Source organism: Mycobacterium sp. IS-1496 (assembly GCF_001499995.1).
Taxonomy (GTDB): domain Bacteria; phylum Actinomycetota; class Actinomycetes; order Mycobacteriales; family Mycobacteriaceae; genus Mycobacterium.
In genome coordinates, this window is record NZ_LQIU01000067.1 from 1 (window position 1) to 57,671 (window position 57,671).

At 70.0% G+C, this 57,671-nt stretch carries 45 protein-coding genes and 1 tRNA gene (1 of these 46 running past the window's edge); 34 read left to right on the plus strand and 12 right to left on the minus strand.

All coding sequences use genetic code 11. The features are described 5' to 3' along the window. Positions 1-605 (minus strand): DUF222 domain-containing protein (locus AU195_RS22640; protein WP_157531224.1); only part of this gene is annotated, 605 nt, incomplete at its 3' end. A gap of 245 nt (positions 606-850) precedes the next feature. Here AU195_RS22640 and AU195_RS22645 point away from each other — a divergent pair. Both AU195_RS22645 and AU195_RS22650 read left to right on the plus strand, forming a co-directional pair. Continuing rightward, positions 851-2,158, plus strand: a complete 1,308-nt coding sequence (locus AU195_RS22645; protein ID WP_059161266.1) for a DUF2786 domain-containing protein — start codon at positions 851-853, stop codon at positions 2,156-2,158. Between the two features lie 168 nt (positions 2,159-2,326). Beyond that, positions 2,327-2,695, plus strand: a complete 369-nt coding sequence (locus AU195_RS22650) for a hypothetical protein (protein WP_059161267.1) — start codon at positions 2,327-2,329, stop codon at positions 2,693-2,695. 289 nt (positions 2,696-2,984) lie between these two features. On the opposite strand, the gene AU195_RS22655 is transcribed toward AU195_RS22650, so the two are convergent. Further along, complete coding sequence (locus AU195_RS22655; RefSeq protein ID WP_059161268.1) at positions 2,985-4,634, minus strand: (2,3-dihydroxybenzoyl)adenylate synthase; 1,650 nt, start codon at positions 4,632-4,634, stop codon at positions 2,985-2,987. Between the two features lie 98 nt (positions 4,635-4,732). Between AU195_RS22655 and AU195_RS22660 the strand changes: the two genes are divergently transcribed. The 9 genes from AU195_RS22660 to AU195_RS22700 all read left to right on the plus strand — a co-directional run bounded on the left by AU195_RS22660 (position 4,733) and on the right by AU195_RS22700 (position 26,070). Then, positions 4,733-8,230 (plus strand): non-ribosomal peptide synthetase, encoded by a 3,498-nt coding sequence (locus tag AU195_RS22660; RefSeq protein WP_059161269.1) that lies wholly within the window; start codon positions 4,733-4,735, stop codon positions 8,228-8,230. Further along, entirely contained in the window at positions 8,227-8,964 is a 738-nt protein-coding gene (locus tag AU195_RS22665; RefSeq protein WP_059161270.1) for a thioesterase II family protein, read from the plus strand. The genes AU195_RS22660 and AU195_RS22665 overlap by 4 nt, the downstream gene beginning before the upstream one ends. Then, positions 8,961-10,292, plus strand: a complete 1,332-nt coding sequence (locus tag AU195_RS22670) for a beta-ketoacyl [acyl carrier protein] synthase domain-containing protein (protein WP_059161271.1) — start codon at positions 8,961-8,963, stop codon at positions 10,290-10,292. The genes AU195_RS22665 and AU195_RS22670 overlap by 4 nt, the downstream gene beginning before the upstream one ends. Next, a complete protein-coding gene (gene mbtD / locus AU195_RS22675; protein ID WP_059161272.1) occupies positions 10,289-13,222 on the plus strand; it encodes a mycobactin polyketide synthase MbtD in 2,934 nt (977 codons plus the stop codon). The genes AU195_RS22670 and mbtD overlap by 4 nt, the downstream gene beginning before the upstream one ends. Next, on the plus strand, positions 13,219-18,474 hold the full coding sequence (locus tag AU195_RS22680) for a non-ribosomal peptide synthetase (RefSeq protein WP_059161273.1): 5,256 nt from the start codon (positions 13,219-13,221) through the stop codon (positions 18,472-18,474). The genes mbtD and AU195_RS22680 overlap by 4 nt, the downstream gene beginning before the upstream one ends. 44 nt (positions 18,475-18,518) lie before the next feature. Then, complete coding sequence (locus AU195_RS22685; protein ID WP_172800693.1) at positions 18,519-22,844, plus strand: non-ribosomal peptide synthetase; 4,326 nt, start codon at positions 18,519-18,521, stop codon at positions 22,842-22,844. Continuing rightward, positions 22,841-24,133 (plus strand): NADPH-dependent L-lysine N(6)-monooxygenase MbtG, encoded by a 1,293-nt coding sequence (mbtG, locus tag AU195_RS22690; RefSeq protein ID WP_059161274.1) that lies wholly within the window; start codon positions 22,841-22,843, stop codon positions 24,131-24,133. The genes AU195_RS22685 and mbtG overlap by 4 nt, the downstream gene beginning before the upstream one ends. Continuing rightward, on the plus strand, positions 24,111-24,326 hold the full coding sequence (locus tag AU195_RS22695; protein ID WP_059161275.1) for an MbtH family protein: 216 nt from the start codon (positions 24,111-24,113) through the stop codon (positions 24,324-24,326). Before mbtG ends, AU195_RS22695 begins: the two co-directional genes overlap by 23 nt. Positions 24,327-24,636: 310 nt before the next feature. Next, on the plus strand, positions 24,637-26,070 hold the full coding sequence (locus tag AU195_RS22700) for a cell envelope integrity TolA family protein (protein ID WP_157531225.1): 1,434 nt from the start codon (positions 24,637-24,639) through the stop codon (positions 26,068-26,070). Between the two features lie 57 nt (positions 26,071-26,127). Here AU195_RS22700 and AU195_RS22705 read toward each other — a convergent pair whose 3' ends face one another. Beyond that, complete coding sequence (locus AU195_RS22705) at positions 26,128-26,442, minus strand: type II toxin-antitoxin system VapB family antitoxin (RefSeq protein ID WP_011560844.1); 315 nt, start codon at positions 26,440-26,442, stop codon at positions 26,128-26,130. A gap of 153 nt (positions 26,443-26,595) precedes the next feature. Between AU195_RS22705 and hrcA the strand changes: the two genes are divergently transcribed. The 3 genes from hrcA to AU195_RS22720 are packed head-to-tail and all read left to right on the plus strand — an operon-like array spanning position 26,596 to position 29,605. Further along, a complete protein-coding gene (gene hrcA, locus AU195_RS22710; RefSeq protein WP_059161397.1) occupies positions 26,596-27,639 on the plus strand; it encodes a heat-inducible transcriptional repressor HrcA in 1,044 nt (347 codons plus the stop codon). 54 nt (positions 27,640-27,693) lie between these two features. Then, a complete protein-coding gene (gene dnaJ, locus AU195_RS22715) occupies positions 27,694-28,848 on the plus strand; it encodes a molecular chaperone DnaJ (RefSeq protein ID WP_059161277.1) in 1,155 nt (384 codons plus the stop codon). Between the two features lie 13 nt (positions 28,849-28,861). Continuing rightward, positions 28,862-29,605: a 16S rRNA (uracil(1498)-N(3))-methyltransferase gene (locus AU195_RS22720; protein ID WP_059161278.1), complete on the plus strand. Its 744-nt coding sequence runs from the start codon at positions 28,862-28,864 to the stop codon at positions 29,603-29,605. On the opposite strand, the gene AU195_RS22725 is transcribed toward AU195_RS22720, so the two are convergent. Continuing rightward, positions 29,576-30,172, minus strand: coding sequence for a DUF998 domain-containing protein (locus AU195_RS22725; protein ID WP_286149457.1), 597 nt, complete (start codon positions 30,170-30,172; stop codon positions 29,576-29,578). The two genes, AU195_RS22720 and AU195_RS22725, sit on opposite strands and share 30 nt — an antisense overlap. 112 nt (positions 30,173-30,284) lie before the next feature. Here AU195_RS22725 and AU195_RS22730 point away from each other — a divergent pair, with 112 nt between their 5' ends. Genes AU195_RS22730 through era form a run of 5 tightly spaced genes read left to right on the plus strand, consistent with a single transcriptional unit; the run spans position 30,285 to position 34,427 of the window. Beyond that, positions 30,285-31,361, plus strand: a complete 1,077-nt coding sequence (locus AU195_RS22730) for a PhoH family protein (RefSeq protein ID WP_059161280.1) — start codon at positions 30,285-30,287, stop codon at positions 31,359-31,361. A gap of 4 nt (positions 31,362-31,365) precedes the next feature. Further along, a complete protein-coding gene (ybeY, locus tag AU195_RS22735) occupies positions 31,366-31,899 on the plus strand; it encodes an rRNA maturation RNase YbeY (protein ID WP_059161281.1) in 534 nt (177 codons plus the stop codon). Then, positions 31,896-33,206, plus strand: a complete 1,311-nt coding sequence (locus AU195_RS22740) for a hemolysin family protein (protein WP_059161282.1) — start codon at positions 31,896-31,898, stop codon at positions 33,204-33,206. Before ybeY ends, AU195_RS22740 begins: the two co-directional genes overlap by 4 nt. Then, positions 33,199-33,516, plus strand: coding sequence for a cytidine deaminase-like protein (locus tag AU195_RS22745; protein WP_059161283.1), 318 nt, complete (start codon positions 33,199-33,201; stop codon positions 33,514-33,516). The genes AU195_RS22740 and AU195_RS22745 overlap by 8 nt, the downstream gene beginning before the upstream one ends. Further along, positions 33,516-34,427 (plus strand): GTPase Era, encoded by a 912-nt coding sequence (gene era / locus AU195_RS22750; protein ID WP_059161284.1) that lies wholly within the window; start codon positions 33,516-33,518, stop codon positions 34,425-34,427. The genes AU195_RS22745 and era overlap by 1 nt, the downstream gene beginning before the upstream one ends. Here era and AU195_RS22755 read toward each other — a convergent pair. Further along, positions 34,424-35,938: an amidase gene (locus tag AU195_RS22755; protein WP_059161285.1), complete on the minus strand. Its 1,515-nt coding sequence runs from the start codon at positions 35,936-35,938 to the stop codon at positions 34,424-34,426. The genes era and AU195_RS22755 overlap by 4 nt on opposite strands. Positions 35,939-36,001: 63 nt before the next feature. Here AU195_RS22755 and recO point away from each other — a divergent pair, with 63 nt between their 5' ends. From recO to AU195_RS22770, 3 genes are all read left to right on the plus strand, one after another. Then, positions 36,002-36,832, plus strand: a complete 831-nt coding sequence (recO, locus tag AU195_RS22760; protein ID WP_059161286.1) for a DNA repair protein RecO — start codon at positions 36,002-36,004, stop codon at positions 36,830-36,832. After that, positions 36,807-37,706, plus strand: a complete 900-nt coding sequence (locus AU195_RS22765) for a decaprenyl diphosphate synthase (protein ID WP_157531228.1) — start codon at positions 36,807-36,809, stop codon at positions 37,704-37,706. Before recO ends, AU195_RS22765 begins: the two co-directional genes overlap by 26 nt. A gap of 74 nt (positions 37,707-37,780) precedes the next feature. Beyond that, positions 37,781-38,209, plus strand: coding sequence for a hypothetical protein (locus AU195_RS22770; RefSeq protein WP_059161288.1), 429 nt, complete (start codon positions 37,781-37,783; stop codon positions 38,207-38,209). Here AU195_RS22770 and AU195_RS22775 read toward each other — a convergent pair. Continuing rightward, entirely contained in the window at positions 38,198-38,593 is a 396-nt protein-coding gene (locus AU195_RS22775; protein ID WP_059161289.1) for a Fur family transcriptional regulator, read from the minus strand. The two genes, AU195_RS22770 and AU195_RS22775, sit on opposite strands and share 12 nt — an antisense overlap. Beyond that, positions 38,590-38,952 carry an ArsR/SmtB family transcription factor gene (locus AU195_RS22780; RefSeq protein ID WP_059161290.1) on the minus strand — a complete coding sequence of 121 codons (363 nt, stop codon included), beginning with the start codon at positions 38,950-38,952 and terminating at the stop codon, positions 38,590-38,592. The genes AU195_RS22775 and AU195_RS22780 overlap by 4 nt, the downstream gene beginning before the upstream one ends. A 92-nt stretch (positions 38,953-39,044) precedes the next feature. On the opposite strand from AU195_RS22780, the gene AU195_RS22785 reads away from it, so the two are divergent. Continuing rightward, entirely contained in the window at positions 39,045-40,427 is a 1,383-nt protein-coding gene (locus AU195_RS22785; RefSeq protein WP_059161291.1) for a glycine--tRNA ligase, read from the plus strand. A 79-nt stretch (positions 40,428-40,506) separates the two neighbouring features. On the opposite strand, the gene AU195_RS22790 is transcribed toward AU195_RS22785, so the two are convergent. Next, positions 40,507-42,495, minus strand: coding sequence for a TPM domain-containing protein (locus AU195_RS22790; protein ID WP_059161292.1), 1,989 nt, complete (start codon positions 42,493-42,495; stop codon positions 40,507-40,509). Positions 42,496-42,567: 72 nt separating this feature from the next. Between AU195_RS22790 and AU195_RS22795 the strand changes: the two genes are divergently transcribed. From AU195_RS22795 to AU195_RS22805, 3 genes are all read left to right on the plus strand, one after another. Continuing rightward, positions 42,568-43,851, plus strand: coding sequence for a deoxyguanosinetriphosphate triphosphohydrolase (locus AU195_RS22795; RefSeq protein ID WP_059161293.1), 1,284 nt, complete (start codon positions 42,568-42,570; stop codon positions 43,849-43,851). 4 nt (positions 43,852-43,855) lie between these two features. Beyond that, entirely contained in the window at positions 43,856-45,778 is a 1,923-nt protein-coding gene (gene dnaG / locus AU195_RS22800; protein WP_059161294.1) for a DNA primase, read from the plus strand. Positions 45,779-45,847: 69 nt separating this feature from the next. Beyond that, a complete protein-coding gene (locus AU195_RS22805) occupies positions 45,848-46,141 on the plus strand; it encodes a DUF7155 family protein (RefSeq protein WP_059161295.1) in 294 nt (97 codons plus the stop codon). A gap of 12 nt (positions 46,142-46,153) precedes the next feature. Here the strand turns inward: AU195_RS22805 and AU195_RS22810 are convergent, their stop codons facing one another. After that, positions 46,154-46,399 carry a hypothetical protein gene (locus AU195_RS22810; RefSeq protein WP_059161296.1) on the minus strand — a complete coding sequence of 82 codons (246 nt, stop codon included), beginning with the start codon at positions 46,397-46,399 and terminating at the stop codon, positions 46,154-46,156. A 148-nt stretch (positions 46,400-46,547) separates the two neighbouring features. Here AU195_RS22810 and AU195_RS22815 point away from each other — a divergent pair. The 3 genes from AU195_RS22815 (at position 46,548) to AU195_RS22825 (ending at position 49,970) form a co-directional block, all read left to right on the plus strand. Further along, positions 46,548-46,620, plus strand: a tRNA-Asn gene (locus AU195_RS22815). A gap of 250 nt (positions 46,621-46,870) precedes the next feature. Continuing rightward, positions 46,871-47,104, plus strand: coding sequence for a hypothetical protein (locus AU195_RS22820; RefSeq protein WP_059161297.1), 234 nt, complete (start codon positions 46,871-46,873; stop codon positions 47,102-47,104). Between the two features lie 211 nt (positions 47,105-47,315). Beyond that, entirely contained in the window at positions 47,316-49,970 is a 2,655-nt protein-coding gene (locus AU195_RS22825; protein ID WP_059161398.1) for an ATP-binding protein, read from the plus strand. Between the two features lie 185 nt (positions 49,971-50,155). Here the strand turns inward: AU195_RS22825 and AU195_RS22830 are convergent, their stop codons facing one another. Continuing rightward, positions 50,156-50,524 carry a hypothetical protein gene (locus tag AU195_RS22830; protein WP_059161298.1) on the minus strand — a complete coding sequence of 123 codons (369 nt, stop codon included), beginning with the start codon at positions 50,522-50,524 and terminating at the stop codon, positions 50,156-50,158. Positions 50,525-50,599: 75 nt separating this feature from the next. Here AU195_RS22830 and AU195_RS22835 point away from each other — a divergent pair, with 75 nt between their 5' ends. Next, a complete protein-coding gene (locus AU195_RS22835) occupies positions 50,600-51,088 on the plus strand; it encodes an LppP/LprE family lipoprotein (RefSeq protein ID WP_059161299.1) in 489 nt (162 codons plus the stop codon). On the opposite strand, the gene AU195_RS22840 is transcribed toward AU195_RS22835, so the two are convergent. Further along, positions 51,085-53,022 (minus strand): acyl-CoA dehydrogenase family protein, encoded by a 1,938-nt coding sequence (locus tag AU195_RS22840; RefSeq protein WP_059161300.1) that lies wholly within the window; start codon positions 53,020-53,022, stop codon positions 51,085-51,087. The genes AU195_RS22835 and AU195_RS22840 overlap by 4 nt on opposite strands. A 100-nt stretch (positions 53,023-53,122) precedes the next feature. Here AU195_RS22840 and AU195_RS22845 point away from each other — a divergent pair, with 100 nt between their 5' ends. Beyond that, positions 53,123-53,860, plus strand: a complete 738-nt coding sequence (locus AU195_RS22845) for a VIT1/CCC1 transporter family protein (RefSeq protein WP_059161399.1) — start codon at positions 53,123-53,125, stop codon at positions 53,858-53,860. Between the two features lie 78 nt (positions 53,861-53,938). Here the strand turns inward: AU195_RS22845 and AU195_RS22850 are convergent, their stop codons facing one another. After that, positions 53,939-54,406 carry a MarR family winged helix-turn-helix transcriptional regulator gene (locus AU195_RS22850; RefSeq protein WP_059161301.1) on the minus strand — a complete coding sequence of 156 codons (468 nt, stop codon included), beginning with the start codon at positions 54,404-54,406 and terminating at the stop codon, positions 53,939-53,941. An 83-nt stretch (positions 54,407-54,489) separates the two neighbouring features. Between AU195_RS22850 and AU195_RS22855 the strand changes: the two genes are divergently transcribed. The 3 genes in view from AU195_RS22855 to AU195_RS22865 are tightly spaced (at most 37 nt apart) and all read left to right on the plus strand, a layout consistent with a single transcriptional unit that may run on beyond the window. Next, positions 54,490-56,538, plus strand: coding sequence for an ABC transporter ATP-binding protein (locus tag AU195_RS22855; protein ID WP_059161302.1), 2,049 nt, complete (start codon positions 54,490-54,492; stop codon positions 56,536-56,538). Further along, positions 56,535-57,377, plus strand: coding sequence for a CbiQ family ECF transporter T component (locus tag AU195_RS22860; RefSeq protein WP_059161303.1), 843 nt, complete (start codon positions 56,535-56,537; stop codon positions 57,375-57,377). Before AU195_RS22855 ends, AU195_RS22860 begins: the two co-directional genes overlap by 4 nt. A gap of 37 nt (positions 57,378-57,414) precedes the next feature. Then, on the plus strand, positions 57,415-57,671 hold the 5' end (the start) of the coding sequence (locus AU195_RS22865) for a TldD/PmbA family protein (RefSeq protein WP_059161400.1). It continues 1,261 nt past the right edge of the window; 257 of the gene's 1,518 nt are visible here — the first part of the coding sequence; the start codon lies at positions 57,415-57,417; its stop codon lies off the right edge, out of view.

Sequence of the window (57,671 nt, forward strand, 5' to 3'; positions counted from 1 at the left end):
GACACGCCACGCTTGCGGGCGCGTTCGGTGTCATCGGGCTCGGGACCGTCCTGGTCGAGCAGGAACAGCGTGAGGTCCGCGGTGTCCTTGAGTTCTTTGGGGCCCACCCCTACCGCGGTGCGGACCAGGGTGACCTCGAACTGCTCACGGGTGGCCGTATCCACCCATGCGGGCAGTTTGTCGACCGCTTTGCGGATGACGTCCACGTGTTCGCCGGTGATGCATCCGAGCGCTTGGGCGGCCGCGGTCGCCGGCAGCACCGGCGGCAGCGACGGGCCGGTCAACGCCTGGCGCGGCGCCAACAAGGCGGCCTCGGTGAGGCGGCGGTGAGCCTCGCTCCCCGAGATCCGCCACCGCACCGTGAGGACCTCTTTCCACGATGTGGCGCCCAGCTGCTGCGGTGTCGCCTCGGCCTGCAGCCGGGCCAACAACCGGTGGCTCACCGCAGGAAGCTGGCACCCCAGGGTCTCGAGATCGTCGAGCGCCGCAACGAGTTCGGGCCGATCAAGCAGCGCGACATCACAGGAAGCCACCGAGTCGAAGGCGGCACGCAGCGCGCTCACCGCGGCCTGTAGGGCGTTGCCGGACATACTTCGAACATACATTCGACCACCGACAAGTCTTGCTGATGCTGGTCGGGCGGCAGTGATGTCACGATTCCGGCTGCCGGATCAGTTTCGTGCATGTACCGAGACATGATCCGAAATGGCAGATCGACGTCCGAGCCGGCCACACCGGCATGGCGGCAGCACTGGGCCTTGCTGGCCGACTGCAGGGGCGGAGCGGGGCCGGGAATGCGCCGACGTTGCCTCACCCCTCGGTGTCAGACCCGTACGCCAGACTTCGGCGCATGGGCAAGAGCAACCGCGAGAGGCGGATGGCCAAACAGAGGCGCCGGCGCCGGTCGGCCGCTGAGCATGAGCATCGCCGGTCGAACACCGGGCCAAATCCGTCCGATCCGGAGCTGGGCCGGGCACAGATTCTCGAGAACCTGATCATCGCCTTGAGCGCGGCCGCGTTCGGTCCCGCTCCGTGGCGTGCTGCTGAGCTCCTCGAGCAGCATCGCGGCTTCGAGCGTGAACTCGGCGTCGCTGCCGACCTCGTCGTGCAGGAAGCGATCCGTGCGGCGTGGCAGCACGGGTGGTCGCCGACGGACCTGCACGAGGTGGCGCGCCGCAGGGTCAACGCAGCCGCCGTGCGGTACCTCGATGAGGCGATCGTGTTGGAGTCGCAGCGGTACTCTCCACCGACACTTCACCCGCGCTGGCGTGCTGAACTCGCCGAGCTCGCGACGGGAGCCGCGCCGACCGCACCGCAGATGTGGCGTTGGGCCGCTGAGCATTCCGTCGACGAGCGTGCGGTGGTGAGGGTGGTCCTCGAGGTGTCACACCTGCTGGCCACGATCCCGACTCTCCAGCGGACGCTCCCATTGCCCGGAGAGCACCGCCACGTATCCGGCGCGGCGACGGAGGTCGACGAGAAGATGCTCGCTCGCGTACGCGCCCTGCTGGCCAAGGCCGAGGCCACCGAGTATCCGGACGAAGCGGAGGCGCTCTCATCCAAGGCACAGGCGCTCATGGTGCGCCACTCCTTGAAGGAGGCGGTCGCCGATCACGGCAAGGGGCGCACGCCAGTCGCCGCGGTGCGCAGGATCTGGATAGACAATCCCTATGTGGCGGCCAAGGTCGCCCTGGTAGAAGCTGTCGCACAGGCCAATCGATGCCGCGTCGTCTGGATCAAGAACCTGGGGTGCGTCGTCACCGTCGGTTCGGAGACTGACCTGGAGCTGGTCGATCTGCTCACCACTTCGCTGCTGGTGCAGGCCAACCGGGCGATGCTCGTTGCCGGACGCCTCCACGGCGTCCGGGGGCAGACGCGCACCAAGTCGTTCAGGCTGGCCTTCCTCGTCGCCTACGCAGCTCGCATCGGTGAGCGGCTCGCCGCCGCCAGTTCGTCGGCCACCACCGAAATGCAGCGCGACGAACGGCTGCTGCCCGTGCTGGCGGCCCGCAACCGCGTGGCCGACGAGGCTTTTGCCCGCCTCTTTCCGACGGCTGTCGGAACCTCGCTGGTGGCCTACGACTCCGTGGGCACGGACGCCGGTCGCGCGGCGGCGGACACGGCCGTGCTGGACGTCCGCGACGCGATCGCGAGTTAGGTGCCAGCGAAACAATGGTTGAGGTGATGACGTCCCACGACCGAATGCCATCCTCGGGGAATGGCGCGCACATGGTTGTCAGTGACGGTGGAGCTTCTGGGCGGGCGTGGGTAAGACCTGTGGCCATGGCCCGGCCGCGTCTTCGCGGTCGGGCCGTCGCACACGTTCATGGAGTTGGCGGATGCCGTCAACGACGGTTTCGCGCGGTGGGACTGGTCTCACCAGTCGATGTTCACCCTGGCTGACGGCCGAGTGATCACCGACGCCCACACGGGTGTTGAGATGGCCGGGTGGAGCCACGGGCCGATCACGCAGCCGTTGGACACCGAGTCGGCCAAGGTCGCTCGAGTCGTCGGGCCGGGAGCGGAGTTCCGGTTCGTCTTCGACCTGGGCGATGACTGGACCCACCGCTGTGTGGTGGGCGAGGACAAGATCGACCCCCGCGAGATGTTGGGAACCGCACCGAAGAAGCCCTTGCCCTACCGGGGCTGGGGCAGCATTCCGGACCAGTACGGGGCGCCGGTGGGCCGACGATGACGGGGACAGCCGGATTCCGAAGAGACCGGCTCAGCGACATCCGATGCTGATGCCCGGGTGGCCTGGACAGAAGTAAGTTCGCTCCGTCGACCTGCGCGAGCTGCGGTCAGCCATCGCGGCGGGAGATGCCGATCGCGTCCTCGCCGCGCTGGACGGGCGTCAGGTCGACGACGTGCTGCAGCAGGTGGGGTCGGCTCTACCGATTGCGCTGGAACGTCGACGTGAACATGCCGAGCCGGTGAGAACCGCACCTTCCCGGGTGGCACGGTCCTGCTCCGCTGCGAGGCACTCACCCGCTCAGCTGCGCGACGATCTTCTTCTTGTCGACCTTGCCGACCGCGGTGAGCGGCAGCGACGGCATCGGCGCCAGCACGTCGGGTCGGGCGTGGGTCGAGGCGCCACGTTCGTCGAGGAACGTGTTGAGTTCGGCGAGAGTCAGCGGCTTACCGCGGAAAATCACTGCCGCACAGATCTTCTCGCCCAGATAATCGTCGGGCACGGCGACTGCGGCGGCCGAGTAGATCGCGGGATGGGTCAGCAGATGGTCCTCGAGGTCGGTCGCCGAGACCGTCTCACCGCCGCGGTGGATGACGTCCTTGATGCGGCCGGTCACCTCGACGTTGCCGGCCAGCGGGCCGTCGGCGAAGATCCGCACCCGATCCCCGGTGCGGTAGAAGCCGTCGGGGCTGAAGGACCGGGCGTTCGCCTCGTCGGCGCGGTAGTACCCGTTGAGTGTGTACGGCCCGCGCACCAACAGCTCACCTTCCTCACCCGGGGCGACCTCGGCGCCGGATTCGTCGACCACCCGCATCTCGTCGTGCGGGGAGACGGGCCTGCCCTGGGTGTGCACCACGACGTCGACCGGATCGCCGGGCCGCGTGAAATTCAGCATGCCCTCGGCCATTCCGAAGATCTGGGACAGCCCGGGGGTGAGGCGTTCGAGGATGAACCGCGCCTCCTCCGGGCTCATCCGCGAACCGCCCACCTGCACCAGGCGCAGCGACGTCGGCAGCACCGGTTCCCACTCGCACGCCTGCGCCCACAGCTTGCCCAGCGCGTTGACCAATCCGGTGACGGTGACCCGGTGCCTGTCGATGAGCGCGAACGCCTCCTCGGGGCTGGGGTCGGCGGTGAACACCGTCGTGGCGCCGACGGTCATCGCCCCGAGCATGCCGGGACAGGCCAACGGGAAGTTGTGGCCGGCGGGCAGCGCCACCAGATAGACGTCGTCGGCGGTGAAGTGACATGCCTGGGCGCTCGACACCGCGGTGTAGACGTAGTCGTCGTGGGTGCGGGGAATCAGCTTGGGCAGTCCGGTGGTCCCGCCCGAGACCAGCAGCAGGGCCGGCAGCGAGGTGTCGACGGGGCCGATCTCCGTTGTCACGCCGCCGCCCTCGATCAGCTCGGTCCACGATACGAACGGCCCGGGATCGCCGTCGACGAGCACGTGTCGCAGGGCCGGGCGGTCGGCCACCAGCTGGGCGGCCATCTCCCGGTGGTCGAATCCGCCGACCTCATCGGGGAGGATCAGTGCCACCGCGCCGCTGACGTCGGCGAAGTGCCCCAGCTCGGCGGTGCGATGGCCCGGTAGGCACATCACCGGAACCGCGCCCGCCCGCAACAGGCCGAAGAACGCGACCGCGAATCGGACGGAGTTGGGCAGCTGCAGCAGCACCCGGTCACCCGGACGGATGCCGAGTCCGGCCAGCGCCGCCGCGTCGGTGTCGGCGCGCGCGGTCAGCTCGGAGAACGTGAGGGATTCATCGGCGTCGACGACCGCGGGGTGGTCGGGCCGTCGCTGCGCCGCGTCGAGGAGCAGCGATTCGAGCGGCCGCCCCGCCCAGTACCCCGCCCGCCGATACTTCTCGGCGCGGTCTTCGGGGAAGGGGACGAAGCCCTCGACCAGGTCGCTCTGCACATGCTGGAATCCGGTGCTCATCGCGCGGAAAGGCCCCTCTGGGTAGGAGTGTTCGACTCCCTGAATATAGGATAGCCTTCCTGAAGTTAGGGCAGCCTACGTTGACTTGGAGGAACGCGGTGGAGGCCGTTGTGACCAGTTCGCAGACTGTACGGGCCGAGGTTGCCGAACTTCTGGGTGTCGACCAGTCCGAACTCGACCCGAACGCCGACCTCATCGCCTCCGGTCTGGACTCCATCCGCATGATGTCGCTGTCGGGGCGCTGGCGGAAGCAGGGCATCGACGTGCGGTTCGCGGCGATGGCGGCGAACCCCACCGTGGCCGCCTGGACGCGACTCGTCGGCGAGCGCACCGTCGAAAACCCCGGCGCCGCACCGGAATCGCCGGAGATCGCGGTGAGCGCGGACCCCGACGCGCCGTTCCCGCTCGCCCCGATCCAGCACGCACTGTGGGTGGGCCGCAACGAACTCACCGAACTCGGCGGCGTGGCCGCACACCTGTACGTCGAATTCGACGGAACAGATGTCGATCCCGAACGCCTCGGCGCCGCGGCCGCCCGGCTCGCCGCGCGGCACCCCATGCTGCGCGTCGACATCCTCGGCGACGGGATGCAGCGCATCAGTGACCGCGAACTGCCCGTCAAGGTCACCGACCTGAGCCACCTCGACACCGCCGCGGCCGACGAACAGCTCGAGGTCATCCGCCACGCCAAGTCCCACCAGATGCTCGAGGGCGAGGTGCTGGAGCTGGCGCTGACCCTGCTGCCCGGGGGACGTACCCGCCTGCACGTCGATCTCGACATGCAGGCCGCCGACGCCGTCAGCTACCGCAACTTCATGGCCGACCTCGCCGCGCTCTACCGCGGGGTGGAGCTGCCCGCATTGCGCTACAGCTACCGCGAATACCGCAGCGCGTTCACCGCGACGCCCACGCCCAACGCCGACGAGGACCGCCGATGGTGGACCGAGCGGATCCCCGAACTCCCCGAACCGCCAGCGCTGCCGCTGGTACCACGCGCCGAACAGCGTGACCCGCGCCGCGGCGCCAGGCGTTGGCACTTCCTCGACACCGGCACCCGTGACCGGCTGTTCGCCGCGGCCCGCGCGCGCGGCATCACACCGGCGATGGCGTTCGCCGCGTCGTATGCAGGAACGCTGGCCCGGTGGTCGACCAGCCGCCACTTCCTGCTCAACCTGCCGATGTTCGGCCGCGAGCCGTTTCACCCCGACGTCGACAAGCTGGTCGGCGATTTCACCTCGTCACTGATGCTCGACGTCGACTTCACCGAGGCGCACACCCCGGCGCAGCGGGCCCGGGTGATGCAGGAGGCCCTGCACACCTCCGCGGCGCACGCCACGTACTCGGGTCTGTCGGTGCTGCGCGACCTGAGCCGCCACCACGGCACTCCGACGTTGGCGCCGTTCGTGTTCACCAGTGCGCTCGGCCTCGGGGATCTGTTCGCCGGCGACGTGACCGACCAGTTCGGCACCCCGGTGTGGCACATCTCCCAGGGCCCGCAGGTGCTGCTTGACGCGCAGGTGACGCCGTTCGACGGCGGTCTGTTGGTCAACTGGGACGTCCGCGAGGATGCCTTCCGGCCCGGCGTCATCGACGCGATGTTCGCCTATCAGCTCGCCGAACTCGAGCGGCTCGCCACCGACGACGCGGCGTGGGACGCTGTCGATCCGCCAGCGGTGCCACCAGCCCAGCTCGCGGTCCGCCGCGCCCTCGAGACCATCGCCGAGCGCAGCGACGACGCGCTGCACGACGGGTTCTTCCGCAGCGCCGCACAAACTCCCGACGCCACCGCGGTGATCGGATCGACCGGCACCCTCACCTATGCCAAACTGCGTGAGCGGGTCCTGGCGGTTACCGGCGCCCTGCAGGTGGCAGGCGTCGCACCGGGGGACACCGTCGCGGTGATGGGCCCCAAATGCGCCGACCAGGTGACCGCGCTGCTTGCCGTCCACGCCGCGGGTGCGGTGTACGTGCCCATCGGCGCCGACCAGCCCGCCGACCGTGCGGAGAGCATCCTGCACACCGCAGGCGTGCGGATGGCGCTCGCGTGCGGTGACGAGCCGCCCCCGTTCCTGCCCGCGCTGACGATCGCCGAGGCGGTCCGCGTCGGGTCGCGAACCCACGGCGTCACCCCGGCCGTGATCGACCCCGATCAGGTCGCGTACGTCTTGTTCACCTCCGGCTCGACCGGCGCCCCCAAGGGTGTCGAGGTCACCCACGCCGCGGCCATGAACACCCTCGAATTCATCAACGGCCACTTCGGGATCGGGCCGTCGGACCGCAGCCTGGCGCTGTCCACGCTGGAGGGCGATCTGTCGGTGCTCGACGTCTTCGGGATGCTGCGGGCCGGCGGGTCGCTGGTCGTGGTGGACGAGGCGCAGCGCCGCGACCCCGACGGCTGGGCGCGGATGATCGAGGAGCACTCGGTGACCGTGCTGCACTGGATGCCCGGCTGGCTGGAGATGCTGCTGGAGGTCGGCGGCCCCCTGCCGTCGGTGCGCGTGGTCCCCACCGGCGGCGACTGGGTGCGCACCGAGATGGTCCGGCAATTGCGCGACGCCGCACCGAATGTGCGGTTCGCCGGCCTCGGTGGGGCGACGGAGACCGCGATCCACAACACCATCTGCGAGCCCGGAGAACTGCCGGACGAGTGGTCCGCCGTCCCGTTCGGCCGTCCGCTGCCGAACAACGCCTGTCGCGTCGTGGCCGCCGACGGTGCGGACTGCCCCGACTGGGTGCCCGGCGAACTCTGGGTCGGCGGGCGCGGGATCGCCCGCGGCTACCGCGGCCGGCCCGATCTGACCGCCGAACGCTTCGTCGTCCACGACGGCCGAACCTGGTACCGCACCGGTGATCTCGTCCGATACCTGCCCGACGGGCAGATCGACTTCGTCGGTCGCGCCGACCACCGCGTCAAGATCAGCGGCTACCGCATCGAACTCGGCGAGGTCGAGGCCGCGCTGCGCCGCATCGCCGGCGTCGACACCGCGGTGGCCGCCGTGCTGGCGGCCCCCGGTGACGGACGCGGCGAACAACTGACCGCCATCGTGCGGGCGTCGGACCCCGCGCTGACGGTCGACGACCTCACCGGACGCATGGCCGAACTCGTCCCGCCGCATATGGTTCCGAGTCACATCGCGCTCGTCGAGGCGATCCCGTTCACGGTCGGCGGCAAGATCGACCGCAGAGCCGTCACCGCGGAGCTGACCCGCAGCATCGTCGAACGCGCGAACGGTCAGGCGCCGACGTACCGCGCACCGGCGACGGCGCTCGAGCGGGCGCTGGCCGACATCGTGGCCACCGTGCTCGACCGCGACAGCGTCGGCGCCGACGACGACTTCTTCGAACTCGGCGGCGATTCGGTGCTGGCGACCCAGACCGTGGCGCGGATCCGTGAGTGGCTCGATTCGCCCGGGGTGATGGTCACCGACATCTTCGCCGCCCGCACCGTCGGCGCATTGGCCCGTCGGCTCGCCGACCACGAGTCCGGCAGCGACCGCCTCGACGGCGTGGCCGAGCTCTACCTCGAAGTCACCGACATGAACGCGGTCGACGTGGCGTCCGCCCTCGACTCGACGTCGGCGCAGGCGTCGCGATGACGGCGCAGCACGTGGAGTTCGCACCCTGGGTGAAACGCTTCCCGGGCACAGGTGGCGCGACGGCCGTCGTGTTCCCGCACGCCGGCGGCGCCGCCGCGGCCTACCGCGCACTCGCGACGTCGTTCTCCCGCAACGGGATCGACACCTACATCGTCCAGTACCCGCAGCGCGCCGACCGGTTGCGGCACCCCGCGGCCGAGAGCATCGGCGACCTCGCCGCCCAGCTGTTCGACGCGGGGCCGTGGGACCGTCTCGGCCCGCTCGACCTGTTCGGCCACTGCATGGGCGCGGTGGTCGCCTTCGAGTTCGCCCGGGTCGCCGAACGCCACGGCGTCACCGTGCGCACCCTGTGGGCGTCGGCGGGTCAGGCCCCGTCGACGGTGGCCGAGGCCGCGCCGTTGCCGAGCACCGACCGCGACGTTCTTGCCGACATGGTGGACCTCGGCGGCACGGACCCCCGGCTGCTCGAGGACGAGGACTTCGTCGAACTGCTCGTGATGGCGGTGCAGGCCGACTACCGCGCGTTGAGCGGCTACGCCTGCGGGCGCGACGAGCGGATCCGCGCCGACATCCACGCCCTGCGCGGTGACCGCGACCACCGGATCAGCCAGGAGTGGTCGCGGCGCTGGGCCTCTCACACCGCGGGCCGGTTCACGCTGTCGACGTTCCAGGGCGGTCACTTCTACCTCGACGAGCACCTCGACGAGGTGGCCGCACTGGTGGGCGGCGGATGACCGGCACGAGCCGCGTCGTCCCGGAGGCGGATCCCGTCGTCATCGTCGGGATGGCGGTGGAGGCGCCCGGTGGCATCGACACGCCGGAGGACTACTGGACGTTGCTGTCCGAACAGCGCGAAGCGCTGGGCCCGTTTCCCACCGACCGCGGCTGGTCGCTGCGCGAGTTGTTCGCCGGGTCCCGGCGCGAGGGCTTCAAACCGATCCACGACCTCGGCGGGTTTCTCTCCAGCGCAACGGCATTCGATCCTGAATTCTTCGGCATCTCGCCGCGCGAAGCCGTCGCGATGGACCCGCAGCAGCGGGTGGCCCTACGCCTGGCGTGGCGCGCGCTGGAGAACGGCGGCATCAACCCCGACGACCTCGCCGGCCACGACGTCGGCTGTTACCTCGGCGCCTCCGCACTGGAGTACGGGCCCGCGCTCTCCGAGTTCTCGCACCACAGCGGCCATCTGATCACCGGGACCTCGCTGGGGGTCATCTCCGGACGCATCGCCTACACGCTCGACCTGGCGGGCCCCGCCGTCACCGTCGACACCTCGTGCTCCTCGGCGCTGTCCGCCTTCCACCTCGCGGTGCAGGCCCTGCGGTCCGGCGACTGCGACATCGCGCTGACCGGCGGTGTGTGCGTGATGGGTTCCCCGGGGTACTTCGCCGAATTCTCCACACAGCACGCACTCTCCGACGACGGCCACTGCCGGCCCTACAGCGCACACGCCAGCGGCGCCGTCTGGGCGGAGGGGGCGGGACTGTTCGTGCTGCAACGCAAGTCGGGTGCGGTACGGGACGGCCGTGACGTCCTCGCCGAGGTCCGCGCCACCGGCATCAACTCCGACGGCCGCACCGTCGGGCTGACCGCGCCCAGCGAGAGCGCCCAGACCCGCCTGTTCGGCAAGGCGATGCGGCAGGCCGGCATCACGCCCGAAGACGTCGGCATGATCGAAGGCCACGGCACCGGAACACGGCTCGGCGACAAGACCGAACTGCACTCGCTGGCCGCCACCTACGGCGACGCCGCACCCGGCCGGGGACCGCTGCTCGGTTCGGTCAAGTCCAACATCGGGCACACCCAGTCGGCCGCGGGCGCCCTCGGGCTGGCGAAGGTTCTCGTCGCCGCCGAGCACGCCACCATCCCGCCCACCCTGCACGTCGACGAGCCCAGTCGCGAGATCGACTGGGACAGCAGCGCTCTGCGGCTGGCGGACAAGCTCACGCCGTGGCCGGCCCGCAACGGCGAACGCGTGGGCGCGGTGTCGGCGTTCGGCATGAGCGGTACCAACACCCACGTCGTGGTGGCCGTGCCGGACCGGCCGCGGGAAGCGAAGTGACGCGGCCGGACCGGTGGCCCGACGGGCGGATGCCGGTGCTGCTCAGCGCGCATGCCGACGATCTCGTCGCCGAGGGCGCCGGGACCGTGCTGAGCTATCTGGACCGCAACCGGGCGGCCTCGGTCGCCGATGTGGCCGACCATCTGATCGCCACTCGCCGCGTGCGGCGGTACCGGGCCGTGGTGCGGGCCGGTGACCGCGACGAACTGGAGGACGGTCTGCGGGCGGTCGCCGCCGGAGCCGACCACCCTCTGGTCACCCGCGGCGCCGCGGGTTCCGCCACCCGCATCGCATTCGTCTTCCCCGGACAAGGCACACAGTGGCCGTCGATGGGGGCGCGGGCCTACCGGGAGTTGCCGCAGTACCGGGCGGCGGCCGACGCCTGTGCGCAGGCGTTCACCGCGGCGGGCGCGGAATCGCCGATGCGGTACCTGACCACGTCGGAGGGCGACTTCTCGGAGACGGAGATCGAGGGCGCGCAGTTCACCCACGCCGTCGCGCTCGCCCACGTCTGGCGGTCCCACGGGGTGCTGCCCGACCTCGCCGTCGGACACAGTCTCGGCGAGATCGGGGCCGCCTACATCGCCGGCGCGATCACGCTGGCCGATGCGGTGGCGGTGGTCATCGCCCGCGCCGGCGTGGTCGATCGACTGCCCGGCGACCACGCCGTCGCCGTACTGGGCGTGGACCCCGACGCCGCGCAGCAGGTCATCGCGGCCACACCGGGCTGGCTCGAGCTGTCGGTGGTCAACGCCACGACCTCGGTCGCGGTATCCGGTGACCGACAAGCCGTCTCGGCGGCCGTCGCGCGAGTGCGTGAACAGGGCCGGTTCGCGCGCGAGATCACCGTCGGCTTCCCGGTGCACACCAGCATCCTCGAACCTCTGCGGGACGACTTCGTGAACCGGCTGCCGCAGAGGGTCTTCGCCGACACCCCGGTGCAGTTCATCGGTGGCGCCACCGGCGACGTGGTGCCCGCGGGCACGGCGTTCGGCGACTACTGGTACCGCAACCTGCGCGCCGTCGTGCGGTTCGACCGCGCCTTCGCGTCGGCATTGCGCTGCGGGGCAGGCATATTCGTCGAGCTGTCGGCACACCCACAGCTGCTGTTCGCGATGGGGGATCTGCTCGGCGACACCGCCGCCACCCTCGTCGGATCGGGCAGACGCGACATCGCGATCTGCGAGGCGCTGTCGGCCAATCTCGCGGCCGCGACCGCGTCGCATCCGGGCTACGGCTGGCGCGACGCGGTCGCTCGCACCGGGAATCGGCTGCGCGGCTTCCCGAACGCGCCGATGCGTGCCACACCGATGTGGGCGGCACCCGAACCGCGGCCCGCGTCCGCGGAGATCACCGTGGCACAGGAGGTCTGGCAGCCGGTGGGCGACAGCGCCCCGCCGGTGTCCGCGGCACCGGTCGCCGTGACCGTGCTGGACCTCGGCGCCGCCGGTGCGCTCGGAGAGCGGCTGCGCGAGGTCGTCGGCGAGCACCCCCGCGCGGCACTCACCACCGCGGACGACGCGGACGTGATGGTCGTCGTCGCACCGCAATCCGCGGACGGCCCCGACGCCGGCACCGCCGTCGCGGCGGTCACCGAACTGGTGCGTGCCGGCGCGCTGCGCTACCCCGCCTCGGCCGGGCCGCGGTGCCGGGACATCTGGCTGGTCACCGTGGCCGGCGAACAGGTGCGGGCCGGCGAGCCGCTGACGCTGTCGGCCGCCGCGACCGCCGCGATGCACCGCAGCCTCGGGCTCGATAGCCACGACCTCGGCTTCCACCACCTCGATCTGTCCGCCGACGTGCCGGTCGACGCGGCGCTGGTCGACACGCTGTTGTCGGGAGCGGGTGAGCTGGCGATCCGCGACGACGGTGCGGGTCCGGTCCTGTTCCGGCGTGCCGTGTCCGACGCCCCTCTCGCACCGGCCTGGTCGCTGGACTCGGGCGTGCTCGACAACGTGGTGATCACCGGCGGTGCGGGCGAGATCGGCCTGCACTACGCGCGCCACCTCGCCGACCGGGGCGCGCGACGCATCGTCCTGCTCAGCCGCCGCACCGTCGACCCGACAGTGCTCGCGCGGCTCGCCGAACCCCACGGCGCCGACGTGCTGTCGGTGCCGTGCGACCTCACCGACCGCGAGAACGTCCGCGCCGCAGCCGGATCGGCGGGCGACGGAGCGACGCTGGTGATCCACGCCGCCGGTGCGGCGACCTTCGGACCCGGCGAGCGTCTCGATGCGGCGGCCGCCGCGAATACGCTGAGCGCCAAGGTCGTCGGTCTCGCCCACATCGCTGAACTGTGGCCGCTGCGCCGGGATGCCCGCATCCTGCTGTGCTCGTCGGTGTCCGGGCTGTGGGGCGGCCGCGGCCACGCCGTGTATTCGGCGGCCAACCGGATGCTCGACGCGACCGCTCAGCGGCTGCGCGCCGACGGTCGCCGATGCACGGCCGTGCGATGGGGGCTGTGGCAGTCCGAGACCGGCTCGGGCATCGTCGACGCCGCCGAGACCGCCCGCATCGAACGGTCCGGGCTGCGGCCGATGGCCCCCCGACAGGCCATCGAGGCCAGCCTGCGCGATCACACCGTCGATCCGCTGGTGTTCGCCGCCGACCCGCACCGCATCCGGATGCTCTCCGGCGGTGACGAACCCGTCCGCGCACGGGTGGCATCGGAGACCGTCGCCGCGCCGGTGGACACCGCCGTCGCCGTGCGCGGTGAACTCGCGGCCGTCCTCAAGATCACCGACCCTGCCGGGATCGACCTCGACGCGTCGCTGTTCGACCTCGGTGTCGACTCCCTGCTCGCTCTCGACCTTCGTAAGAGATTCCGGCGCGTCATCGGCCGGACGGTCCCGCTCGCCACGCTGTTGGGCGGTGTCACCGGCGCGGAACTGGTCGCCGAACTCGACGAGAAAGTGGATACACCCCAGTGACTGACACCACCGCATCACGGTTGGCCGCACCGGACGACCAAGCCCGCCTGGAACTGCTGCGCCGCAGGCTCAGCGAGCGCGGGCTGTCGTCACGGAACGTCGCGACCGAGCCCTCGACCCGGGAACTGTCCGAGGGGCAGCAGCGGATGTGGTTCGTCCAGACCGCCGACCCGTCCGGCGCACTGCTCAACGTCTGCCTGTCCTACCGCATCAGCGGCGCCGTCGACCTCGCCGCGCTGCGCGCCGCCCTCAACGCCGTCGCGCACAGACACCCCGTGCTGCGCACCACCTACACCGCAGACGACACCGGCGAACCCCGTCCCACCGTGCACGCCGATCTGCGTCCCGGCTGGGTCGAACACGACCTGACCGGCCTGGCGAACCAGCAGGCGCAGCGGCTCCGACTCGAGGTCCTCGCCCAGCGGGAGTTCGCGGCGCCGTTCGACCTGTCCACCGACGCGCCGTTGCGGATCACCATGGTGCGCATCGGGATCGACGAGTACGTCATGCTGCTGGTGGCCCACCACATCGCCTGGGACGACGGGTCCTGGGAGGTGTTCTTCGGCGACCTCACGCGCGCCTACACCCGGGGCGACGCGGGGGAGGAGCTGGATCCGCACGTCCCCGCTGCTCCCCGGGACGCCGCGGACGACCTCGCCTATTGGCGTCGGGTGCTGGCCGATCCGCCCGAGCCGCTGGAACTTCCCGGGCCGACCGGTTCGGCGGTGCCGACCAGCCTCCGCTCCGCGCGGACCAGCGTCACGCTCGACGCCGAGAGGACCCGGCGGGTCGTCGACCTGGCGCGCGACACCGGATGCACGCCGTATGCGGTGTTGCTGGCCGTATTCGGAACGCTGATCCACCGCTACACCCACGCCGACGACTTCCTCGTCGCCACCCCGGTGCTCAATCGCGGCACCGGCACGGAGGGCCGCATCGGCTACTACGGCAACACCGTCGCGATGCGGCTGCAGCCGAAGGCGTCGATGTCGTTCCGCGACATGCTGACCCAGGCCCGCGACACCGCCCTCGGCGCGTTCGCCCACCAGGGCATCAACCTCGACCAGGTGGTCCGCGAGCTCAACCCCGACCGCCGCCACGGCACCGAACGGATGACCAGGGTCAGCTTCGGCTTCCGCGGACCCGACCGGTTCGGATTCGCGCCGCCCGGCGTGCGCTGCGAACGGGCCGATCTGCGCAGCCACCTCACCCAGCTGCCGCTGGGTGTCATGGTCGAGTTCGACGCCGAGCCCTCCGGTGGGGGTGCGCTGGTCGAGTTCGAGCACCTGGTCGAGATCATCGAACCCGCACTGGCCCAACAGCTTCTGGACCACTTGGTCGTGTTGCTCGACAGCGCACTCGACCGTCCCGACACGTCGCTGTCCCGCCTCGACCTGATGAGCCCCGCGGACACCGGATGGCTGCACGACGCCGCCTCCGGCGAACGCTTCGACACGGCGCCCCGCACGCTGCCCGACCTGATCGCCGCCCAGGTGGCGGCCACACCCGACGCGATCGCGGTGGTCTACGAGGGCCGCCGCCACACCTACCGGGAGATCAACGAGACCGCCAACCGGTTCGCGCACTGGCTGATCGGCCAGGGCATCGGCGCCGAGGACCGGGTCGCGGTGCTGCTCGACAAGTCGCCCGAGCTGGTGGTCGCGGCGCTGGGCGTGGCGAAGGCCGGTGCGGTGTACGTGCCGATCGATCCCACCTACCCCGAGGACCGGCTGGCGTTCATCCTCGGCGACTGCGACGCGCGAATCGTGCTGCGCGAACCGGTCACCGGGCTCGACGCCCTGCCCGTCCACGACCCGACCGACGCCGACCGGGTGCGGCCGTTGCGGCCCGACAACACCGCCTACCTGATCTACACCTCCGGCACCACCGGACTGCCCAAGGGCGTCCCCGTGCCGCACCGCCCCGTCGCGGAGTACTTCGTCTGGTTCAAGGACGAGTACCAGGTCGACGCCAAAGACCGGCTCCTGCAGGTCGCCTCGCCGAGCTTCGACGTGTCGATCGCCGAGATCTTCGGCATGCTCGCCTGCGGCGCCAGGATCGTCATCCACCGGCCCGGCGGGCTCAACGACATCGGGTACCTCACCGAGCTGTTGCGCGACGAAGGCATCACCGCAATGCATTTCGTGCCGTCGCTGCTCGGTCTGTTCCTGTCGCTGCCGGGGGTGAGTCAGTGGCGGACCCTGCAGCGTGTGCCGATCGGGGGTGAACCCCTGCCCGGTGAGGTGGCCGACAAGTTCCACGCCACCTTCGATGCGCTGCTGCACAACTTCTACGGTCCGACCGAGACCGTGATCAACGCCAGCCGCTACAAGGTGGAAGGCAAGCAGGGCACCCGCATCGTGCCGATCGGCCGCCCGAAGATCAACACGCAGATGCACCTGCTCGACGATGCACTGCAACCGGTGCCCGTCGGGGTGATCGGCGAGATCTACATCGGTGGAACACATGTGGCGCACGGCTACCACCGCAGGCCCGGGCTCACCGCCGAGCGCTTCGTGGCCGATCCGTTCACCCCCGGTGGCCGGCTGTACCGGTCGGGTGACCTCGCCCGCCGCAACGCCGACGGGGACATCGAATTCGTCGGGCGCGCCGACGAGCAGGTGAAGATCCGCGGCTTCCGCATCGAACTCGGTGACGTGGCGGCCGCGATCTCCGTCGACCCGAGCGTCGGACAGGCAGTGGTGGTGGTCAGCGAACTGCCGAATGTGGGCAAGAGCCTGGTCGGGTATCTGACGCCGGTGAGCGGCGAGGACCGCGACTCGGTGGCCGTCGACCGCATCCGCGCGCGGGTGGCCGCGGCGCTGCCCGAGTACATGGTGCCCGCGGCGTACGTGGTGATCGACGAGATCCCGATCACGGCGCACGGCAAGATCGACCGGGCCGCGCTGCCCCAACCGGAGCTCACCTCGACCGTCGAGTTCCGCGAACCCGCGACCGACACCGAACGCGAGATCGCCCGGCTGTTCGGTGAACTGCTCGGCCGCGATGGGGACATCGGCGCCGACGACTCGTTCTTCGACCTCGGCGGGCACTCGCTGCTGGCGACGAAACTCGTTGCTGCCGTGCGTACCTCGTGCGGCATCGACATCGGCGTCCAGGAGGTCTTCGAACTGGCGACCGTGGCGCAGCTCGCCGGCCACATCGACGCCGTGCGGGCGGGGGGAGGTGGCCCCGTGCGTCCGCGGCTGATGCCGCTGCACCTCGACGGCCCGGCACCGCTCTCATCGGCCCAGCTGCGGTCCTGGTTCGCCTACCGCGTCGACGGGCCCAGCGTCGTCAACAACATCCCCTTCGCCGCGCGGTTGCGCGGACCGTGCGATGTCGACGCGTTGGTCGCCGCCATCGGTGACGTGATCGACCGGCACGAGATCCTGCGCACCGTGTACCGGGAGATCGACGGTGTGCCACACCAGATCGTGCTGCCCGCCGAACCGGTGACGGTGCGACGCGCCCACGGCGACGGCGAGGAGTGGCTGCGCGCCGAACTCGACCGTGAACGCGGCCACGTCTTCGACCTCGAGCATGACCGCCCGATCCGGCCCGCCGTCCTGAGCGTTGCCGGGTCGGAAGTCGGCTCGCTGCGCTCGCCTTCGGAAGATCACGTGCTGTCGGTGGTGATGCACCACATCGCGGGCGACCACTGGTCGGCCACCGTGCTGTTCGCCGATCTGCTGACGGCCTACCGGGCGCGGGTCGCGGGCGAGGCTCCCGCCTGGGCGCCGCTTCCCGTGCAGTACGCCGACTTCGGGGCCTGGCAGAGCGCGCTGCTCGCCGACGACGCCGGCATCACCGGTCCGCAGCGCGACTACTGGGCCCGCCAGCTGGCGGGGCTGCCCGAGGAGTCGGGGCTGCGCCCCGACTTCACGAGGCCGCCGGTGCCCAGCGGACTGGCCGAGGCGGTCGAGTTCCACATCGACGGGGCCACCCGCGACAAGCTGTCGGCGCTGTGCCGCGAGCTCGGGGTCACCGAGTTCATGCTGCTGCAGGCGGCGGTGGCCGTGGTGCTGCACAAGGCAGGCAGCGGTCCCGACGTCCCGCTGGGCACCCCGGTGGCCGGCCGGTCCGAACCGGAGCTCGACCAGCTGGTGGGGTTCTTCATCAACATCCTGGTGCTGCGCAACGACCTTCGCGGCAACCCCACCCTGCGGGAGGTGTGCCGACGTGCCCGCGAGATGGCGCTGGACGCCTACGCCCACCAGGACCTGCCGTTCGACCAGGTCGTCGACGCGGTCAGCCCGGTGCGCACCCTGGCGCGCAACCCGCTGTTCAGCGTCGTGGTACACGTGCGCGAACAACTGCCCGAGAACCGCGTGATCGACCACGGCCCCGGCGGTGACACCACGGTCACGGTGCTCGAGCCGACGTTCGACGCCGCGCACGCGGACCTGTCGCTGAACTTCTTCGCCTCCGACGGGGGCGGCGGATACCGGGGCCACGTGATCTACCGACCCGAGCTCTACAGCCGTGAGACCGCACAGCGGTTCGTCGGCTGGCTCGGGCGGGTGGTGGCGGCGTTCGCCGAGCAGCCCGACCTGACGATCGACGACCTCGACATCGGTGCGCCCGGTGAACGGCAGCGCATCGTCGAACAGTGGGGCGGCGGCGACGTCTTCGTACTGGACCAGGCGTTGCGACCGGTGCCGGTCGGTGTGGTCGGGGACGTGTACACCGCGGGCGGTCCGCTGGCTGCCGCGCACTGGAACGGGGCCGCGCTGACCGCGACCCGGCTCGTCGCCCACCCGTACGGCGCGCGCCCGGGTACCCGGTTGCACCGCACCGGCGACCGGGCCCGGTGGAGTGCCCACGGTGTGCTCGAACTGGTCGGCTCGGACGACCGCGCCGACGGGCCCCCCGCCCGGGTGGTGGATCAGACCGGCGAGCCACCGGCCACCGACACCGAACGCGCGCTGGCGACCCTGCTCGGCGAGGTCCTCGATGTCGAGGTCACCGGACGGTACGACGACTTCTTCAGCCTCGGCGGGGACAGCATCCTCGCCGTGCAACTCGCCGCGCGGGCCCGCGACGCGGGACTCGGACTGACCGCCCGGATGGTGTTCGAACAGCCCACACTGCACGACCTCGCCGCCGCCGTCGACGAGAAGACCGTGACCGCCGGCGGCGCGGCCGGCCGGGACACCGCCCACGCACCGATGAGCGCGTCCGGCCTGTCCGCGGACGACCTGGCCGCGTTGACGGCGTCGTGGAGCGCCTCGCGCGAGGACGCGCCGTGACGCAGGCCGACGCGGCTCGCACCGCGAACGCCATCGAGGACGTGATGGCGTTGAGCCCGCTGCAGCAGGGCCTCTACTCGATGACCATGCTGGCCGGCACCGAGCACACCGACGGCGATCCCTATGTGATCGCGATGGCCGCCGACGTGACCGGAACGCTGGACACCACCCGGCTGCGCGAATGTGCGTCCGCGATGCTGACCCGGCACCCGAACCTGCGGGCCGGCTTCTTCCGGGGCGACCTGCCCCGCCCCGTCCAGGTCGTCCCGGCCCGCGTCGACCTGCCCTGGCAGCACGTGCAGGCCCGGGACGCCGACGAGGTGGCCGCACTGGAGGACCGCGAGCGGCGGCGGCCGTTCGACCTCGAACGCGGACCGGCGATCCGATTCCTGCTGATCGAATTGCCCGGCAGCACATGGCGACTGGTGATCGTCGCGCACCACATCGTGATCGACGGCTGGTCGCTTCCGCTGTTCGTCGGTGAACTGGTGGCGCTCTACCGCGCGGGTGGAGACCTGAGCGCGCTGGGCGGCCCGCCTCGGCCCTACCGCGACTACATCGGCTGGTTGGCCGGCCGCGACCAGGCGGCGAGCCGGGCGCTGTGGGCCGAGCACCTCGCCGGCATCGACGCGCCGACGCTTCTGACCCCGGCGCTGTCCGCCGTCGAACCGGCCGCGGGGCTCCCGCGGCGTACCGAGGTCGCGCTGGACGCCGCCGCCACCCACCGGCTGACGGAGGCGGCCCGCTCCCGCGGCGTCACCGTCAACACGCTGGTTCAGATGGCCTGGGCGGCAATGCTGTCCGTCTTCACCGACCGCCGCGACGTGACCTTCGGGATGACGGTGTCGGGACGCCCGGACGAACTCGCCGGTGTCGAGACCATGGTCGGCCTGTTCATCAACACCGTGCCGCTGCGGGTGCGGCTCGACCCGGTCGACACCGTTGGCGGTCAGTGCCTTTCGCTGCAGCGCACCGCCGCCGCGCTGCGCGAGCACAGCTATCTCGCCCACGCCGAGCTGCGCGCCCTTGCCGGGGTGGGGGAGCTGTTCGACTCCCTGCTGGTCTACGAGAACTTCCCGCCGGGCGGGTTGGCCGGCGGCGATCACCGCTTCGAGGCCGCAGGCGCCACCTTCATCCCCGCGGCGCTGGAGAGCCTGTCACACTTCCCGGTGACCATCGCCGCCCACATGGCCGGTGAGCGGTTGACGGTGCTGGTGGAGACCCTCGACGGCGCGTTGGGTCTGCTCACCCCGCGCGGTGTCGGGCAGTGCCTGCTCGACACCGTCGAACGGCTGATCGCCCTCTGGGACGCGCCACTTCGTGACGTGCACATCCGGCCCGGCGACCGTCCTGAGGTGTCCGCCGTCGTCGAGGCGCCGGACCGGACCGGTGTGCACACCGCGTTCACCGAGGCGGCGCTCCGCACGCCGGACGCCGTCGCGGTCAGCTGGGAGGGCGGCGCCCTCACCTACCGTGACGTCGACGCCGCCGCCGACCGGCTGGCCGCCGCCCTGACCGCGCGCGGAGTCGTCGCGGAAACGCCGGTCGCCGTGGCACTCTCGCGCGGTCCGGACTACGTGGTCGCGATGCTGGCCGTGCTCAAGGCGGGGGGCATGATCGTGCCGCTCGATCCGGGGATGGCGGGGCAGCGGATCGAGGAGATCCTGCGCCAGACGTCGGCACCCGTCGTCGTCGACGATGCGCTGCTGGCCGCAGTCGGCGAACCCGACCCATCGTGGACGCCGGCGGCCGTCACCGGTGGCCGGGCTGCCTACGCGGTGTTCACCTCCGGCACCACCGGCGTCCCCAAGGGCGTGATCGGCACCCATGACGCGCTGCTGGCCTACGGCGACGACCACGCCCGGCACGTGCTCCGGCCTTCGGCCGAACGGCTGGGCCGTCCGCTGCGGATCGCGCACGCCTGGTCGTTCACCTTCGACGCCGCCTGGCAGCCGCTGGTCGCGCTGTTCGAAGGCCACTCGGTGCACATCATCGGCGACGACGTCCAACGCGACGCCGAAGCGCTGGTCGACACCATCGACCGGCACGGCATCGACATGATCGACACCACACCGTCGATGTTCGCTCAGCTCAAGGCTTTCGGGCTGATGTCACGGGTGCCGCTGGCGGTGCTCGCGCTCGGCGGCGAAGCGGTGGGCGGCGGTACCTGGCGGTTCATCCGCGATAGGTGCGCGCGCACGGCGATGAGCGCCTACAACTGCTACGGGCCCACCGAGACGACCGTGGAGGCCGTCGTCGCGCCGATCGCCGAACACCCGCACCCGGTGATCGGGTCACCGACCCGCCACACGCGCGCCTACGTCCTCGATGCGTGGCTGCGTCCGGTCCCCGACGGCGTCGCGGGGGAGTTGTACCTGTCCGGCGCCCAGCTCACCCGCGGCTATCTCAACCGGGCCGGCGAGACCGCCGGCCGGTTCGTCGCGGACCCGTTCCAGGTCGGCAACCGGATGTATCGCACCGGCGACGTGGTGCGCCGGGACCGCGACGGCGCCCTGCAGTACCTCGGCCGCAGCGACGATCAGGCCAAGATCCGCGGCTTCCGGGTCGAACCCGGTGAGGTGTGCGCGGTGCTGCAGACCCACCCCGCGGTGCGCGCGGCCCACGTCGCCGTCCGCGCGCACGCCGCGGGCCCCCGGTTGATGGCCTACGCGGCCACCGCCGGCGCCGACGTCGCCGTCGCCGAGCTTCGGCGCATGCTCAGCGCCCGGCTGCCGCGCTACCTCGTCCCGCACCACATCGCGGTGCTCGACGAACTGCCGCTGACCGCACACGGCAAGATCGACGACGCCGCCCTCGCCGCGCACGACGCCGCCACCGGCCCGGCGGCCGCCCCCGAGACGCCCACCGAGACCGCCCTGGCCGAGGCGGTCGCCGAACTGCTCGGCGCCACCGCGGTGGACGTCGGCGCCGACCTGCTCACGCTCGGGATGGACAGCATCGTGGCGCTGTCGGTGGTCCAGGCAGCCCGCCGCCGCGGCGTCGGCGTGCGGGCCCGGTTGATGCTCGAATGCGGGTCGATCCGCGAACTCGCCGCGGCGATCGACGCCGAGTCGGACACGCAGAAGACGGAAGCACTGGAGACGGCCTCGTCGGATCCCATCCCGGTGCTGCCGAACGTGCACTGGCTCTACGAGCACGGCGACCCGCGCCGGCTCGCGCAGACCGAGGCGATCCCGTTGCCGGACGGCATCACGGCCGACGCGCTGCGCACGCTGCTCGAGGCCGTGGTCGACGGCCACGAGGTGCTCCGCACCCGGCTCGACCGCGCCACCATGACACTTGTGCCGCAGGCAGATCCGCTCGCAGAAGAATTAGTCTCCGAAGCCCCGGTGAGCGGTGACCTCGCCGCCGCGGTCGCCGAGCACACGGAATCCGCCGTTCGGACACTGGATCCCGAGCGCGGCCGGTGGTGGTCTGCGGTGTGGCTGCGCCCGGCGCACGGCCCCGGCGTGCTGGTGGTCACCGCGCACGTGCTGGCGATCGACCCGGCGTCGTGGCGGGTCGTCCTCGGTGAGCTCGACGCCGCCTGGCACGCGCTCGACACCGGGCGCGCGCCTGTGCCGACCCGCGAACACACCACCTACCGCCGATGGTCTTCGCTGCTGCACGAGCGGGCTCACCGCCTCGAGACCGCCGACTTCTGGGCCGCGCAACTCGACGGGCCCGATCCGGATCTCGGGGCGCGCCGGGTGCAGCCGGCGACGGACCGCGCAGGTGATCTCCAGGTCAGCGTCGTCGTCACCGACCCACACCTGACCGCGCGGCTGATCGCCTCGGCGGAGGCCGTGCCGGCACTGCTGGCCGCCGCGGCGGCCCGGACCGTGACGGCCTGGCGCAGACGCCTCGGGCAGCCCACTCCGACACCGCTGCTGGCGCTGGAGACCCACGGCCGAGCCGACGGGGTCGTGAGCGACGAGGCGGACACCGGCGACACCGTCGGACTGCTCAGCGCGATCTACCCCGTCCGGGTCGACCCGGACAGCGGTCCGGTCGAGATCCCCGGCGACGGCATCGATTTCGGCCTGCTGCGGTATCTGCGGGCCGACACCGCCGAACGGCTCGGCGCCTACCGGCAACCGCAACTGCTGCTGAACTACCTGGGCCGCGCCGACGTGCGGGGCGCCGGCGCGTTCAACGTCGACAAGGGACTTCTCAGCGCGGTGTCGGTGCTCCCCGAACCGGATCTGGCCGTCCGGCACGAGGTGACCGTGATGGCCGCGATCCTTCCCCACGGTGACGCGCCCGTGCTGGCCACCCAGTGGCGGACGCTGTCCGAGATCCTGTCCGCCGACGACGTCGCCGTCCTGCAGTCCCTGTGGCAGGACGCGCTGCAGGAGGTTGTCCCATGACCGCGACGCTGGCTGTGATCGGCGCCGGCCCCAAGGCCGTGGCCGTGGCCGCCAAGGCCGCCGAACTCCGCAACATGGGCGTCGACGCGCCGGAGGTGGTGGTCGTCGAACGCACCGGGGTGGGAGCGAACTGGACCGCCGCCGGTGGATGGACCGACGGGCAGCACCGGTTGGGCACCAGCCCCGAGAAGGACATCGGTTTCCCGTACCGTTCCGCGCTCGTACCACGGCGCAACGCCGAACTCGACGAGCGGATGACACGGCACAGCTGGCAGGCCTACCTCGTCGCCACCTCCCAGTTCGCCGAGTGGATCGACCGCGGCAGGCCGGCGCCGAACCATCACCGGTGGGCCGCCTATCTGCGCTGGGTCGCCGACGCCATCGGGATGACCGTGGTGCACGGCGACGTCGAGCGCATCTCGGTCGGTGGCCGCGGCTGGGAACTGCACACCCCGGAGTCGACGGTCGACGCCGACGCGATGATGATCACCGGACCGGGTCAGGCCGAACGGACGCTGCTGCCCGGCCATCCGCGGGTGATGTCGATCGCCGACTTCTGGCGGCGCGTCGCCGGGCACGAGCTGATCGTCGCCGAGCGCGTCGCGATGATCGGCGGCGGCGAGACCGCCGCATCGATGCTCAATGAACTGTTCCGGCACCGCATTTCGACGATCACGGTGATCTCGCCGCAGGTCACGCTGTTCACCCGGGGGGAGGGGTTCTTCGAGAACACGCTGTTCTCCGACCCCACCGGCTGGAGCAGCCTCACGCTCGCCGAGCGTCGCGACGCCATGTTCCGTACCGACCGGGGGGTGTTCTCCGCGCGCGTGCAGGAGGCGCTGCTGGCCGACGACCGCATCCGCCACCTGCGGGGTCGGGTCGCCCACGCGGTGCCGCGCGACGACCGGATCCGGCTGACGCTGCACACCGACCGCGCCGGCGAGCGCCTGGAGACCGTGCACGGTTTCGACCTCGTGATCGATGGTCAGGGTGCCGACGCGCTGTGGTTCCTGCCACTGCTCGGTCAGGACACCCGCGACCTGCTCGAGTTGGGTCTCGGCGGACCGCTGACCGGCGAGCTGCTCCAGGAGTCGATCGGTCACGACCTCGCCCTCGAGGGGGTCGCCCCGAAGCTGTTCCTGCCCGGTCTCGCCGGGCTCACCCAGGGACCCGGTTTCCCGAACCTCAGCTGCCTCGGCCTGCTGTCCGATCGCGTACTCGGCGCGGATCTGGGGGCCGGCACAGCCACGACACACAGGAGAAGCATTGAGCACCAACCCCTTCGATGACGACAACGGGCGCTTCTACGTCCTGGTGAACGACGAGGAGCAGCACAGCCTGTGGCCGACGTTCGCCGACGTGCCCGCGGGCTGGCGCGTCGTGTTCGGCGAGGCCACCCGCGCGGACTGCCTCGCCTACGTCGAGGAGAACTGGACGGACCTGCGACCGCGCAGCCTGCGCGAGGCGATGTCGCCGGAGTAGACCCGGCCCTCGGGGAAGGTTTGCCCGGCCGATCCACAGCAAACATGTGGCGCGGGTGATGCGGGCGGGGTGCCTATCGTGTCGCCGATGAGTGGGACCGGCGTACCACTCTGATCGTGAAGATCGAGACAGGTCGGCTGACGGACCGCGCGTGGCGATCCGCACGCTGCGGTGAGAAGCGATATTCCCAGCAAAACAGCAATATTAAGCCGCCCTTACTAAGGTTAGGCGAACCTATTGCGTCTCAGTGAAATCTCAGATACCTTCCAGGCGCCGCTCAGGTGCGGCACCTCACTTCGAAGGAGATCTCGTGCAACTAGCTCTTCGCGCCGCCGGGTCGTGCCCCGGGCCGCAGACAGATTCGGCGTACTCGACGCCCCGGCCGAACAAGTTGCTGCTCGCCAGCATCGCGATGGTCGGTGCCGGTGCCATCGCCGTCACTCCGGTGGCGCCGAACGTGTCCGAGATCCAGCAGCGCGCGTTCGAGTTGACCGCCAACGCGAGGGTCACCGACAGCCCGGCGGCGGTCTACGGCAACCTGTTCGAGAACGGGTTCGAGAACCTCACCGCGCTCGCCGGCGCCCTGACCGCGAATCCGTTCCCGATCCTGGGCCAGCTGGCCGAGAACCAGGCGGGATACCTCGGGCAGATCAGCGAGGGATTCCTGGGAGTCCCCGAGGCGTTCGAGAACTTCTGGAACGGCGCCAACGGCAGTGTCCTGCTGGACGAGGCGCGCGCCGCCCTGGAGAGGGGCGAGTTCGCCGAGGCGTACGACCGCCTCAACCGCTTCAACGTCTACTCGCTGACGATTCTGTCGCCGATCGCCGAATGGCTCTTCTCCGCCGAGCCGAGCCCCCGACTTCCCGAGGGCCGCATCGGTATTCCGGAGCAGATCGCCCAGAACTTCACCGACGTGGTCGCCACGATCTTCGACCAGGGTGGCGTCGTGAACGGCACCACCAAGTCGTTCCTCGGTCCGTTCATCGGGGTGAACTTCGAGATCGCGCTGGCCGCCGAGGCTCTCGTGGCGGCGGTCCAGGACGGTGACGCCGCGGGCGCGGTCAACGTGCTCGTCAACACGCCGGGCACGGTTTTCAACGCCCTGTTCAACGGTTACGTCAACCCGGCATGTGGCGATGACTGCGCCGCGAGCCAGTACTTCCCGGGTCTGATCAACGGCACCGGTCCGATCGTCGACCTGTTCGTGCGTCTGCCGAACGCGATCGCCGACGCGCTGAAGCCGAACACGGTCACGGCACCGAGCGCGCAGCAGACGCGTACCGCCGACGTCTCGGCGACGGCGCTCGTATCCGATTCCGAGACGGTGGTCGTCGACGTCGAGGAGACCTCGCTCGGTGAGAAGGCCTCGGCCGAGCCGGCCGCCATCGAGGCCTCGGTCCCGCTCAAGGACGCCGAGGTGCCGGTGACCGTCACCGAGGAGATCGTCGGTGCGGCGCCGGTCGTCGTCGACGAGGCCGCTGCGGACACCGCCGTCGAGAAGAAGGCGCCCGCCCAGGATCTGCGCACGGCGATCGCCGGGCACCAGGCCGCCGCGTCGAAGAAGGTTCGCGACGCGATCGGCACGCTCACCGGCGGCCGTCACGCCAGCAACAAGGAAGCGGCCGAGGCCAAATCGGATTCGGCGCCGAAGCACGCCAAGGACGACGACGGCGCCAAGGACGCGAAGTCCGAGACGAAGTCCGAGTCGAAGGATTCCGCCAAGTCCGGCGCTGCCTCCGAGTAGACGCACCACCACATGAGACGGGCCCCCTCCGCGCGGAGGGGGCCCGTTCTCGTGCGCCTAGATCTGCTGGGAGTACGGCACGTCCATGTCGTAGAGCCGGGCATGCAGCACCGTGCGGTTACGCAGTGCCGAGCGCACGGCGCGGTGCAGACCGTCCTCCAGATAGATCACGCCCTGCCAGCGGACCGCGTGGGGGAACAGATCGCCGTAGAAGGTGGAGTCCTCGGACAGCAACCGGTCCAGCGCGAGGACGGTCGTGGTCGTGACGATCTCGTCGAGCCGGATCTGGCGGGGCGGGATACGCGACCATTCGCGATAGCTGAGACCGTGCTCGGGGTAAGGCTTACCGTCGCGGACACCCTTGAAGATCATCAGCGCGCCTTCGGTTGCTCGGCCCCCTCTACGACGAAGGTTAGCCGAACCTCGGCGGGGGGTAGTCACGCGTACCGCGCGATGCGTGGGACGGCAGCTGAGCACCGTAAACTGGACGCGAACTGCGCTGTGTCCGAGAGGTGGGTGAACACGATGAGTAGTGCCGACGACCGTCGCTTCGAGGTGCTGCGCGCCATCGTCGCCGACTTCGTCGCCACCAAGGAGCCGATCGGCTCCAAGACCCTGGTGGAGCGACACAACCTCGGAGTGTCCAGCGCGACCGTCCGCAACGACATGGCCGTCCTCGAAGCCGAGGGGTACATCACCCAACCGCACACCAGTTCCGGGCGGGTGCCCACCGAGAAGGGCTACCGCGAGTTCGTCGACCGGCTCGACGACGTCAAACCGCTGTCGTCGGCCGAACGGCGGGCGATCCTCAAATTCCTCGAGAGCGGCGTCGACCTCGACGACGTGCTGCGCCGGGCGGTGCGATTGCTGGCGCAGCTGACCCGTCAGGTCGCGATCGTGCAGTACCCGACGCTGTCCACCTCGTCGGTCCGTCATCTGGAGGTGGTGGCCCTCACGCCCGCGCGCCTGCTGCTGGTCGTCATCACCGACACCGGCCGTGTCGACCAGCGCATCGTCGAACTCGGCGACGCGATCGACGAACACGAACTCGCCACGCTGCGCGATCTGCTCGGCCAGGCGCTGGAGGGCAAGCGGCTCTCGGCCGCGTCGGTGGCCGTCTCGGACCTCGCCTCGCACCTGAACGGCAGCCCGGGGATCTCGCACCGGCTGGCCGACGCCGTCGGCCGTTCGGCCACCGTGCTGGTCGAGACGCTCGTCGAGCACGCCGAGGAGCGGCTCCTGCTCGGCGGCACCGCGAACCTCACCCGCAACACCGCCGATTTCGGCGGCTCGCTGCGGTCGGTCCTCGAGGCCCTCGAGGAGCAGGTGGTGGTGCTGCGGTTGCTCGCCGCGCAGCAGGAGGCGGGCAAGGTGACCGTGCGGATCGGTCACGAGACCGAGGCCGAACAGATGGCGGGCACGTCGGTGGTCACCACGGCCTACGGCAGTTCGGGCAAGGTCTACGGCGGCATGGGTGTGGTGGGTCCCACTCGGATGGACTATCCGGGAACTATCGCTAATGTCGCTGCGGTTGCTTTGTACATAGGTGAAGTCCTGGGTACGCGATGAGCGCGTCGAAGAGGAAGTCGTAACAGCCGGTACACCGGCACTGAAAGGTCAAGCGTGGCACGCGATTATTACGGCCTGCTCGGAGTGAGCAAGGGCGCCAGCGATCAGGAGATCAAGCGCGCCTATCGCAAGCTTGCCCGCGAGCTGCACCCCGACGTCAACCCCGACGAGGAGGCGCAGGCCCGGTTCAAGGAGATCAGCGCCGCCTACGAGGTGCTGTCCGATCCGGAGAAGCGCCGCATCGTCGACCTCGGCGGTGACCCGCTCGAGAGTGCGGGCGCGTCGGGCGCGAATGGATTCGGCGCCGGTTTCGGTGGCCTGGGCGATGTGTTCGAGGCGTTCTTCGGCGGGGGCGGCGGCTCTCGCGGACCGATCGGGCGTGTCCGGCCCGGCTCGGACTCCCTGCTGCGGATGCGTCTCGACCTCGCCGAATGCGCGACCGGCGTGACCAAGCAGGTGACCGTCGACACCGCCGTGCTGTGCGACCTGTGCCACGGCAAGGGCACACACGGCAACTCGACGCCCGCGACGTGTGACACCTGCGGCGGCCGCGGTGAGATCCAGACCGTGCAGCGCTCGCTGCTCGGCCAGGTCATGACGGCGCGGCCGTGCCCGGTGTGCGGTGGGGTGGGCGAAGTGATCCCCGACCCCTGCCACCGCTGCGGCGGCGACGGCCGCGTTCGCGCCCGGCGTGAGATCAGCGTCAAGATCCCGGCCGGGGTGGGCGACGGGATGCGCGTGCGGCTGGCCGCCCAAGGCGAGGTCGGACCCGGCGGCGGACCGGCCGGCGACCTGTACGTCGAGGTGCACGAGAAGCCGCACGACGTGTTCGTCCGCGACGGCGACGACCTGCACTGCACGGTGTCGGTGCCGATGGTCGACGCCGCGCTGGGTACCACGGTCAGCGTCGACGACATCCTCGGCGGGCCGGTGGAGCTGACCATCGCCGCCGGTACCCAGCCCGGCGCGGTGACGACGTTGCGCGGCCACGGCATGCCGCACCTGCGTTCGGGCGTCCGCGGCGACCTGCACGCGCACATCGACGTGGTGGTGCCCGCCAAGCTCGACCACACCGACATCGACCTGCTGCGCCAGCTCAAGGAGCACCGCAGCCGCGACGTCGCCGAGGTCCGCACCAGCAGTTCACCCGCCGCGTCGAACTCCGGCGGTCTGTTCAGCCGGCTGCGCGAGACGTTCACCGGCCGCTAGGAGGGCTCGTCGCGTGCGCGACCTGTTCTATGTCGACGCGCTGCCCGAGGTCGGTGAGCTCGCCGTCGTCGACGGCGATGCCGGATTCCACGCCACCACCGTGCGGCGCATCCGCACCGGTGAACACCTCGACCTCGGCGACGGCGGCGGCGCCGTGGCGCATTGTGTGGTCGAGGACGCCGGCAAGGGGAGACTGACCGCGCGGGTGCTCGACCGTCGGGACGTCCCGCCACCGAGCCCGGCCGTGACCGTCGTCCAGGCGATCCCGAAATCCGACCGCGCCGAGCTGGCGGTGGAGCTGGCCACCGAAGCCGGCGCCGACACGGTGGTCGCGTGGCAGGCCGCCCGATGTGTGGCCCGGTGGGACGGGGTGAAGGTCGGCAAGGGTCTGCGCCGCTGGCGTGCGGTGGCCCGCGCCGCGGCGCGGCAATCCCGGCGGCCCCACATCCCATCGGTCGACGGAGTGGTCACGACGGCCGAGTTGGTGCGGCGGGTGAGCTTCGAAGTGGCCGGCGGCGCGACGGTCCTCGTGCTGCACGAATCCGCGACCGCCCCGCTGACCGGGCTCGATCTGGCGCGGGCCCGGGCGCTGACGCTGATCGTCGGCCCCGAGGGCGGTATCGCCGACGAGGAGCTCGATGCCCTGACCGCGGCGGGGGCGGTGGCCGTCCGGCTGGGCCCGACGGTGTTGCGCACCTCGACCGCGGCGGCCGTCGGGCTGGGAGCCCTAGGGGTGCTGACGCCGCGCTGGCAGTAGCGCCGTCAACATCGCGAGCGCCGCGCACACCTGCCACGTCAGGATCGGGTAGACGCTCGCGCGTTCCCACACCGGCGCGGGCAGCACCTCCACACCGGTCCACGCGTGCACCGCCAGCACGGTGAGGCTGAGCAGGCCGACGCCGCCGAGCACGCACGAGGTCAGCCGGTAGGCGAGCCCGGTGAACAGCGACGCACCCGCCAGGGCCGCCGCGTTGCCGCCGACGATGGCGAGGGTCGCACCCACCAAGTGCAGTGCGCCCCCGCCCGCGGGAACGGTCCCGACGAGGATGTTGCCGACCGCGTTGGCCGCCGCGCACGCCGTCAGCGTCCGGTGCCGCGATCCGCCCGCCAGCACCGCGCCCAGCAGGAAGAGGACACCCTGCACGGCGAACCCGGCGTTCATCAGCGCGGCCAGCGGCTGACCGGGAACACCGAGGTCGCTGATGTAGTCGTGGGCGTAGCTGTAGGACGGCCGGTAGGCCGAGGCCGTCACCGCCTCGGCCGTCAGATAGGCCGTCGCACCGAGAATCCAGGCGGTCGCGGCGGCGCGGGGTCGGGGGGTCATCGGTGCCCACAGGTTAACCATTGGGGTGGTGTCGTACCCGGCGGTAGACTGGGACCAGCGACGATACGGCCGGCCCGCCCGGACAAGACAGAAAGCAGGCAGAAAGCAGCACGTGACGCCCCGCGAAACGAACGCTGACTCGTCCGGGTCTTCCGCGGCCCCCATGACGGGCTCACCCACCAATGGCGCCCCGGTACGCAGCAGCATTGATGTTCCGCCCGATCTCGTCATGGGCCTGCTCGGCTCGGCCGACGAGAATCTGCGCGCCCTCGAAGGGTTGCTGGCAGCAGATCTCCACGTGCGCGGCAACGCGGTCACCCTCACCGGTGAACCCGCCGACGTCGCGCTCGCCGAACGGGTGGTCTCCGAACTGGTCGCCATCGTCTCGAGCGGCCAGCAGCTGACCCCGGACGCGATCCGGCACAGCGTCGGCATGCTCACCGGGACCGGCGACGAGTCGCCCGCCGAGGTGCTGACGCTGGACATCCTGTCGCGCCGCGGTAAGACCATTCGTCCCAAGACGCTCAACCAGAAACGCTACGTCGACGCGATCGATGTGCACACCATCGTGTTCGGCATCGGCCCGGCGGGCACCGGCAAGACGTACCTCGCGATGGCCAAGGCCGTCAGCGCACTGCAGACCAAACAGGTCAGCCGCATCATCCTCACCCGTCCCGCGGTCGAAGCCGGTGAGCGCCTGGGGTTCCTGCCCGGCACCCTCAGCGAGAAGATCGACCCGTACCTGCGGCCGCTCTACGACGCGCTGCACGACATGATGGACCCGGAACTGATCCCGAAGCTGATGAGCGCCGGCGTCATCGAGGTCGCGCCGCTCGGGTACATGCGGGGCCGAACCCTCAACGACGCGTTCATCATCCTCGACGAGGCGCAGAACACCACGGCCGAGCAGATGAAGATGTTCCTCACCCGGCTCGGGTTCGGGTCGAAGATCGTCGTCACCGGTGACAGCACCCAGATCGACCTGCCGGGCGGGGCCACGTCGGGGCTGCACGCGGCGATGCGGATCCTCGACAACATCGACGACATCCACTTCGCCGAACTCACCAGCGCCGACGTGGTGCGCCACCGGCTGGTGTCCGAGATCGTCGACGCCTACGCCCGGTTCGAGGAGCCCGCGCAGCTCAACCGCGCGCAACGGCGGGCGTCCACCGGCCGGCCGCGGCGGTAGCGCGATGAGTATCGAGGTGTCGAACGAATCGGGCATGGACGTCTCCGAGGAGGAGTTGATCAGCGTCGCCCGGTTCGTGATCGAGAAGATGAACGTCAACCCGGCCGCGGAACTGTCGATGGTCCTGCTCGACACGTCGTCGATGGCCGATCTGCACATGCGCTGGATGGATCTGCCCGGCCCGACCGACGTGATGAGCTTCCCGATGGACGAGCTCGAGCCCGGCGGCCGTCCGGATTCGCCCGAACCGGGGCCGTCGATGCTCGGCGACATCGTGCTGTGCCCCGATTTCGCCGCGAAACAGGCGGAGACAGCGGGCCATTCGCTCGGCCACGAACTGGCACTGCTGACCGTGCACGGGGTCCTGCACCTGCTGGGGTACGACCACGCCGAACCCGACGAAGAGAAAGAGATGTTCGCGTTGCAGCGTGAACTGCTCGAGGAGTGGGTGGCCGACCAGGTCGAGGCCTACCACGTGGACCGTCAGACCGAGCGGGACCGGCGGCTGCTCGACAAGTCCCGGTACTTCGACGAATGAGCGGACTTCCCCAGCTCATCGGCGTGATCGCGCTCGTCGCCTTCGGTGGGTTGTTCGCGGCGATCGACGCCGCCCTGAGCACGGTGTCCATGGCCCGCGTCGAGGAACTCGTACGCGACGAACGGCCGGGCGCGGTGCGGTTGCAGCGGGTGATGCACGAGCGGCCCCGCTACATCAACCTGATCGTCCTGCTCCGCATCGCCTGCGAGGTGACCGCGACGGTGCTGCTGGCCGCCTACCTCGACGGCCATCTCGGCGTCAGCTGGGGGCTGACCGCGGCCGCGGGCATCATGGTGGTGGCCAGCTTCGTCGCCGTCGGCGTCGGCCCCCGCACCGTCGGGCGGCAGAACGCCTATCCCATCGCCCTGTACACCGCGCTTCCGCTGCAGGCGATCTCGGTGCTGCTCACCCCGATCAGCCGGCTGCTGGTGCTGCTCGGCAACGCGCTGACCCCCGGCCGCGGCTTCCGCAACGGACCGTTCGCCTCCGAGATCGAACTGCGCGAGGTCGTCGACCTGGCCCAGCAGCGCGGGGTGGTGGCCGAAGACGAACGGCGGATGATCGAGTCGGTGTTCGAACTCGGCGACACCGCGGCCCGCGAGGTGATGGTGCCGCGCACCGAGATGGTGTGGATCGAATCCGACAAGACCGCCGGGCAGGCCACGTCGTTGGCGGTACGCAGCGGACACTCCCGCATCCCCGTCATCGGGGAGAATGTCGACGACGTCGTCGGCGTCGTGTATCTGAAGGATCTCGTCCAGCAGACCTACTACTCCGTCAACGGCGGTCGCGACACCACCGTCGAACAGGTGATGCGGGACGCGGTCTTCGTGCCGGACTCCAAACCGCTCGACGAACTGCTCCGCGAGATGCAGCGCGACCGCTATCACATGGCGCTGCTGGTCGACGAGTACGGCGCCATCGCCGGACTGGTCACCATCGAAGACGTCCTCGAGGAGATCGTGGGCGAGATCGCCGACGAGTACGACACCGACGAGGTGGCGCCGGTCGAAGAGCTGGGCAACCGGGAGTACCGGGTGTCCGCGCGGCTGCCGATCGAAGACCTCGGCGAGCTGTACGACCTCGAGTTCGGCGAGGATCTCGACGTCGACACCGTCGGTGGCCTGGTCGCCCTCGAACTCGGGCGGGTGCCGCTGCCCGGAGCCGAGATCACCTGGGACGGATTGAGACTGAGGGCCGAGGGCGGCCCCGACCACCGGGGCCGGGTGCGGATCGGCACGGTTCTGGTCAGCCCCACCGAACCCGAGCCCGACGACCAGAGCGAACCCGAGGAGCGCGGTGACTGAACTCGACCCCGAGGACGGCAAACTCGTCGTCTTGGCCCGCGGCGCGATGGCGCGTGCCGAGGCCGGCAGTGGCGCCGCCGTGCGCGACCTCGACGGCCGCACCTACGCCGGTGCGCCCGTCGCGCTGAGCGCGCTGACGTTGACCGCACTGCAGGCGGCGGTGGCCGCGGCGGTGTCGAGCGGGGCCGCCGGGTTCGAGGCGGCGGTGCTGGTCGGCGGCGCGGCCGACGATGCGGGCGTGGCCGCGGTGCGTGAGTTGTCGGCCGACGCCGCGGTGATCGTCACCGACCGGGCCGGGAACCCGGTCTGATGCCGTCGGGCGGGAACGAGTTCCGTTCGGGCTTCGTGTGTTTCGTCGGGAGGCCGAACACCGGCAAGTCCACGCTGACCAACGCGCTCGTCGGCGCCAAGGTGGCGATCACCTCGAACCGGCCCCAGACCACCCGGCACACCATCCGTGGCATCGTGCACCGCGACGAGTTCCAGATCATCCTCGTCGACACCCCGGGTCTGCACCGGCCCCGCACGCTACTGGGGCAGCGCCTCAACGACCTGGTCAAGACCACCTACTCCGAGGTCGACGTGATCGGGCTGTGCATCCCCGCCGACGAGGCGATCGGCCCGGGGGACCGGTGGATCCACGAGCAGATCCGCGCCGTCGCGCCGAGGACGACGCTGGTCGCGATCGTCACCAAGATCGACAAGGTGCCCAGGGACCGGGTCGCCGCGCAGCTGGTCGCGGTCAGTGAACTGGTCGGGCCCGACGCCGAGATCGTGCCGGTATCGGCGACCAGCGGCGAACAGCTCGACGTGCTGACCGACGTGCTCGCGAGCAAGCTGCCGCCCGGACCGGCGTTCTACCCCGACGGCGAGCTCACCGACGAGCCCGAAGAGACGCTGATGGCCGAACTGATCCGCGAGGCCGCGCTCGAAGGGGTGCGCGACGAACTTCCGCACTCTTTGGCTGTCGTCATCGACGAGATGAGCCCGCGCGAGGGCCGTGACGACCTGATCGACGTGCACGCCATCCTCTACGTCGAACGCGACAGCCAGAAGGGCATCGTGATCGGCAAGGGTGGCGCGCGGCTGCGCGAGGTCGGCACGGCCGCTCGGACGCAGATCGAGAAACTGCTCGGCACGAAGGTCTACCTCGACCTGCGCGTCAAGATCGCCAAGAACTGGCAGCGCGACCCGAAACAGCTTGGGCGCCTGGGCTTCTAGGCCGTCTCGCGCAGGTCCAGATCGTCCCCCGGCGGTGCGTCGGCCGCCTGAGGCGTCGCGGCGGGCGGCACCTGCGGCGTCTCCCACCACACCTCGGGCTGGCGGGCGACCCACCCGCTGACCGCCTCGAGTTCGGCGGCCAGCGAGATGAGCAGCGGCTCGCTCTCGGCGGGGCCCATCAGCTGCACCCCGATCGGCAGCCCGTCGGCGGTGAACCCGGCCGGCACGTTGACCGACGGCCAGCCGAGGAGGTTCCACGGCCAGGTGACCGGACACGCCTTGATCATCGTGCGGTCGGTGGCCAGTCCGCCGAGGTCGTCGAAATCGTGGACGCGCGGCGGCGGTTGCGCGGTGGTCGGCGCCAGCACCACGTCGCAGAGGTTGAACACCCAGCCGATCCGGCGGTGGGCGGCGGCCTCCCTGGCGCGCGCCTTGCGCAGGACGTGTTCGGACAGCAGACGGCCCATCCGCACGTTTGCTTTGGTGCGCTTGTCGAGGTCGACGCCGTACCCGAGCCGCTCGGTCCAGTCCAACAGCCCAGAAGTGGAGCGAGACAAGAAGTTCCACGACATGCCGACGGTGTAGTCGGGGTTCGCGGGCTTCACGGTGTGGCCCAGTTCCTCGAGATGATGGGCGACGGTCTGCAGCGCCGCGCGGATCTCCGGGTGCAGTGTGGCGCGGAAACCGGTGAAGGGGAACTTCGTCGAGAACCCGATCCGCAGCGGACCCGGTGCCCGGGCGACGTACTCCGACACCCGTACCGGCGCGGGGCGGTGCAGATCACCGGTCGCGTTGCCCGAGGCCGCGTCGAGCACCAGCGCCGCGTCGGCGACCGTGCGCGCGAGCACCCCGTTGACCGTGATGCCGTTGAACGCCTCGGCCAGCGGCGAGGTCGAGATGCGGCCGCGCTGCGGTTTGATGCCGACGACATGGCACCAGGCCGCCGGGATGCGCACGCTGCCCGCGCCGTCGGAGCCGATCGCCGCGGTGACCAACCCGGCGGCGACCGCCGCCGCGCTCCCGCCCGACGACCCGCCGGGAGTGTGCTCGCGTGACCACGGGTTGCGGGTGTGGCCGAAGGCCGGTCCGCTGGTGAACGGCCACTGGCCGAGCTCGCAGGTGTTGGTCTTGCCGACGATCACCGCCCCGGCGGCGCGCAGCCGTCGGACCACCTCGGCGTCCGCGGTGGCCGGCCGCACCGTGCCGCTGGTGCCGAACCGCGTCGGCACCCCCGCGACGTCCACGTCGTCCTTCACGGCGATCGGAATGCCGAGCAGCGGGCGCAGATCTCCTGCGGCGCGCCGGCGGTCGGCCTCGGCCGCGGCGGCGAGCGCCTGTTCGGCCAGCACCACCCGGAACGCGTTGAGGGTCGGCTGGCTGGCGGAGATGGCGTGCAGAGACCGGCGCACCAGATCCTCCGCCGTCACCGCACCACTGGCGAGCTGATAGAGCTGGTCGGTCAGGGTCGGGAAGGCGGTTCGAGCGGGGCGGGGAACAGACGAAGCGGCCATCGGCTCCAACCATATCGGCGTTGCCAACCGAGCATTGTCCGACTGTGGTGGAACACTGGTCTGATGCGGCTGTACCGGGACCGCGCTGTCGTGCTGCGCCAACACAAGCTGGGTGAGGCCGACCGGATCGTCACCCTGCTGACCCGCGACCACGGGCTGGTCCGTGCGGTCGCCAAGGGGGTGCGCCGTACCCGCAGCAAGTTCGGCGCGCGGCTGGAACCGTTCGCGCACATCGACGTCCAACTGCACCCGGGCCGCAATCTGGACATCGTCACGCAGGTGCAGGCGATCGACGCGTTCGCCTCCGACATCGTCAGCGACTACGGCCGTTACACGTCGGCCTGCGCGGTGCTCGAGACGGCCGAGCGCCTCGCCGGTGAGGAGCGTGCCCCGATGCCCGCGCTGCACCGGCTGACCGTCGGCGCGTTGCGCGCGGTCGCCGACGGCAGCCGCCCTCGCGAACTGGTGCTGGATGCATACCTGTTGCGCGCCATGGGAATCGCGGGCTGGGCGCCGGCGCTGACCGAATGCGCCCGCTGCGCCACCCCCGGCCCGCACCGGGCGTTCCACGTCGCGGCAGGCGGCAGCGTGTGCGTGCACTGCCGGCCGTCGGGGTCGGTGACCCCGCCGCAGGCCGTGCTGGACCTGATGGCCGCGCTGCACGACGGCGACTGGCCGGCCGCCGAGGCGTCGACCCCGTCGCACCGCAGTCAGGCCAGCGGGTTGGTGGCCGCCCACCTGCAATGGCATCTGGAGCGGCAGTTGCGCACATTGCCGCTGGTGGAGCGTGTCTACCGAGTCGATCATGCGGTCGCTGATCACAGGGTTTCGCTGTTGCGGCAGGATGTGCACCGTGGTGACGAACCGGGTGGGCAGCTCGCGGCGGGGAGCTGAGCGCAAGAAGTCGCAGTTCCCGCAGCTCGACCCACCTGCCGACGACTATCCGACCTTCCCCGACAAGTCGACGTGGCCGGTCGTGTTCCCCGAACTGCCGCCCAACACCAACGGCCGATTCGCCCGTCCGCCACAGCACACCAGCAAGGCCGCCGCACCCAAGATCCCGGCCGACCAGGTGCCGCAGCATGTCGCGGTCGTGATGGACGGTAACGGCCGGTGGGCGACCCAGCGCGGGCTCGGCCGCACCGAAGGCCACAAGATGGGCGAGGCGGTGCTGATCGACATCACCTGCGGGGCCATCGAGATCGGCATCAAGCACCTGACGGTGTACGCGTTCTCCACCGAGAACTGGAAACGCAGCACCGAAGAGGTGCGCTTCCTGATGGGGTTCAACCGCGAGGTGGTCCGCCGCCGGCGGGAGAACCTCAACGACATGGGCGTGCGGATGCGCTGGGTCGGCTCCCGGCCGCGGATGTGGCGCAGCGTGAGCAAGGAGTTCGACATCGCCGAGGAGATGACGGTCGACAACGACGTCATCACCATCAACTACTGCGTCAACTACGGCGGACGCACCGAGATCGTCGAGGCCGCGCGCCAGCTCGCGCAGGAGGCGGTCGACGGCAAGGTGAACCCGAGCCGGATCACCGAGGCCGCCTTCGCCAGACACCTGCACCGGCCCGACATCCCCGACGTCGACCTGTTCATCCGCACGTCGGGGGAACAGCGGGCCAGCAACTTCCTGCTGTGGCAGTCCGCGTACGCCGAGTACGTCTTCCAGGACAAGCTGTGGCCGGACTACGACCGCCGCGATCTGTGGGCGGCGTGCGAGGAGTACGTCAGCCGCAACCGACGCTTCGGCAGAGCCGAATGATGTGCCTGAGCGGCAGAGCCGAATGATGTGCCTGAGCGGCAGAGCCGAATGATGTGCCTGAGCGGACGCGCCTGATGGACCTGCAGCGGCGGTTGGCCGCCGTGCTCGACGGGTTCGTCGACGCGGTGACCCCGGAGGCCGACGGTGCGCTCACCGTGCGCCACGACGGGACCATCGCCTCGCTGCGGGTGGTCACCATCGCCGAGGGCCTGGAACTGGTCTCGCTCACCCAGATCCTGGCGTGGGATCTACCGCTGGACGCCAAGCTGCGCACCGCGGTCGCCGAGTACGCGCACGGCACGCTGCTCGGAACGGTGTCGCTGGCGGCCAAGAGCAGTTCGAAGGAGATCGCCGCAGGCGCCAGGCGCAATTCGAAGAAGACCGCTGATGTGTTGCTGCGCTACAACTTCCCGGCTGCCGGTCTCGCCGACGAGGCGTTGCGCACGCTGATCCTGTTGGTGCTCAGCGCCGGGGCCGACATCCGCCGGGCGCTAGCCGGCTGAGCAGTCCCCGCACAGTCCGAAGATCTCGATGGTGTGGCTCACGTCGGAGAACCCGTGTTCGCGGGCGATGTCGGCGGCCCAGGTCTCGACCTGACCGCCCTGGATCTCGACGGCGGCGCCGCAGGCGCGGCACACGAGATGGTGGTGGTGGTCGGCCGAGCAGCGGCGGTAGACCGACTCGCCGGTGTCGGTGCGCAGGACGTCGACCAGGCCGGACTCCGCCATCGACTGCAGAGTGCGGTACACGGTGGTCAAGCCGATGCCCTCGCCGCGACGCTTGAGCGCATCGTGTAGCTCCTGGGCCGAGCGGAATTCGTCGAGTCCGTCGAGCAGGTCGGCGATCGCCGCCCGCTGCCGGGTGGCGCGGACCGGGGCCGGGCTCACCGAACGTCCTCACCGGCGTGCGCGACGGCGTCGGTGACGATGTGCACCAGGTGTGCGTCGACGAGCCGGTAGAGCACTTCGCGGCCGGACCGCTCACTGGCCACCACACCCGCCTGCTTGAGGATGCGCAGGTGCTGGCTGACCAGGGGCTGGGGGACTCCCAGCGCGTCGACGAGTTCGTGGACGCAGCGCGCCGAATGCTGCAGGTGCAGCACGATCGCGATCCGAACCGGTGCGGCCAGCGCCCGCAGCAGTTCGCCTGCGGTGTCGAGCACCTCGCGCGGGGGCAGCTCCGGCAGCGGCGCCGCGCCGTGCTGGTGAGCGGCGTCCGATGCCACGGTGCTGGAAACGATTTTCATTATGGCTGCCACCATACATGCAGCGATTCGCATGTCAACGGCTCCGACGCGGTGGCGGGAGGGCTCCGTCGCGCCCACTACGCTGTTGCACCGTGGCATCCATCATCGACACCGTTGCGAACCTGGCGAAACGCCGTGGACTGGTCTACCAATCCGGTGAGATCTACGGCGGCACGAAGTCGGCGTGGGACTACGGACCGCTCGGGGTGGAGCTCAAGGAGAACATCAAGCGGCAGTGGTGGCGGTCGGTGGTCACCGGCCGTGACGACGTCGTCGGCCTCGACAGCGCGATCATCCTGCCGCGCGAGGTGTGGGTGGCCTCCGGCCACGTCGAGGTGTTCAACGATCCGCTCGTCGAATGCCTGAACTGCCACAAGCGGCACCGGCAGGACCACATGCAGGAGGCCTACGCGGCCAAGAAGGGTCTCGACGACCCCGATTCGGTGCCGATGGACGAGATCGTCTGCCCGGACTGCGGCACCAAGGGCCAGTGGACCGAACCGCGCGACTTCAACATGATGCTCAAGACCTACCTCGGCCCGATCGAGACCGAGGAGGGGCTGCACTACCTGCGGCCCGAGACGGCCCAGGGCATCTTCGTCAACTTCGCCAACGTCGTGACCACCGCGCGGAGGAAACCGCCGTTCGGCATCGGCCAGATCGGCAAGAGCTTCCGCAACGAGATCACCCCGGGCAACTTTATCTTCCGCACCCGCGAGTTCGAGCAGATGGAGATGGAGTTCTTCGTCGAACCGTCGACCGCCAAGGAATGGCACCAGTACTGGATCGACACCAGGCTGCAGTGGTACGTCGACCTCGGCATCGACCGCGACAACCTGCGCCTCTACGAGCATCCGAAGGACAAGCTGTCGCACTACTCGGACCGCACGGTCGACATCGAGTACAAGTTCGGCTTCGCCGGCAATCCGTGGGGTGAGCTCGAGGGTGTCGCCAACCGCACCGACTTCGACCTGTCCACGCACTCCAAGCACTCCGGCACCGACCTGTCGTTCTACGACCAGGCCAGCGACACCCGCTACACGCCGTACGTGATCGAGCCGGCGGCCGGGCTGACCCGGTCGCTGATGGCCTTCCTCGTCGACGCCTACACCGAGGACGAGGCGCCCAACGCCAAGGGCGGCGTCGACAAGCGCACCGTGCTGCGACTCGACCCGCGGCTCGCCCCGGTCAAGGCCGCGGTGCTGCCGCTGTCACGCCACGCCGACCTGTCACCCAAGGCGCGTGACCTCGCCGCGGAGCTGCGCAAGAACTGGAACGTCGAGTTCGACGACGCCGGCGCGATCGGCCGGCGCTACCGCCGCCAGGACGAGATCGGCACCCCCTACTGCATCACCGTCGACTTCGACTCGCTCGAGGACCACGCCGTGACGATCCGCGAGCGCGACACGATGACGCAGGACCGCATCGGCCTCGACGCGGTCGGCGACTATCTCGCGGTGCGGCTGGGGGGCTGATGACCTCCCTGCGCGAGCAGACACAGAATCGCCCTTTTTCGCGCGAGAACGGGTGACTCTGCGTCTGCTCGGCGAAATTTCAGAACCGGCCGCCGCCTCCGAACATCCCGCCGCCTCCGCCGCCGGATCCGCCGAACGAGCCCGGGCCGAAACCGCCGCCGCCGAAGCCGCCGCGCATGCCGCCGCTGAGGATGTTGCCGATCAGGATGCCGCCGATCATCGCGCCCATGTTGCCGCCGCCACCGCCGCCGTAGCGGCCCATGTACGCCTGTTGCGCGTACTGCACGTCGGCGTTGGCGAGCTGCTGGGCCTGCGCGGCGAGCATCGCCGCCCCGTTCGCGTGCGCGATCGCCTCGGAGGGGTTGGTCGTGCGCTTGGCATCGGCGGCGCTGATCTGGCGGACCGCCTCGGCGAGCCGGGTCCTGGCCTCCGGGCCGATGCTGCCGCGGCGGGTGTCGATGAAGTCCGACACCGACCGCACCCGGGACCGGGCCACGAACAGTGCCTCCTCGAGTGCGCGGCTCAGCCGTTCGGCGGCCTCGCGCTCCTCTTCGACGGTGGCCAGCAGCCGGTCGAGGTCGGCATCGGCCTTCGTCAGCTGCGTGAAGGCGCCGAGCGGATCGGTCGAACCCGACTGCTGCGCGGTCGCGACGGCCGCCGCGGCGGCGTCGCGGGCTGCCGCGAGCTGTGCGCTCTGCGGCACGTCACCGCCGGCCAGCAGCTCACCGGCCTGACGGATCCCGGACTGGATGTCCTCGATCACCGCGGGCAGGTGCGCCGCCGCCCGACGGATGTCGCTGGCGGCGCTGTCCACCGCGTCGAGCAGCGAAGCCGCCTGGCTCAACGCCGATTCCGCGGCGCGCACCGCGTCGACGAGTTCGCTCTGGCGCCCGGCCACCGGACGGGCGGCCACTTCGCGGCCACGGGTGATGTTCTGGTCGGCGAACGTCAGCAGTTCGGTGGCCGCGTCGACGTTGCCCGCCACCGACGCCAGCGCGGCGGCGTCGAACTCGGTGTGCAGGGCGGCCAGTTTCTGCCGGGACGGTTCGATGCGGGCGGTGACGTCGACGACGCGCTGGGTCAGGCCGTCCAGACGTGACGGCGCGTTGATCACGAGCTCCCGCAGCTGCTCGAAGGCCTCGGTCTGCGCGTCGAGTTCGCGGTCGGCCTTCGCGGCGGCGACGATCACCCGGGTCAGCAAGTCCCGGCGCTGCGCGGGCGTCTCGGGGATCGCGTCGTCGAGCTGGTGGCGCACGGTGAACGCCTGAGCCAGTGTCTGTTTGGCGTTGTCGACCGCGCGGGTGAACGGTTCGGTGCGCTGCTGACCGAATTCCTCGACGGCCAACGCGAGTTCGTTGCTGCTGGTGCGCACCGCGTTGTCGACCTCGACCACCATCGATTTCGACAGTTCGTCGAGGGCGTCGACGGACACCGAGGCCAAGGCGTTCGGATCGCTCGGGTCGACGCTGCGGGCCCGCTCGATCTCGGCGGCGCGGCGTTTGCGGCTGCGCCGCCGGGCCCACACCCAGAGGACGAACACGGCCAGGACGATGACGCCCAACGCGAACAGCAGCCCGCCCCAGGCGATCTGGTTGGGGGCGGCGGCGTTGTTCAGCCCGTCGGCCGCGGCGATCGCACCTGCCGCCCAGTCGCTGCCGCGCAGCGCGGGTTCGACCTGGTTGCGCCGCACCTCGTCGACCTTCGCGGCGGTCAGGTCCGGCACCGTCGACGGCACCTGCAGTGCGTAGGCGCGGTCGACGGTCGCCACCGCCAGCAGCGCGTCGTAGCCACCCAGATCGCTGATCTGCATGGTGCTGCGCGCCCAGTTGACCGCACCCTGGCCGGAGAAGTCGTCGACGAACACCACCCACAGCCGGATCTTGCGATCGTTGTAGAGGCGATCGACCGCCTCCTGGACCTGCCCGCGCTGCGCGGCGGACAACGCGCCGGCCTGGTCGGTGACGTAGCCCGGCAGCCGGAACGGCGGTTCGGCGGCGGTCACCGGCGCGAGCAGGACGCCCGCGGTCAGGAGCGTGGCGAGCAGGGCGAGCAGTCGCGTGATGCGCATGGTCGTCAATGTAGTGCCGCGCACACCCGACCTTCAGAAGACCGGCGGACCGCCCTGGCAGACTGTGCCTCGGTGAATCCACGACTGCAGGACAGCTACGACGAGTTCGATCGCCAACGCCGGGTGGCCGAACCGGGGAAGAGCGCTGTCCTGTCGGGGGCGGGCACCGAGCACCGCACCGATTTCGCACGCGACCGCGCCCGCGTGCTGCACTGCGCGGCGCTGCGCCGGCTCGCGGACAAGACCCAGGTGGTGGGTCCACGCGAAGGCGACACACCGCGGACCCGGCTGACCCATTCGCTCGAGGTCGCCCAGATCGGCCGGGGGATGGCCGTCGGCCTGGGCTGTGACCCCGACCTGGTCGACCTCGCCGGTCTCGCCCACGACATCGGCCACCCGCCCTACGGCCACAACGGCGAACGTGCGCTCAACGACATCGCCAAGGCGTTCGGGGGGTTCGAGGGCAATGCGCAGAACTTCCGGATCCTCACCCGGCTGGAGCCCAAAGTGCTTGACCCGCAGGGCCGCAGCGCGGGACTGAACCTGACCAGGGCGGCGCTGGACGCGGTGACGAAATACCCGTGGGAGCGCGGCGACCGCACGAAGTTCGGCTTCTACGGGGGCTTCTCCGGCGACGACATGGCGGCCGCCCGCTGGGTGCGCGACGGCGCCCCGGCCGAGCGGCCCTGCCTGGAGGCCCAGGTGATGGACTGGGCGGACGACGTCGCGTACTCGGTGCACGACGTCGAGGACGGTGTCGTGTCCGGCCGGATCGATCTGCGGGTGCTCGCCGATGACGACGCGGCCGCCTCGCTGGCCCGTCTGGGTGCCGAGGCCTTCCCGACCCTGGCGCTCGACGATCTGCTCGCCGCCGCCGAGCGCCTCTCGCAGATGCCGGTGGTGTCCGGGGTGGGTAAGTACGACGGGACGCTGGCCGCATCCGTCGCGCTCAAACGGATGACCAGCGAACTGGTCGGCCGCTTCGCCAACGCCGCGATCACCGAGACGAGGTCGGTCGCCGGGGACGGTCCGCTGCGGCGTTTCGACACCGCACTTGCGGTGCCGACGCTGGTGCGGGCGGAGGTCGCGGTGCTCAAGATGCTGGCACTGCAGTTCATCATGAGCGACCACGGGCACCTCGGGATCCAGGCCGACCAGCGCACCCGCATCCACGAGGTGGCGCTGATCCTCTGGGGGCAGGCGCCGAGCAGCCTCGATCCGCTGTTCGCGCCCGAATTCGTCGCCGCCGAGGACGACGGCGCCCGCCTGCGGGTGGTGATCGATCAGATCGCGTCCTACACCGAGGGCCGGCTGGAACGCGTGCACGAGGCGCGCTCGCCCAGACCCTTAGACTGAGCGGGTGCCTGGCCGGATCCCTGATCGCGATATCGCGGCGATTCGCGAGAAGGTGCGCATCGAGGATGTCGTCGGCGACTACGTGCAGTTGCGCCGCGCCGGAGCCGATTCGCTCAAAGGTCTGTGCCCGTTCCACGACGAGAAGTCGCCGTCGTTCCATGTCCGCCCCAACCACGGCCACTTCCACTGCTTCGGCTGCGGCGAGGGCGGTGACGTCTACGCGTTCGTCCAGAAGATCGAGCACGTCAACTTCGTCGAATCGGTGGAACTGCTCGCCGACCGCATCGGCTACACCGTCACCTACACCGGGGCCTCGACCACCAACGTGCAGCGCGACCGGGGCAGCCGAAGCCGGCTGTTGGCCGCCAACGCCGCCGCGAGTGAGTTCTACGCCGAGGCGCTGACATCCGACGAGGCCGCCCCGGCCCGCACATACCTCATGGAGCGCAATTTCGACGCTACCGCGGCCGCCCGCTTCGGCTGCGGCTTCGCCCCGTCGGGCTGGGACAGGCTGACCAAACACCTGCTGCGCAAGGGATTCGAGTTCAAGGAGCTCGAGGCGGCCGGGCTGTCCCGGGAGGGCAAACGCGGTCCGATGGACCGGTTCCACCGCCGGTTGCTCTGGCCCATCCGGGCGGCCGGGGGAGAGGTGATCGGGTTCGGCGCGCGGCGGATCTTCGACGACGACCCGATGGAAGCCAAGTACGTCAACACCCCCGAGACGGTGCTGTACAAGAAGTCCGCGGTGCTGTTCGGCCTCGACCTGGCCAAGCGGGACATCGCCAAATCCCACCGCGCCGTCGTCGTCGAGGGCTACACCGACGTGATGGCCATGCACCTGGCAGGAGAGACCACCGCCGTCGCCTCGTGCGGCACGGCGTTCGGTGAGGGCCACCTGGCGCTGCTGCGCCGGCTGATGATGGACGACAACTGGTACCGCGGTGAGTTGATCTTCGTGTTCGACGGTGACGCCGCCGGGCAGGCGGCCGCGCTCAAGGCGTTCGACGGTGATCAGCAGGTGGCGGGCAAGTCGTTCGTCGCGGTCGCCGCCGACGGGATGGATCCCTGCGATCTGCGGCTCAAGTCGGGGGACAACGCGCTGCGCGACCTCGTGGCGCGGCGGATCCCGATGTTCGAGTTCGCCATCCGCAGCCTGATCCCCGACGGCGACGTGCTGGACAACGACCCGGCCGCCCAGGTGGAGGCGCTGCGCCGCTGCGTGCCGCTGGTGTCCCGGATCCGTGACTACGCGCTGCGTGACGAGTACGCGCGCCGGCTGGCGGGCTGGACGGGATGGGCCGACGAGGCCCAGGTGCTCAACCGCGTGCGTGAAGAAGCAGCCAAACGCGGGATGCCGGACCGGGGCCGCCGGCGCAACGGCGCGGACGCGACGCCCAGCCAGCCGCGGCGTGCCCCGGATGTCGCCGCACGACCCGATCCCGCCGACCCGACGCTGTGGCCGCAGCGTGAGGCGCTCAAATCGGCGCTGCAGTACCCGGCGCTGGCCGGCCCGGTCTTCGACGCCCTGACTGTCGACAGCTTCACCCATCCCGGCTATCGGGCGGTGCGCACCGCGATCGAGGGGGCGGGCGGCGCGGCCGCAGGGCTCTCGGGTGCGCAGTGGATCGAGGTGGTGCGCGAGCAGACCGCCAGCCCGCAGGCGGCCAACCTGGTCAACGAGCTGAGCGTCGAGGCCATCCGGGTCGAGGACGACGACAAGCTGCCCCGCTACATCTCCGGGGTCCTGGCCAGGCTCCAGGAGGTCTGGGTGGGCCGCCAGATCGCCGAGGTGAAGTCGAAACTGCAGCGCATGTCGCCGGTGGAGCAGGGCGACGAGTACCACGCGCTGTTCGGCGACCTGGTGGCGATGGAGGCGTACCGCCGCAGCCTGCTGGAACAGGCCAGCGGGGATGACATCACTGCGTGAGTCCGCGTAACGCGATATGGTGGGCGCGCTATACACCCGTTGGGGGAACGGCGAGGGAAGGCAGCACCTGTGGCAACCATGATTCGGATCCGGCGTTCGGTCGCGATCGGCGCGTTCGCTGCGGCGGCGGTGGCCGCTCCGCTGGCCGCCGCGCTGTCCACCACCCCCGAGCAGGTGACCCAGGCCGGCCCCGCGTGCCTGGCATGGTTCGGCAACAAGGACGACGGCAAGTGCCTGTCCTACTCCAATGGCAACGGAGTCGCGGTCGGCACCCCTGAGGTCGCCTTCGGCGGCGCCGGGGTCGGGATCAGCACGAGCCCGCTGCTGCCGGGCACCACCATCAGCCGAGGTATCGGCAACTAGGCGCCTCGCGCCTCACTTCTCGGTGGGCGCCTGGGGGCGCAGCACCGTGGTCTGCTCGTCGATCGGCGTCAGCGTCATCAGCTGCGGGTCGGGCGACACCCGTTCGGCGATCTTGCGTCGCGACGTCTCGATGACCGCCTTGGCGGCAGGACTGCTGGTCACCGCGCGGTAGGTGCCCGCGATCTGCTCGTAGCGGCGCCGGCCTGCCTTGGTGCCCATGACATAACCGACGGCCATCACGGCGACGTACCCGATCACGAAGGCCCTTCCCCTAGACGGTGCGTGGTCTCCATCCTGCCTCATGACCGGAGGTCCGCGCCGTGCCGGGGAGCGCGTTGGCGAGCGCGCCGGTGCATAGGCTAGAGTCACTCCTCGGTCCGCGCGGAAAGCTCACGCGGACACGCAGTCCCCTGTAGCTCAATTGGCAGAGCATTCGGCTGTTAACCGAAGGGTTGCTGGTTCGAGTCCAGCCGGGGGAGCTCGCCTCCTTTCTCCGCCGTTACTCCGGACATGTGCCGGCGGGCGGGCGCACGCTCCCCGACGAATCCAGTTGTGACACGTGGAACCTCTCATCCGGGTCGAACTCCATCGCCGCTGTTGGCACCGCAGGTCGGTCCGGTCTGCCCCGGCGAATCATCAACCCGTGAGTTTCCTGTGTGCCGGTTCTCACGTTTACGAGTTGGGTATCCGCAAATATCCAGTCGCTCCGTTCGGAAAGGTAGCAACAACATGGGTCGTGAAAAGGGCAGCCGGTGGGATGTCGGGACAAAGGACGACGCGATCACTCTCGAGCGTTTCGATGACGACGACGAGCGCGTATCCGAAGATGTGCTGGAGGTCGAGGAGGCCCGCGCTCTAGCTGCCCTTCTGACGAAGCATGCTGACAAGATCGAGTCCTCTGACGACAACAAGAAGTCCGACGACGACAAGAAGTCCGACGACGACAAGAAGTCCTCGAAATAGGGAAACCGATTCCTTCGAAGGGTCCCCGCATCAGCAGACGCTGAGAAGTCCGGTCCACCCGCGCGGTCGGGAGCTACGCGCACTGTCGTGACTCTTGCGTTCGAGGGCATATTCGGTACCCCTTTGGATGTGATTCACCGATGCGCGGGCGGCTTCGTGTCGCCTATGACATCCTTTGCGCGTGTCTGCGGTGGCTGCACCTTCGGGTGTGGTGACGTTCCTGTTCACCGACATTGAGGGTTCGACCAGTCGGTGGGAAGCCGACGGCGATGCGATGCGATTGGCATTGGCCGCTCATGACGAGACGTTGCGAGATGCGGTCGAAACGCACGGTGGCTATCTGTTCAAGCACACCGGCGACGGGATCTGCGCCGCGTTCGCTCTTCCGCACTCTGCGGTTGAGGCGGCAGTGGCGGCACAGCGAGCGCTGGAGTTGCCGGTGCGGATGGGCATCGCCACCGGCGAAGCCGAATTCCGTGACGGTGATTACTTCGGGACGGCACTCAACCGAGGCGCCCGGGTGATGGCTGCCGGTCACGGCGGTCAGATCCTGCTCACAGAGTCGACAGCCGCTCTGTTGGACAGCGCCGATCTGGTCGACCTGGGACCCAGGCGTCTGCGCGGCGTGCCCACGCCCGTCGAGGTGTTCCAGGTGCGGGCAGACGGACTTCGAGCCGAGTTTCCGCCATTGCGGGCGCTGGACACGCACCCGGGGAATGTGCGGCCCGCCGCGACGAGCTTCGTCGGGCGCGAAGATGAGGTCGCCGCGCTCGAGTCGACGCTCCGAAGGCACCGCTTGGTGACCCTGACCGGGGTGGGCGGTGTTGGCAAGACTCGTCTGGCGACGGAAGTCGCGGTGCGACTCAGGGACGAATTCCCCGACGGTGTCTGGCTTCTTGAACTGGCCGCTGTGGCCGACCCGGCTGCGGTGCCCGACGCCGTTGCGGCGGTCCTGGGAATCTCCCAGCAAGTGGGCAAGAGTGTCGGTGAGTCGGTGGCCGCCGCGCTCGAGGGCAGGTTGCGCTTGCTGGTGTTCGACAACTGTGAACACGTGCTCGACGCCGCGGCCGAACTCATCGAGGCCATTATTGCCGGCTCGGACTCGGTGCGTGTGTTGGCCACCAGCCGAGAGGCACTTGCACTCGCCCAGGAACAGGTGCGGCAGGTGCACTCACTTGATTCGGCAGCGGGAACTGAATCTCCGGCGGTGAATCTGTTCGTCGAACGCGCCCGATTCACGAACCCGAGCTTCTCGGCGACCGGTAGGGACGACGCCGACGTAGTCACCGAGATCTGTCAGCGCCTTGACGGGATTCCCCTCGCCATCGAACTGGCGGCGTCGCGGATGTCTTCGATGACGGCCAGTGATTTGCGTGATCGTCTCGATCATCGCTTCCGACTGCTGGTTGGATCACGACGCGGATCGGCACGCCACCACACCCTGCGCCAGGCCGTGGCCTGGTCCTTCGACCTCCTCGGGGATACCGAAAAGGCTGTGCTGGAGCGTTGTTCGGTGTTCGCCGGCGGCTTTGACCTCCAAAGCGCCTGTGCTTTGACTGTATCGCAGGATCTCGATGAGTACGCGATGCTCGATCTGCTCGATGCGCTGGTTCGCAAGTCACTCTTGGTCACCGACCGATCCTTCCGGCGAACGCGGTTTTCGATGCCAGAGACGATCCGACAGTTCGCGGAAGAAGAACTCGCCGCCGGAGGTACCGCCACGGAGGCGCGCACCATGCACGCCCGTTACTTCGCGGGAATGGAGGACGAGATCCTCGACCTGTGGGACGGACCCCGGCAATGGGAGTCCTACGAGTGGTTCGCCACCGAATTGCCCAACTTACGCAGCGCCTTCCGCTGGGCGGCAGACCACGACGATCTCGATGCCGCTGCCGCCATCGCGACACTCGCGTCGTTCCTCGGTTTCGTGGTCGACAACTTCGAACCGATAGCGTGGGCCGAAGAGCTCATCGAGCAAACGCGCACGGCGCGGCATCCGAAGCTCGCCTTTCTCTGTGTCTGCGCATCGTCGTGCTATCACCCCGGGCGAATCGACGACGCGGTGCGCCACGCCGATGCCGCCGCGGCGATTCTGAATGCCGGTGACAGCACCGTGCCCTTCGACATCGACGGGTGGGCCGGCGGCGCCTACATCGCCATCGGCCAGCCAGAACGCGCGGTCGAGTACGACCGCGCTCGCCTGACGCGAATTCGGGATTCGCACGACTTCACCAAGGCGTGTCTGGTGTTTGCGTTGACGATCAAAGATACGAGTCAAGAGGCCATGACGATCGCCGGCGACTTCGTCGAGCTGGCTGACCGCACGCGCAACCCGTTCCGGAGTTGTTTTCTTCTGCTGGCCTATGGCTTCGCCTTCCGCGACGCCGATCCGACGCGTGCGCTTGAGGCCCTGCGTCGGGGGCTCGACATCGCGCGCGACAGCGGCAACCGCAACAACGAGTCGCAGACGGCTTCGGTCCTCTGCCGGGTAGAGAGTAAGCACGGCGACCCCGTGGCCGCGCTCGAGTACTTTCAGTTGGCGATACAACGTCATCACGAGTCAGGCAACTCGACGAGCATTAGTACGTCCCTCGCTTCCCTAGCCGGCCTGTTCGAGCGGCTCGAACGCTACGAGCCGGCGGCCACCATCACCGGATTTGCTTTCGGCCCGATTACCGCAGCGTCGTACCCGGAACTCGACGCCACGATCGCTCACCTTCGCGATGTGCTCGGGGACGAGACCTACGAATCACTCGCGCGCGAGGCAAAGAAGATGACGCCCTCGGCCATGGCCGGTTATGTGTACGACCAGATTGATGAGGCGCGGACCAACTTCTTCATTGCTCAAAACAACGCGGCCCCCTGACGGCCGAGTTGGTCGCGGTGGTCGCCACCCTCGCCGCGCGAGCGTCTTCGGTCGTCCGGTATGCCGCTCTTCGGGGAAAGTTCGGTGACGTGGTCCGGCGCAGGTATGCGCGCGGGGTGGCGAATGGAACGCGTGCGCGTTCGTTGCAGACGAGCTTCAGCGCCCATGACGCCGCCCGCCCTTCCTCAAAGACCCAGCGGGGTTTGCGCCACGCCCGGGCCCTGGCCGGGGTTCTGGCCTCTGCCCGCCTGCTGCTGCTTGGCCGCCTGTGCCAGCGCGCTCATGAGCGGGTTCGCCGCGGCCATCATCTGGCGCCGCTCCTCCTCGGACATCTCGTAGAACGCCCACACGCCCCACGCCGCCGGGCGGACGTAGAGCGTCACCTCCTGGCGCTGCCCACCGAACACGGCGGGGACCGGAACCACCCGGTCCAACGTCGCGGCGCTGGCCATCTCCTCGGCCAGCTTCGCCCGGTCCGCCGATTCCTGCAATTCGTAGATCAGCGACTGACCGAGCTTGCTCGGCGGTCCTTGCATCGCCAGGAACCACGCCATCGGCAACTCCTCACATAGTGGTGTCTGGGTCAGCGTAGGAGATCACCCATCTGCCGCGGTGCGTAGGCTCAGGCCATGCGGCTCGTCCCGGCAGTGCTCATGTCCGCAGGTCTTCTCCTCACCGGCTGCGGCTGGAGTCCACCGGGTGCCGCGCCGCCCGAACCCGACACCTGCACACCGCAGGACGGACCGACCCCGGACACGGTGCAGCGGGAGATCAGCGGCACACCGCCTGCCGCTCCCGGCGCGACCTGGACCGAAGTGGCCAACGGCCACACCACCGACTGCCGTCTGTACTGGGTGCAGATCGGTCCGACCGCCGCGGCGCCCGACAGCCCCCAGCAGGTGCTCTTCTTCTCCGGCAACACGCCGTTGGGCCCGGCCACCCCCGAGCCGCGGCCCTACGTCTCGGTGCTGCCGACCGGCGAGGACACCGTCACGGTGCAGTACCAGTGGCGCCAGGGCGACGAGGCACCCTGCTGCCCAACGGGTATCGGCACCGTGCGGTTCCGCATCGGAGGAGACGGCAAGCTCGAGGCCGCCGACCCGATCCCGAACGGTTAGGCCGGTTCGGGCGACAGCAGCTCGTTCGGGTCCATCATCGCGGCGTAGCGCAGTTGCTCGGGCACGCCGAAGCCGTCCACCAGCGTCTCGGCGTACGGTCGCAGCGAGCGGCAGCGTTCGTTGATCCCGCGGGTGACGGCCTTGGCGCGCTCGGTGGACAGGAAGCGGTGTTCGATGAACCACGCCTTGTCCTCTTCGATCACCGACAGCGCATACAGATCGCAGACCATGCCGAGTATGCGCTTGGCCTCCTCGTCCGGGCACGCGTCGATCCCGGCGACGAACGCTTCGAGGATGATCCGTTCGATATGGGCCTGTGCGGTGTGCAGCACGTGGTCCTGCACGGCGTTGAACGCGTCGAAGGCGGACATCTCCTTGGACTTGCTCTGCAGCCGACGGGCCACCGACGACAGCAGGTACTCCTCGCGGTCCTCGAACATCTGCACCTGGGTGCCCCGGTTGAACAGGCTGCCCTCTTCCTCGTTGTCCTGGCGGGTGTCGAGGATGGTCTGCATGATCGTCTCGGCCGCAGTGCGTTTCATCACCCGCGTGCCGACGGTGTTGGCCGCGAAGCGCACCCACTCGACCGGGCTCATGCCCTTGACGTCGTCGGCGTACGCGGTCAGCAGTTCCTTGGCGACCAGCTGGGTGAGCACGTGGTTGTCACCCTCGAAGGTGGTGAACACGTCGATGTCGCCGCGCAACCCGATGAGCCGGTTCTCGGCGAGGTAGCCGGCGCCGCCGCACGCCTCGCGCGCCTCCTGGATCGCCCGGCTGGCATGCCACGTGTTGGCCGCCTTGAGACCGGCCGCGCGGGCCTCCAGTTCGCGCTGCTCCTCCGCGTCGGGATTCTCGGCGCTCTGCAGTTCGTGGCATTTGGCGACGAGTTCGTTCTGCGCGAACTGCAGCGCGTACGAGCGGGCGATCAGCGGCAGCAGCCTGCGCTGGTGCACGAGGTAGTCCATGATGACGACCTCGTCGCCGTCGGGAGCGGAGAACTGCTTGCGCTGCATCGCATACCGGGTCGCGATGTCGAGGGCAACGCGCGCCGCGGCCGCCCCGCTGCCACCGACGGTGACCCGGCCCCGGATCAACGTGCCGAGCATCGTGAAGAAGCGCCGGTTGGGGTTCTCGATGGGCGAGGTGTAGGTGCCGTCCGCGGCGACGTCGCCGTAGCGGTTCAGCAGGTTCTCGCGCGGCACCCGGACGTTGTCGAAGACGATGCGGCCGTTGTCGACACCGGGTAGACCGCCCTTGTAGTCGCAGTCCGACGTGGTGACGCCGGGCATGTCGTTGCCGTCCTCGTCACGGATCGGCACCAGCACGCAGTGCACGCCGTGGTTGACCGGCTCGCCACCCTCGTGGGTGATCAGCTGCGCGAAAACCGCTGCCATGCGGGCGGTTTGGGCCGCACCGCCGATGTAGTCCTTGCGGGCGGTCGGGGTGGGGGAGTTCACGACGAACTCCTGGGTGTCCGGGTCGTAGGTGGCCGTGGTCTCGAGAGACTGGACGTCGCTGCCGTGTCCGGTCTCGGTCATCGCGAAACAGCCGAGCAGGTCACAGTCGATGATGGCCTTGACGTACTGCTCGTGATGGCGTTCGGTCCCCAGGTTCTCCACCGCACCGCCGAACAGACCCCACTGCACGCCGGCCTTGACCATCAGAGACAGGTCGCTCATCGCCAGCATCTCGATCTGGGTGATGGCGGCGCCGACGTTGCCGTTGCCGCCGTGCTCCTTGGCGAAGCCGTCCTCGGCGGCACCCTCGGCGGCCATGATCCGCAACTGTTCGTTCACCTTGGTGCGGGCGATCACCGTGTTCGGTGTGTAGTGCGGTTTGAAGACCTCGTGAGAGAGTTTCCCCCGCATGTCGTTCTTCACGTCACGCCAGCGGCCGTCGAGGGCGTTTCGCAGATGCTCCGCAGTGGTGGTCATACCTGACGGTAACCCGCTATCCATTGCGCGAAACTGTGATATCACGAACCCAGGTCAGCCTTACGTGAATGTCACCATCTGGCAGGCGTTCAATGTCTCCATGACGGATTCCGAGCGGCACGATCCGGTATCGCCGACGGGCATGCCCCACACGGTCGACCATCAACACGCCGACGTCTCCGGAGGATGGTTGCGCGCGGCCACCTTCGGGGCGATGGACGGACTGGTCAGCAACACCGCACTGATCGCCGGTGTGGCCGCGAGCGCGAACGCGCAGACCGTCGTCCTCAGCGGTGTGGCCGGGCTGCTGGCCGGCGCGTTCTCGATGGCGCTCGGCGAGTACACGTCGGTCCAGACGGCCAACGAACAGATCGACTCCGAGGTCCGCCTCGAGCGGCGGTCGTTCCGCAAGCAGCCCCAGGCCGAACAGGACGAGCTGGTCCACATGCTCGTGGAGATGGGCATGAGCGACGAGACCGCTCGTACGGCTTCCGAGGAGATCCACCGCGATGAGAGCCGGGCGCTGAACTTCCACCTCGTCCAGGAACTCGGCGTCCATCCGGAGGAGAAGCCGTCGCCGTGGGTGGCGGCCGGTTCGTCGTTCGTCATGTTCGCGATCGGCGCGATCATCCCGCTCATCCCGTACCTGCTCGGCTACGAGTCACTGTGGGCCGGTCTGCTGTTCGGCGGGATCGGGTTGCTGATCGCCGGCGCCACCGCCGCGCGGTTCACCCGCAAACCCGTCGCATTCGCAGGAATCCGGCAGCTCGGTCTCGGGGCGATCGCGATCGCGGCGACCTACGCAGTCGGTCTGCTGATCGGCACGACGGTCACTTAGCTCTCGCCACGACGGAGGCGAAGGCAACGGCCCAGACGGCTTTGGGTTGACGCTACATCGGCGGGCAACTCCTGTCTGTCAGCTGTCGGTCTGGGCGAGCAACCGCTTGATGACGTCGACGGCGGCGGCGAGCGTCCGGCGGTCTTCCGGTGAGAGCTGGGCCAGCCGCGGGTCGATCGCCGCGGCACGGTCGATGCGGGCCTGGGCGAGCACCTTCCTGCCCTCGTCGGTGATGCGGATCAACACCGCCCGCGCATCCAGCGGGTCGGTGGTTCGCGAGACCAGGCCGGCGTCTTCGAGCCGGCGCACCTGCGTGGTCATGGTGGGCTGCGAACAGTGGTCGAGGGTGGCAAGGTCGGAGATCCGTGCCTCGCCCTGGTCCTCGATCGTCGACAACAGCCGGGCCTGCGCCCAGGGCAGCGGTAGCCGCGTGCGCTGGGTGGCCAACCGGTTGAGCCGGGCGACGACGGCGAGCAGATCGCCGCCGAGGTCTTCGCCGCCCGCCGTGGGGGAACCCTCGGCGGCAGGTGTGGTCATGCGCACCATGGTACATAGAAAAACTATGCAGTCTAGGCTGTTCGTCGCCCCGGGCACGCGGGCCCGCCGGGGCCGACTGGCAGAATCGGGTGATGACCGCAACCCCGACGCCGAGCCAGGCTCGCCGCGCCGGATCGTTGCAGCCCGGGGAACTGGCCCAGGCGTCCGTGATGGCCGCCCTGTGCGCGGCGACGGCGATCATCGCCGTGGTCGTGCCGTTCGCCGCCGCGCTGTCCCTGCTCGGCACCGTGCCGATGGGTTTGCTGGCCTATCGCTACCGCCTGCGGGTGCTACTGGCCGCCACCGTCGCGGGCGCCACCATCGCGTTCCTGATCGCGGGCATGGGCGGGATGATGTCGGTGATCGACTGCGCCTACATCGGCGGTCTGACCGGCATCGTCAAACGGCGCGGCCGTGGCACGCCCACCGTGTTCGTGGCCGCCCTGATCGCCGGTACCGCCTTCGGAGCGGCCGCCGTCGCCGCGCTCGCCGTCCTCTCACGGCTGCGGAACCTGATCTTCGATTCGCTGACCGCCAACGTCAACGGCGTCGCCGCGGTCCTGTCCCGCATCCCCGACATGGAGGGCACGGCCGAACGGCTCAAACGCGACTTCGCGACCGCGCTGGACTACTGGCCGCTGGTCATCGGGGGGTCCGGGATCCTCAGCATCACCATGGTGACGCTGGTCGGGTGGTGGGCGCTGTCGCGGGTCCTCGGCCGCCTCGTCAGCATCCCGGACGTACACAAACTCGAGGCCGCCGCCGAGAGCGGGTCCGTCGCACCGGTTCCGACGAACCTGCGCGACGTGCGGTTCCGCTATCCCAACACCGGGCAGGACGCCCTGGGTCCGGTGTCCCTGACGGTCGGGCCCGGCGAACACGTCGCGGTCACCGGCGCCAACGGATCGGGCAAGACGACGCTGATGCTCGTGCTGGCGGGCCGGGAGCCGACCGCGGGCACCGTCGAGCGCCCAGGTGCGGTCGGCCTGGGGCGGCTGGGCGGCACCGCGGTGGTCATGCAGCACCCGGAGAGTCAGGTGCTGGGCACCCGCGTGGCCGACGACGTCGTCTGGGGTCTGCCGCCCGGTACGAAGACCGACGTGCCCAGGCTGCTGTCCGAGGTGGGCCTCGACGGTATGGAGGAGCGCGACACCGGTGGGCTCTCCGGTGGCGAACTACAGCGGCTCGCCGTGGCCGCCGCGCTGGCCCGCGAACCCTCGCTGCTCATCGCCGACGAGGTCACCAGCATGGTCGACCAGCAGGGCCGCGACGGTCTCATCCAGGTGCTTTCGGGGCTGACCGAACACCACGACATGTCCCTGGTGCACATCACCCATTACAACGACGAGGCCGGGGTCGCCGACCGCACGATCAACCTCACCGGCAACGGCGGCGCGGCCGACAACACCGAGATGGTCGAGACCGCCGACGCACCGGCGGGCACCACGCCCGTCGCCGACACCGGCGCCGCACCGGTCCTCGAACTGACCGGTGTCGGTCATGAGTACGCCACCGGCACCCCGTGGGCCAAGACGGCGTTGCGCGACATCGAGTTCACGGTGCCCGAGGGTGACGGCCTGCTGATCCACGGGCTCAACGGCTCCGGGAAGTCGACGCTGGCCTGGATCATGGCGGGGTTGACCGTTCCAACCACCGGCAGCTGCCTGCTCGACGGCCGACCCGTGTCCGACCAGGTCGGCGCCGTCGCCATCTCGTTCCAGGCCGCGCGCCTGCAGCTGATGCGCAGCCACGTCGGCCGGGAGATCGCCTCGGCCGCGGGGTTCTCCCACCATGACCACGACCGCGTCCGGCAGGCGCTCGCGACGGTCGGGCTGGACGCGACGATGGCCGACCGGCGCATCGACCAGCTCAGCGGTGGGCAGATGCGCCGGGTCGTGCTCGCCGGACTGCTGGCCCGCAAACCGCGGGCGCTGATCCTCGACGAACCGCTGGCCGGGCTGGACGCGGCCAGTCAGCGCGGGCTGCTGCGGCTGGTCACCGATCTGCGGCGCAACGCCGGGCTCACGGTGATCGTCATCTCGCACGATTTCTCCGGGCTCGAGGAGCTGTGCCCGCGGACCCTGCATCTGCGCGACGGGCTGCTCGCGCCCGCTTCGGCGACTGCGGGCGGTGTGTCGTGACCGCGCCCGCCCGCAAGCCGCGCCGGCCGGTGGTGCTGCTGCGCCCGGTACCGGGGCGCTCGGTCATCCACGACCTGTGGGCCGGCACCAAGCTCATCGCGGTCGCCGCGATCGGGGTGCTGCTCACCTTCTATCCGGGCTGGGTGCCGATCGCCGCGGTCGGGGCACTGGTGCTCGTGGCGGCGCGGCTGGCGCACATCCCGCGCGGGACGCTGCCGTCCATCCCGGCCTGGTTGTGGGGTCTGCTGTTCCTGGGCGGGTTGACGGCCACCTTCGGTGGCGGTGATCCGGTCGTCGCGCTCGGGTCGGTCGAGGTCGGGCTCGGCGGCCTGTTCAACTTTCTGCGCATCACCGCGTTGTCGATCGTGCTGCTCGGTCTGGGCGCGATGGTGTCGTGGACGACCAACGTCGCCGAGATCGCCCCCGCGGTGGCCAAACTGGGCCGCCCGCTGCGGGCGGTCCGGATCCCGATCGACGACTGGGCGGTCGCGATCGCGCTGGCGCTGCGGGCGTTCCCGATGCTCATCGACGAGTTCGCGACGCTGTATGCGGCGCGGCGGCTCCGCCCCAAACAGCACCTGTCGAGCCGCAAGGCCCGCCGCAAGCGGTGGCTGATCGAGATCGTCGACCTGCTCGCCGCGGCGGTCACGGCCGCGTTGCGCCGCGCCGACGAGATGGGCGATGCGATCACCGCCCGCGGCGGAACGGGTCAGATCTCGGCCGCCCCGTCGGGACCCAAGGCGCGTGACTGGATCACCCTGGCGGTCATCGTCGTGGTGTGCGGCGCCGCGCTGGCCGTGGAATTGACCGTGCTGCCGACGAGTTCGGCGCCCACCTGATCGGTGTCGACACCGGATCGCCATTACGGTGGAGCGCGTGCCAGCGCCCCGACGTGTCGACGCCGACTTCCTCGCCCTGCCACGACAGCACCTGGCCGACGCCGCGCTGTCGGCTGCGCTGGCGGCCGGGGCGACCTACGCCGACCTGAGGATCCACGCGATCACCAGTGAACTGGTGCAGCTGCGCGACGGCGAACTGGAGACCGCCGTCATCGACCGCGAGATCGGGCTGGCGGTGCGGGTGATCGTCGACGGCACGTGGGGGTTCGCCTCGCACGCCGAACTCGACCCGGC

Excerpts from the sequence above, each read along its gene's own strand:
- AU195_RS22670 (WP_059161271.1), top strand. The coding sequence starts at position 8,961 with ATGACCGGCACGAGCCGCGTCGTCCCGGAGGCGGATCCCGTCGTCATC.
- mbtG (WP_059161274.1), top strand. The coding sequence starts at position 22,841 with ATGACCGCGACGCTGGCTGTGATCGGCGCCGGCCCCAAGGCCGTGGCC.
- AU195_RS22830 (WP_059161298.1), bottom strand. The coding sequence starts at position 50,524 with ATGGCGTGGTTCCTGGCGATGCAAGGACCGCCGAGCAAGCTCGGTCAG.
- recO (WP_059161286.1), top strand. The coding sequence starts at position 36,002 with ATGCGGCTGTACCGGGACCGCGCTGTCGTGCTGCGCCAACACAAGCTG.
- AU195_RS22755 (WP_059161285.1), bottom strand. The coding sequence starts at position 35,938 with ATGGCCGCTTCGTCTGTTCCCCGCCCCGCTCGAACCGCCTTCCCGACC.
- AU195_RS22790 (WP_059161292.1), bottom strand. The coding sequence starts at position 42,495 with ATGCGCATCACGCGACTGCTCGCCCTGCTCGCCACGCTCCTGACCGCG.
- AU195_RS22780 (WP_059161290.1), bottom strand. The coding sequence starts at position 38,952 with ATGAAAATCGTTTCCAGCACCGTGGCATCGGACGCCGCTCACCAGCAC.
- AU195_RS22820 (WP_059161297.1), top strand. The coding sequence starts at position 46,871 with ATGGGTCGTGAAAAGGGCAGCCGGTGGGATGTCGGGACAAAGGACGAC.
- AU195_RS22770 (WP_059161288.1), top strand. The coding sequence starts at position 37,781 with ATGGACCTGCAGCGGCGGTTGGCCGCCGTGCTCGACGGGTTCGTCGAC.
- AU195_RS22665 (WP_059161270.1), top strand. The coding sequence starts at position 8,227 with ATGACGGCGCAGCACGTGGAGTTCGCACCCTGGGTGAAACGCTTCCCG.
- era (WP_059161284.1), top strand. The coding sequence starts at position 33,516 with ATGCCGTCGGGCGGGAACGAGTTCCGTTCGGGCTTCGTGTGTTTCGTC.
- AU195_RS22705 (WP_011560844.1), bottom strand. The coding sequence starts at position 26,442 with ATGATCTTCAAGGGTGTCCGCGACGGTAAGCCTTACCCCGAGCACGGT.
- AU195_RS22835 (WP_059161299.1), top strand. The coding sequence starts at position 50,600 with ATGCGGCTCGTCCCGGCAGTGCTCATGTCCGCAGGTCTTCTCCTCACC.
- AU195_RS22650 (WP_059161267.1), top strand. The coding sequence starts at position 2,327 with ATGGAGTTGGCGGATGCCGTCAACGACGGTTTCGCGCGGTGGGACTGG.
- hrcA (WP_059161397.1), top strand. The coding sequence starts at position 26,596 with ATGAGTAGTGCCGACGACCGTCGCTTCGAGGTGCTGCGCGCCATCGTC.
- AU195_RS22855 (WP_059161302.1), top strand. The coding sequence starts at position 54,490 with ATGACCGCAACCCCGACGCCGAGCCAGGCTCGCCGCGCCGGATCGTTG.
- AU195_RS22685 (WP_172800693.1), top strand. The coding sequence starts at position 18,519 with ATGGCGTTGAGCCCGCTGCAGCAGGGCCTCTACTCGATGACCATGCTG.
- AU195_RS22740 (WP_059161282.1), top strand. The coding sequence starts at position 31,896 with ATGAGCGGACTTCCCCAGCTCATCGGCGTGATCGCGCTCGTCGCCTTC.
- AU195_RS22655 (WP_059161268.1), bottom strand. The coding sequence starts at position 4,634 with ATGAGCACCGGATTCCAGCATGTGCAGAGCGACCTGGTCGAGGGCTTC.
- AU195_RS22645 (WP_059161266.1), top strand. The coding sequence starts at position 851 with ATGGGCAAGAGCAACCGCGAGAGGCGGATGGCCAAACAGAGGCGCCGG.
- AU195_RS22845 (WP_059161399.1), top strand. The coding sequence starts at position 53,123 with ATGACGGATTCCGAGCGGCACGATCCGGTATCGCCGACGGGCATGCCC.
- AU195_RS22840 (WP_059161300.1), bottom strand. The coding sequence starts at position 53,022 with ATGACCACCACTGCGGAGCATCTGCGAAACGCCCTCGACGGCCGCTGG.
- ybeY (WP_059161281.1), top strand. The coding sequence starts at position 31,366 with ATGAGTATCGAGGTGTCGAACGAATCGGGCATGGACGTCTCCGAGGAG.
- AU195_RS22850 (WP_059161301.1), bottom strand. The coding sequence starts at position 54,406 with ATGGTGCGCATGACCACACCTGCCGCCGAGGGTTCCCCCACGGCGGGC.
- AU195_RS22725 (WP_286149457.1), bottom strand. The coding sequence starts at position 30,172 with ATGACCCCCCGACCCCGCGCCGCCGCGACCGCCTGGATTCTCGGTGCG.